General features: G+C 69.1%; 56 protein-coding genes (1 of these 56 running past the window's edge). 25 read left to right on the top strand and 31 right to left on the bottom strand.

Going from position 1 to position 55,679, the window contains the following annotated elements; genetic code table 11:
- The 14 genes from A7B20_RS08305 to pyrH form a co-directional block, all read right to left on the bottom strand.
- On the bottom strand, positions 1–661 hold a 661-nt coding region (locus A7B20_RS08305; protein ID WP_425437135.1), incomplete at its 3' end, for a lipid-A-disaccharide synthase.
- A complete protein-coding gene (locus tag A7B20_RS08310; protein WP_157937632.1) occupies positions 658–1,590 on the bottom strand; it encodes an LpxI family protein in 933 nt (310 codons plus the stop codon). The genes A7B20_RS08310 and A7B20_RS08305, both read right to left, overlap by 4 nt.
- Positions 1,587–2,387 (bottom strand): acyl-ACP--UDP-N-acetylglucosamine O-acyltransferase, encoded by an 801-nt coding sequence (gene lpxA, locus A7B20_RS08315; protein ID WP_245866724.1) that lies wholly within the window; start codon positions 2,385–2,387, stop codon positions 1,587–1,589. The genes A7B20_RS08310 and lpxA overlap by 4 nt, the downstream gene beginning before the upstream one ends.
- 10 nt (positions 2,388–2,397) lie before the next feature.
- Positions 2,398–2,850 carry a 3-hydroxyacyl-ACP dehydratase FabZ gene (fabZ, locus tag A7B20_RS08320; protein WP_102108109.1) on the bottom strand — a complete coding sequence of 151 codons (453 nt, stop codon included), beginning with the start codon at positions 2,848–2,850 and terminating at the stop codon, positions 2,398–2,400.
- 72 nt (positions 2,851–2,922) lie between these two features.
- Complete coding sequence (locus A7B20_RS08325; protein ID WP_102108110.1) at positions 2,923–3,657, bottom strand: OmpH/Skp family outer membrane protein; 735 nt, start codon at positions 3,655–3,657, stop codon at positions 2,923–2,925.
- A 1-nt stretch (position 3,658) separates the two neighbouring features.
- A complete protein-coding gene (bamA, locus tag A7B20_RS08330) occupies positions 3,659–6,001 on the bottom strand; it encodes an outer membrane protein assembly factor BamA (RefSeq protein ID WP_102108111.1) in 2,343 nt (780 codons plus the stop codon).
- 132 nt (positions 6,002–6,133) lie between these two features.
- Positions 6,134–6,259, bottom strand: a complete 126-nt coding sequence (locus A7B20_RS21700; RefSeq protein ID WP_281260095.1) for a hypothetical protein — start codon at positions 6,257–6,259, stop codon at positions 6,134–6,136.
- Between the two features lie 98 nt (positions 6,260–6,357).
- A complete protein-coding gene (gene rseP / locus A7B20_RS08335) occupies positions 6,358–7,707 on the bottom strand; it encodes an RIP metalloprotease RseP (protein ID WP_102108112.1) in 1,350 nt (449 codons plus the stop codon).
- A gap of 39 nt (positions 7,708–7,746) precedes the next feature.
- Entirely contained in the window at positions 7,747–8,913 is a 1,167-nt protein-coding gene (gene dxr / locus A7B20_RS08340; RefSeq protein WP_102108204.1) for a 1-deoxy-D-xylulose-5-phosphate reductoisomerase, read from the bottom strand.
- Positions 8,914–8,917: 4 nt separating this feature from the next.
- A complete protein-coding gene (locus A7B20_RS08345; RefSeq protein WP_102108113.1) occupies positions 8,918–9,706 on the bottom strand; it encodes a phosphatidate cytidylyltransferase in 789 nt (262 codons plus the stop codon).
- Positions 9,703–10,428: a polyprenyl diphosphate synthase gene (uppS, locus tag A7B20_RS08350; protein WP_281260096.1), complete on the bottom strand. Its 726-nt coding sequence runs from the start codon at positions 10,426–10,428 to the stop codon at positions 9,703–9,705. The genes A7B20_RS08345 and uppS overlap by 4 nt, the downstream gene beginning before the upstream one ends.
- 44 nt (positions 10,429–10,472) lie before the next feature.
- Positions 10,473–11,024 (bottom strand): ribosome recycling factor, encoded by a 552-nt coding sequence (gene frr, locus A7B20_RS08355; protein ID WP_102108115.1) that lies wholly within the window; start codon positions 11,022–11,024, stop codon positions 10,473–10,475.
- A 252-nt stretch (positions 11,025–11,276) separates the two neighbouring features.
- Positions 11,277–12,368 (bottom strand): Hint domain-containing protein, encoded by a 1,092-nt coding sequence (locus A7B20_RS08360; protein ID WP_102108116.1) that lies wholly within the window; start codon positions 12,366–12,368, stop codon positions 11,277–11,279.
- 78 nt (positions 12,369–12,446) lie between these two features.
- Entirely contained in the window at positions 12,447–13,181 is a 735-nt protein-coding gene (gene pyrH / locus A7B20_RS08365) for a UMP kinase (protein WP_102108117.1), read from the bottom strand.
- A 91-nt stretch (positions 13,182–13,272) separates the two neighbouring features.
- Here pyrH and miaA point away from each other — a divergent pair, with 91 nt between their 5' ends.
- The 9 genes from miaA (at position 13,273) to A7B20_RS08410 (ending at position 26,593) form a co-directional block, all read left to right on the top strand.
- The gene (gene miaA, locus A7B20_RS08370; protein WP_172960979.1) at positions 13,273–14,160 is read left to right on the top strand and encodes a tRNA (adenosine(37)-N6)-dimethylallyltransferase MiaA; all 888 of its coding nucleotides are present in this window, start codon (positions 13,273–13,275) and stop codon (positions 14,158–14,160) included.
- Positions 14,161–14,282: 122 nt separating this feature from the next.
- Entirely contained in the window at positions 14,283–15,101 is an 819-nt protein-coding gene (locus A7B20_RS08375) for an AraC family transcriptional regulator (protein ID WP_102108118.1), read from the top strand.
- Positions 15,102–15,361: 260 nt separating this feature from the next.
- Positions 15,362–17,023 (top strand): ABC transporter substrate-binding protein, encoded by a 1,662-nt coding sequence (locus A7B20_RS08380; protein WP_102108119.1) that lies wholly within the window; start codon positions 15,362–15,364, stop codon positions 17,021–17,023.
- Positions 17,024–17,118: 95 nt separating this feature from the next.
- Positions 17,119–18,165: an ABC transporter permease gene (locus tag A7B20_RS08385; protein ID WP_102108120.1), complete on the top strand. Its 1,047-nt coding sequence runs from the start codon at positions 17,119–17,121 to the stop codon at positions 18,163–18,165.
- Between the two features lie 310 nt (positions 18,166–18,475).
- Entirely contained in the window at positions 18,476–19,645 is a 1,170-nt protein-coding gene (locus A7B20_RS08390; protein ID WP_102108121.1) for an ABC transporter permease, read from the top strand.
- Positions 19,646–19,807: 162 nt separating this feature from the next.
- The gene (locus tag A7B20_RS08395) at positions 19,808–21,895 is read left to right on the top strand and encodes a dipeptide ABC transporter ATP-binding protein (protein WP_102108122.1); all 2,088 of its coding nucleotides are present in this window, start codon (positions 19,808–19,810) and stop codon (positions 21,893–21,895) included.
- 318 nt (positions 21,896–22,213) lie between these two features.
- Entirely contained in the window at positions 22,214–24,043 is a 1,830-nt protein-coding gene (gene ilvD, locus A7B20_RS08400) for a dihydroxy-acid dehydratase (protein WP_102108123.1), read from the top strand.
- A 14-nt stretch (positions 24,044–24,057) separates the two neighbouring features.
- Positions 24,058–25,692: a hypothetical protein gene (locus tag A7B20_RS08405; protein WP_102108124.1), complete on the top strand. Its 1,635-nt coding sequence runs from the start codon at positions 24,058–24,060 to the stop codon at positions 25,690–25,692.
- A gap of 34 nt (positions 25,693–25,726) precedes the next feature.
- The gene (locus A7B20_RS08410; RefSeq protein WP_102108125.1) at positions 25,727–26,593 is read left to right on the top strand and encodes a DUF1206 domain-containing protein; all 867 of its coding nucleotides are present in this window, start codon (positions 25,727–25,729) and stop codon (positions 26,591–26,593) included.
- Positions 26,594–26,625: 32 nt separating this feature from the next.
- On the opposite strand, the gene A7B20_RS08415 is transcribed toward A7B20_RS08410, so the two are convergent.
- Complete coding sequence (locus A7B20_RS08415; RefSeq protein ID WP_102108126.1) at positions 26,626–27,225, bottom strand: lytic transglycosylase domain-containing protein; 600 nt, start codon at positions 27,223–27,225, stop codon at positions 26,626–26,628.
- Between the two features lie 144 nt (positions 27,226–27,369).
- Here A7B20_RS08415 and ssb point away from each other — a divergent pair, with 144 nt between their 5' ends.
- Positions 27,370–27,903: a single-stranded DNA-binding protein gene (gene ssb, locus A7B20_RS08420; protein WP_102108127.1), complete on the top strand. Its 534-nt coding sequence runs from the start codon at positions 27,370–27,372 to the stop codon at positions 27,901–27,903.
- Positions 27,904–28,002: 99 nt separating this feature from the next.
- On the top strand, positions 28,003–28,713 hold the full coding sequence (locus A7B20_RS08425) for a site-2 protease family protein (protein WP_102108128.1): 711 nt from the start codon (positions 28,003–28,005) through the stop codon (positions 28,711–28,713).
- 3 nt (positions 28,714–28,716) lie between these two features.
- On the opposite strand, the gene aroB is transcribed toward A7B20_RS08425, so the two are convergent.
- Both aroB and A7B20_RS08435 read right to left on the bottom strand, forming a co-directional pair.
- Positions 28,717–29,841 carry a 3-dehydroquinate synthase gene (gene aroB, locus A7B20_RS08430; protein ID WP_102108129.1) on the bottom strand — a complete coding sequence of 375 codons (1,125 nt, stop codon included), beginning with the start codon at positions 29,839–29,841 and terminating at the stop codon, positions 28,717–28,719.
- Positions 29,838–30,449, bottom strand: a complete 612-nt coding sequence (locus A7B20_RS08435; protein WP_102108130.1) for a shikimate kinase — start codon at positions 30,447–30,449, stop codon at positions 29,838–29,840. The genes aroB and A7B20_RS08435 overlap by 4 nt, the downstream gene beginning before the upstream one ends.
- A gap of 74 nt (positions 30,450–30,523) precedes the next feature.
- Here A7B20_RS08435 and A7B20_RS21705 point away from each other — a divergent pair, with 74 nt between their 5' ends.
- The 4 genes from A7B20_RS21705 (at position 30,524) to A7B20_RS08450 (ending at position 34,591) form a co-directional block, all read left to right on the top strand.
- Positions 30,524–30,649 (top strand): hypothetical protein, encoded by a 126-nt coding sequence (locus tag A7B20_RS21705; protein WP_281260097.1) that lies wholly within the window; start codon positions 30,524–30,526, stop codon positions 30,647–30,649.
- Entirely contained in the window at positions 30,639–32,198 is a 1,560-nt protein-coding gene (locus A7B20_RS08440; RefSeq protein WP_102108131.1) for a hypothetical protein, read from the top strand. The genes A7B20_RS21705 and A7B20_RS08440 overlap by 11 nt, the downstream gene beginning before the upstream one ends.
- Entirely contained in the window at positions 32,195–33,133 is a 939-nt protein-coding gene (locus tag A7B20_RS08445; RefSeq protein ID WP_102108132.1) for a site-specific tyrosine recombinase XerD, read from the top strand. The genes A7B20_RS08440 and A7B20_RS08445 overlap by 4 nt, the downstream gene beginning before the upstream one ends.
- A gap of 150 nt (positions 33,134–33,283) precedes the next feature.
- A complete protein-coding gene (locus A7B20_RS08450; RefSeq protein WP_102108133.1) occupies positions 33,284–34,591 on the top strand; it encodes an HlyC/CorC family transporter in 1,308 nt (435 codons plus the stop codon).
- A gap of 219 nt (positions 34,592–34,810) precedes the next feature.
- On the opposite strand, the gene A7B20_RS08455 is transcribed toward A7B20_RS08450, so the two are convergent.
- The 3 genes from A7B20_RS08455 to A7B20_RS08465 form a co-directional block, all read right to left on the bottom strand.
- Positions 34,811–36,295, bottom strand: coding sequence for a carboxypeptidase M32 (locus A7B20_RS08455; protein ID WP_102108134.1), 1,485 nt, complete (start codon positions 36,293–36,295; stop codon positions 34,811–34,813).
- 24 nt (positions 36,296–36,319) lie between these two features.
- A complete protein-coding gene (gene ctaA / locus A7B20_RS08460) occupies positions 36,320–37,456 on the bottom strand; it encodes a heme A synthase (protein ID WP_102108135.1) in 1,137 nt (378 codons plus the stop codon).
- 73 nt (positions 37,457–37,529) lie between these two features.
- Entirely contained in the window at positions 37,530–38,282 is a 753-nt protein-coding gene (locus tag A7B20_RS08465; protein WP_102108136.1) for an RNA methyltransferase, read from the bottom strand.
- Between the two features lie 69 nt (positions 38,283–38,351).
- Between A7B20_RS08465 and A7B20_RS08470 the strand changes: the two genes are divergently transcribed.
- Positions 38,352–38,684 (top strand): TfoX/Sxy family protein, encoded by a 333-nt coding sequence (locus A7B20_RS08470; protein ID WP_102108137.1) that lies wholly within the window; start codon positions 38,352–38,354, stop codon positions 38,682–38,684.
- Between the two features lie 39 nt (positions 38,685–38,723).
- Entirely contained in the window at positions 38,724–39,344 is a 621-nt protein-coding gene (locus A7B20_RS08475) for a thiamine phosphate synthase (RefSeq protein WP_102108138.1), read from the top strand.
- Here the strand turns inward: A7B20_RS08475 and olsA are convergent.
- The 3 genes from olsA to A7B20_RS08490 form a co-directional block, all read right to left on the bottom strand.
- Positions 39,334–40,161 carry a lyso-ornithine lipid O-acyltransferase gene (gene olsA / locus A7B20_RS08480; protein WP_245866727.1) on the bottom strand — a complete coding sequence of 276 codons (828 nt, stop codon included), beginning with the start codon at positions 40,159–40,161 and terminating at the stop codon, positions 39,334–39,336. The two genes, A7B20_RS08475 and olsA, sit on opposite strands and share 11 nt — an antisense overlap.
- A complete protein-coding gene (gene olsB, locus A7B20_RS08485) occupies positions 40,158–40,934 on the bottom strand; it encodes an L-ornithine N(alpha)-acyltransferase (protein WP_102108139.1) in 777 nt (258 codons plus the stop codon). The genes olsA and olsB overlap by 4 nt, the downstream gene beginning before the upstream one ends.
- A 124-nt stretch (positions 40,935–41,058) precedes the next feature.
- A complete protein-coding gene (locus A7B20_RS08490; RefSeq protein WP_102108140.1) occupies positions 41,059–41,241 on the bottom strand; it encodes a DUF3553 domain-containing protein in 183 nt (60 codons plus the stop codon).
- A gap of 30 nt (positions 41,242–41,271) precedes the next feature.
- On the opposite strand from A7B20_RS08490, the gene A7B20_RS08495 reads away from it, so the two are divergent.
- On the top strand, positions 41,272–41,874 hold the full coding sequence (locus A7B20_RS08495) for a histidine phosphotransferase family protein (protein WP_102108141.1): 603 nt from the start codon (positions 41,272–41,274) through the stop codon (positions 41,872–41,874).
- Here the strand turns inward: A7B20_RS08495 and A7B20_RS08500 are convergent.
- The 7 genes from A7B20_RS08500 to A7B20_RS08530 form a co-directional block, all read right to left on the bottom strand.
- Positions 41,864–43,129, bottom strand: coding sequence for a glutamate-5-semialdehyde dehydrogenase (locus A7B20_RS08500; protein ID WP_102108142.1), 1,266 nt, complete (start codon positions 43,127–43,129; stop codon positions 41,864–41,866). The two genes, A7B20_RS08495 and A7B20_RS08500, sit on opposite strands and share 11 nt — an antisense overlap.
- A gap of 59 nt (positions 43,130–43,188) precedes the next feature.
- A complete protein-coding gene (gene proB, locus A7B20_RS08505; RefSeq protein ID WP_102108143.1) occupies positions 43,189–44,295 on the bottom strand; it encodes a glutamate 5-kinase in 1,107 nt (368 codons plus the stop codon).
- Entirely contained in the window at positions 44,283–45,320 is a 1,038-nt protein-coding gene (gene obgE / locus A7B20_RS08510) for a GTPase ObgE (protein ID WP_102108144.1), read from the bottom strand. Before obgE ends, proB begins: the two co-directional genes overlap by 13 nt.
- Positions 45,321–45,378: 58 nt before the next feature.
- On the bottom strand, positions 45,379–46,398 hold the full coding sequence (locus tag A7B20_RS08515; protein ID WP_172960980.1) for a GNAT family N-acetyltransferase: 1,020 nt from the start codon (positions 46,396–46,398) through the stop codon (positions 45,379–45,381).
- 25 nt (positions 46,399–46,423) lie between these two features.
- Positions 46,424–46,963 carry a GNAT family N-acetyltransferase gene (locus tag A7B20_RS08520; protein ID WP_102108146.1) on the bottom strand — a complete coding sequence of 180 codons (540 nt, stop codon included), beginning with the start codon at positions 46,961–46,963 and terminating at the stop codon, positions 46,424–46,426.
- Between the two features lie 283 nt (positions 46,964–47,246).
- Positions 47,247–47,516: a 50S ribosomal protein L27 gene (rpmA, locus tag A7B20_RS08525; protein WP_102108147.1), complete on the bottom strand. Its 270-nt coding sequence runs from the start codon at positions 47,514–47,516 to the stop codon at positions 47,247–47,249.
- Between the two features lie 6 nt (positions 47,517–47,522).
- Positions 47,523–48,251, bottom strand: a complete 729-nt coding sequence (locus A7B20_RS08530; protein ID WP_102108148.1) for a 50S ribosomal protein L21 — start codon at positions 48,249–48,251, stop codon at positions 47,523–47,525.
- Between the two features lie 340 nt (positions 48,252–48,591).
- On the opposite strand from A7B20_RS08530, the gene A7B20_RS08535 reads away from it, so the two are divergent.
- From A7B20_RS08535 to typA, 4 genes are all read left to right on the top strand, one after another.
- The gene (locus A7B20_RS08535) at positions 48,592–49,806 is read left to right on the top strand and encodes an NADP-dependent isocitrate dehydrogenase (protein ID WP_102108149.1); all 1,215 of its coding nucleotides are present in this window, start codon (positions 48,592–48,594) and stop codon (positions 49,804–49,806) included.
- Between the two features lie 905 nt (positions 49,807–50,711).
- Positions 50,712–51,323: a YitT family protein gene (locus tag A7B20_RS08540; RefSeq protein ID WP_102108150.1), complete on the top strand. Its 612-nt coding sequence runs from the start codon at positions 50,712–50,714 to the stop codon at positions 51,321–51,323.
- A gap of 18 nt (positions 51,324–51,341) precedes the next feature.
- Positions 51,342–51,677 (top strand): DMT family transporter, encoded by a 336-nt coding sequence (locus A7B20_RS08545; RefSeq protein ID WP_172960981.1) that lies wholly within the window; start codon positions 51,342–51,344, stop codon positions 51,675–51,677.
- A 68-nt stretch (positions 51,678–51,745) separates the two neighbouring features.
- Entirely contained in the window at positions 51,746–53,566 is a 1,821-nt protein-coding gene (gene typA, locus A7B20_RS08550) for a translational GTPase TypA (protein ID WP_102108151.1), read from the top strand.
- Positions 53,567–53,830: 264 nt separating this feature from the next.
- Here typA and A7B20_RS08555 read toward each other — a convergent pair whose 3' ends face one another.
- Complete coding sequence (locus tag A7B20_RS08555; protein ID WP_102108152.1) at positions 53,831–54,520, bottom strand: helix-turn-helix transcriptional regulator; 690 nt, start codon at positions 54,518–54,520, stop codon at positions 53,831–53,833.
- 272 nt (positions 54,521–54,792) lie between these two features.
- On the opposite strand from A7B20_RS08555, the gene A7B20_RS08560 reads away from it, so the two are divergent.
- The 3 genes in view from A7B20_RS08560 to tatC are tightly spaced (at most 23 nt apart) and all read left to right on the top strand, a layout consistent with a single transcriptional unit that may run on beyond the window.
- A complete protein-coding gene (locus A7B20_RS08560; RefSeq protein ID WP_102108153.1) occupies positions 54,793–55,032 on the top strand; it encodes a twin-arginine translocase TatA/TatE family subunit in 240 nt (79 codons plus the stop codon).
- A 23-nt stretch (positions 55,033–55,055) separates the two neighbouring features.
- Positions 55,056–55,550 carry a Sec-independent protein translocase protein TatB gene (tatB, locus tag A7B20_RS08565; RefSeq protein WP_102108154.1) on the top strand — a complete coding sequence of 165 codons (495 nt, stop codon included), beginning with the start codon at positions 55,056–55,058 and terminating at the stop codon, positions 55,548–55,550.
- Positions 55,547–55,679, top strand: the 5' end (the start) of a protein-coding gene (gene tatC / locus A7B20_RS08570) for a twin-arginine translocase subunit TatC (RefSeq protein WP_102108155.1). Its footprint extends 797 nt past the window's final position; 133 of the gene's 930 nt are visible here — the first part of the coding sequence; its start codon is at positions 55,547–55,549; the stop codon falls past the right edge of the window. The genes tatB and tatC overlap by 4 nt, the downstream gene beginning before the upstream one ends.

Below are 55,679 nucleotides of genomic sequence, written 5' to 3' on the forward strand. Positions count from 1 at the left end.
GGTCGGGGCGCGCCGCCAGCACACGCGCCACCGCCGCGCCGAAGACCGGCAGCATCCGCTGCACCTCGCTGTTGCGCGAGCCCGGCAGCACCAGCAGGACCGGCGCCTCGCCCAGCCCCTCGGACGCGCGGAACGCGGCCACGTCGGCGGCGCCCGCCACCGGTTCGCTGACCACCGGGTGGCCGACGAAATCGCAACGCATTCCGGCCGCTTCCATGTAGGGCGGCTCGAAGGGCAGCAGCGCCAGCACCTGGTCGACGTGGGGCGCCATCTTCGCGGCGCGGCCCGGCCGCCAGGCCCAGACCGAGGGCGCGACGTAGTGCACCGTGCGCACCCGCGCCCGCGCACGCACCCGCGCGGCGACGCGCAGGCAGAAATCCGGCGAGTCGATCGTCACCAGCACGTCGGGCCGCGCCGCCAGCACCGCCTCGACCGTCTGGAGCAGGCGGCGGCGCAGGTCGAAGTATTTCGGCAGGATCTCGGCGACGCCCATCACCGACAGCTCGTCCATGGGAAACAGGCTCGCCAGCCCCTGCTCCGCCATCAGCGGCCCGCCGACGCCCTCGAAGGTCACGTTGTCAGCAAGCCCCTTCAGCCCCGCCATCAGCGCCGCGCCCAGCCGGTCTCCCGAGGGCTCCCCGGCGATGAGGAAGACCCTCATTCGGGCTCCCGCAGCCACAGGAACAGGCCCAGATCGTCGGCGGCCGAAATCACCTCCGGCGCATCCAGCACCAGCACGCCCCCCGCCTCGACCACGATCCCGGCAAGCCCCGCCGCCGCGGCCTGGCGCACCGTGTCGGGGCCGATGGTCGGCAGGTCCACCCGGCGATCCTGTCCGGGCTTCGGCGCCTTGAACAGAAGCCCGCCCCCGGGCAGCCCGTCGAGATGAAGCGGCCCCTGCGCCGCCTCTCCGGCGAGGAAGGTCACCGCCTGTTCCATGACCGGGGACATGGCATCGGTCCCCTCGCCGCGCACCAGGCCACGGGCGGGAATGCCGTCCCGCGCGGCGGCCACGCTCGCCAGCATCCAGGCGGTGCCCGGCATCGCCTCGATCGCCAGGGCCTGCCCGCGCGATACCACGCAGGCCTGCCCGACATCCGCCGCGCCGAGCGCCGCGACGATGGACTGGCCGCGCCGCGCGTCCTTCTTCGCCTGCTCGTCGGGCTGGGCGCGGGTCGGCGCGCCTGCGGCGGGCACCAGTTCGGGCACCAGGTCCTGCACGCCTACGACCTTCAGCCCCGCCTCCTCGAAGAAGGCGAGCGCCACGCGCAGGCTGCCGTCGTCTCCCTTGGCCAGCGCCGCCTGGATGCGCGGCACCAGGGGCCAGGTCGCGGCGTCGATCTTCGCCGGATCGACCCGGGGCCGCGTCACCGCGCCGGCGAAGCAGATCCGGGTCACGCCCGTCTCCTTCAGCGTGGCGATGAAGCTGCCGAGGGTCTCCAGCCGGTAGCGGCGCACCTCGCGCCCCCCGGCGTCGTCCATGGGAAAACCTTCCATTTCCCACAGCTGCACTTGCTCGCCCCGCGCTTCCAGCGCCTGAAGGACGAGCCCGGGCAGCCGTCCCCAGCCTGCCGCCAGCGCCAGGGTCATGACGGGGTCAGGTAGCCGCGGTCGCTGTCGGCCAGCACGAAGTCGACGATGGCGCGGACGTAATCGCTTTTCGTTTCCTCGCCGAGGCGGCGGGTGCGCTCCTGGAACGTCCCCTCGCCCTGGCGCAACATCTGGAGCGCGGCGCGCAGCGCGGTGATGTCCTCGCGGCTCACGCCCTTGCGCTTCAGCCCGACCAGGTTCAGCCCCTCCAGCGCGCCCCCGGGCCCCTGCACGAGGGCATGGGGGATCACGTCGTGGTTTACCTTGGTGCAGCCGCCGATGATCGCGCCGCGGCCGATCCGGACCCACTGGTGGATCCCCGAGAGACCGCCGACGATCACGTCGTCCTCCAGCACGCAGTGCCCGGCGAGGCCCGAGTTGTTCACCATGATGACCCGGTTGCCCACCTGGCAATCGTGCGCGACATGGCAGCCCGCCATGTAGAGCCCGTCGTCGCCCACCCGTGTGACGCCGCCGCCCTGGGCGGTGCCGGTGTTCATCGTCACGTGCTCGCGGATGCGGCAGCGGGCGCCGATGAGCAGCTCCGTCTCCTCGCCGCCGAACTTGAGGTCCTGCGGAATCTCGCCGATCACCGCGAAGGAGAAGATCTCGGTCTGCTCGCCGATGCTGGTGCGCCCCGTCACCACGACGTGTGACTTCAGCCGCACCCCGGCGCCAAGCCGCACCTTCGGTCCGACGTGGCAGAACGGCCCGATCTCGGCCTCCGCCCCGATCACCGCCCCGTCCTCGACGACTGCCGAGGGGTGGATGCGGGCGGTCTGGTGGATCCCGCTCACGGCTTTCTCCTCACTTCGGCACGTCGATCATTGCGGCGAACTCGGCCTCGCAGGCAAGCTGGCCCTCGACCGTCGCGCGGCCATGGAACTTCCACACCTTGCCGCCGCCGCGCTTCGTGGTGATGTGCAGCTCCAGCATGTCGCCCGGCACCACCTTGCGGCGGAACTTGCACGAGTCCACCGACATGAAATAGACCAGCGCGCCCTTGCCGATCAGGTCCAGCGCAAGGCCCACCATCACGGCCGAGGTCTGGGCCATCGCCTCGATGATCATCACGCCCGGCATGATCGGCACGCCCGGGAAATGGCCCTGGAACTGCGGCTCGTTGAAGGTGACGGCCTTCAGGCCGACGCAGCTTGCCGACCCGTCGATGTCCTTCACCCGGTCAACGAGCAGGAAGGGGTAACGGTGCGGCAGGATCTTCTGGATCAGGTCGATGTCGGCGCTTTGCAGGTCTGGCATATGGTCGGATCCTCAACTCTCGCCCCTGACTAGCGCGCCCGTCCCGCCGCCGCAAGACGAGCCGCCCCGTGCTCAGGGCTTCGGCGCCTCGCCCCCGTCGGAGCCGGCCGCGGGAGCGGGGTCCGGCGCCGGCACACTTCCGTCCTGCGGCCCGTCGGGTTGCGGAGCGCTGTCCTGCGGCGCCGCCCCCCCGGCGCCGTCGGTCACCGCCAGGCCCTGCCCCTCGCCAAGCTCCGCGTCGATGCGGGCGACGGCGGCGGCGGTCACGTCCACCGCGTCGGTCGCCAGCAGCACCGTGCGCCCGTCGAGGATCGCCACCGCACCACGCTCGCGCATCAGCGCGCTCAGGATCCGGCCGGCCTGTCCGAAGAACGCCTGCTGCGCCTCCTCGCCCGCGCGCTCGATCGCCAGCGACTTGGCGTCCTGCGCGCTGCGGGTCGCGGTCACCTTGCGGTCGAAGGCATCGGCAAGCTTGCGGAACTGGTCCGCGGGCATGGTCTCGCGCCGCTTCGTGAGATCCTGCTCCTCGGCCACCAGCTCGGACTCGATCCGGCGGTTTTCCGCGGCCAGCGCGTCCATCCGGGCCGCCACGTCGGCGCGGATGCGCTGCCCGAAGGCCGACCGCAGGAACAGCGCATCCTGGTCGACGATCAGGAAGGGCATCTGCGGAGGGGTCTGGCCCTGGGCCGGAGCGGTCTCGGGGGCGGGGCCCGTCGCCGGGGCGCCCCCCTGCTGAGCCGCGACGGGGGCCGCGGCACAGGCCAGCGTCAGCGCGAGGGCGCGACAGGCGGCGCGACCCCCCGCCATCCTAGAACTGGGTCGAGATGGTCAGGTTGAACACCTGGGTCTCGTCGTAGTCCTCCTTCACCAGCGCCTTGGCGAAGTTGAAGCGCAGCGGGCCGATCGGCGTGTTCCAGAACACCGAGACACCGATCGAGCTCCTCAGGTGCGCGCTGTCGTCGATGGCGAAGCCGCCCGCGCCGATTTTCTTGTCGAGCCCCCAGACGGTGCCGGCATCGAAGAACACGCCGCCCGAGATCCCGTATTCCTCCGGGATCCCCAGCGGGAACTCGGCCTCGAGCCGGGCGACGGCGTACATGTTGCCGCCAAGCGCGTCCTCGTTCACCGCCCGGGTGTCGCGCGGCCCGACGCCGTTCACCGCGAAGCCGCGCAGCTTGTTGGTGGACAGGAAGAAGCGGTCGGTCAGGCGGGTGGTGGTGTTGCCGAAGGAATTGACCGATCCGCCCTCGACCGTGGCGCGCAGCGTGACTTCCTCGTTCAGCACCTTGGTCTGCGCGCTCGCCAGCGCGGTGGTCTTGATATACTGCGTGTCGCCGCCAAGCCCGGCGAAGTCCTGGCTGAAGCGCAGCAGGATGCCGGCGTTGGGGTTCAGCCCGGTGCGGCGGGTGTCGAAGCTGTAGGGATAGCCCGCCTGGCTGGTGAACAGCGCCCCCGCCTCGTTCTGGAGGATCGGCGAACTGTCGGTCGAGACGTTCTTGATCGTGTCCTTGGAGAAGCCGTAGCGCACGCCGAGCCGCCCGTTCTCGGAAACCGGGAACTCGAACCCCGTGCGGAATCCGACGATCCGCGTGTCGTAGAACGAGTTGGCGTAGTTCGACTGCGAGTAGAAGGCGGAGAACGAGAACTGGAGGTCGCGGCCCAGGAAGGCCGGCTCGATGAACTCGATCTGCGAGCTTGCGGTGTCCGTCGCCGTCGCGATGTCGAGGTTCAGCGTCTGGCCGCGACCGAGGAAGTTCTTCTCGGAAAAGCCGATGGTGCCGCCGATGCCGCTGTCGCCGCTGTAGGCCGCGCCGAAGGTCAGGCTGCCGGTGGGCTGCTCGTCCACGTTGACGTCGATAATCACCTGGTCCTCGGCCGACCCCTGGCGCGACTCGACCTCGGCGTTCGAGAAGTAGCCGAGCGCGCGGATCCGTTCGGCGCTCGCGCGGATCTCGCGCGGGTTGAAGGGATCGCCCTCCACCGTCTTGAACTGGCGCCGGATGACGCGGTCGAGCGTGGTCTGGTTGCCCTCGATGTCGATCCGCTCGACGAAGATCCGCGGCCCGCGCACCAGCGTGTAGTCGATGTTCAGAAGCAGGTTGCGGTCGTCGCGCGTCACTCGCGGATCGACCCGGATGAAGTTCAGCCCCCGCTGCAGCGCCAGCGTCTCCATCCGCTGGATGTCGCGCTCCAGCGCCACCGGCGAATAGGTCTGGCCGGGGCGCACCTTGGCCACCGCCAGGTACTCCTGCGCGTCCAGCCCCGGCACCTCGGTTGAGGCGGTGATCTGGCCGAACTTGTAGGGCTGGCCTTCCTGCACGTTGAAGGTCACGAAGAAGCCGTTGCGGTCGCGCGCGAACTCGCTGTTGACGCTCAGTATCTTGAAGTCGACGAAGCCGCGCGAGGTGTAGAAGTCGCGCAGCAGCTGCTTGTCCAGCTCCAGCCGGTCGGCGATGAAGGTGTCGGATTGCACGATGGCGCGCAGGAAGCCCGCCTGCTTCGACGACAGCACGCGCCGCAGCCGCCCGTCGGAATAGGTGCGGTTGCCCACGAAGGACACGCGCTGAGTCTCGGTCACGCGGCCCTCGGCCACCTCGAACACCAGGTCCACCCGGTTCTCGGAGCGGCGGATGATCTTCGGCGTCACGCTGGCGGCCAGCCGGCCGCGCTGCTGGTAGAGCTCGGCGATGGCGGCGGCGTCCTGCTCGGCCTGGGTCGGATTGTAGACCCGGCGCGCGGTCGAGGTGACGACCTTCAGCAGTTCCTCGTCCTTGATCCGGCGGTTGCCCTCGATGTTGATGCGGCTGATCGTCGGATATTCCTGGACCCGGATCACGAGGGTGCCGCCCTGGGGCACGATCTCGACCGTTTCGAAGAGGCCGGAATTGACGATCCGCTGGTAGGCGTCGTTCAGCCCCGCCGCCGATACCGCGTCGCCCCGTCCGATCCCGGCGTAGCTGATGATCGTCGCCGGTTCGACCCGCTGGTTGCCTTCCACCTGCACGGTGTTGAAGCGGTAGGACTGCGCCTGCGCCTCGGGCGCGAGCGCTGCCGTGAAACCGAGGAAGGAAAGAAGAAAGATGAACCCGACCGCACCGGCCGTCGCTGCGGTCCGCCCACGGCGCCAGATGCCCCCGCCCAAAGTGCCCATATGCCCCGTTCCGAATTAATGTCCCTTTGGAATCTGAGTATCGGTATTGTTCCGCCTTGTCAAAATGCAGAAGGCCCGCCCGGCAACAAATGCCGGACGGGCCTCCACCTGCAACACTTGGGGGGGCCAGGCTCAGTGCGACCCCATATAGGCGCCCGCCATCAGCGCCACGATCAGCGTGCCGACGAACACCAGGCGGTCGAAGTTCAGGTCGATCAGAAGGGAGATGCTGCGCGCTCCGGCTTCGAGATGTTGCATGGCGTCCCTTTCGCGGTGACAGAACGTGAATATCCTGCCGGAACGCTAGTCCCCGAATATGGCCCAAGTTTGGCATCCGCGCCGCCGCGGCGCGAAAATCACGGGCAGAACAGGTCGTTCGTCAGCGCGAAGACCATCAGCGAGCCAAGCAGCGCGATGCCGATGAACATCAGCACCCGGAGCGCGCCGTCGCTCGGCGGCCGGCCCGTCACCGCCTCGAAGGCGTGGAACACCAGGTGGCCGCCGTCCAGCACCGGGATCGGGAACAGGTTCAGGAGGCCGACCGCCGTCGAGAGCACCGCGATGAACCAGACGAAGGTCAGCCCCCCCTGGCTTGCCGCCGCGCCGCTGGTCTGGGCGATGCCGATCGGCCCCTGCAGCCCGCAGCTGCTGATCGCGCCGACCGCCATGTGATAGAGGCCCGAGATGCTCGATTCCATGATGTAGAGCGTCTGCGCCGCGGCCGAGCCGATGGCGGCGAAGGGCCCGGGCGTCTGGGTCTGCGGTGTGAAGAACAGCCCGCCCGAGATCCCGATCAGCCAGCGCGTCTCGAACCCGCCCTCGGCGCGAGGAAGGTCCATGCGCCGGGGCGACAGCACCACCTCCCGCGTCTCGCCCTGCCCGTCCGCACCCGGACGCCAGATTTCCAGCGTCAGCGATCCGCCCCCCGCCGCGGCAACCTTCGCCGGGAGCTGGTCGAAGGCGAAGATCGGTTCGCCGTCCACCTTCGTGATCACGTCGCCGACCTCGAGTCCCGCATCCATCGCCGCGGATTGCAGCGTCACGCCGTTGACCAGCGGCGGATAGGGGTGCGGACCCTGCACCACCATCTCCGCTCCGTCACGCAGCACGGTATAGGGCATCTCGGCCTGCATCGGCAGATCCTTGATGAAACTCTCGAGATCCTCCAGCGGCGGCGTCGCCCGCCCGTCGATCTCCAGAAGCACGTCGCCCGCCTGCACCTGCTGCTCGGCATAGGGCAGCGGTGCGACCTCGGCCACGGTCAAAGGCTCGCTCGCCACGCCGCGGAACATCATCACGACGGTGAAGACGAGGATGGAGAACACGAAGTTGAACCCCGGTCCCGCCGCAACCGTCGCGGCCCGCGCCCAGAGCGGCGCGCCCGCCATGGTGCGCCGCCGCTCCTCCGCGCTCAGGCTCTCGACCGGGGCGGCCGCGACGCTCGACGCATCGGCGTCGCCCGCGAACTTGACGTAGCCGCCGAAGGGCAGCGCGGCCACCTGCCAGCGCGTGCCCCGCCTGTCGATGCGCGAGAACAGCACCGGCCCGAAGCCCAGCGAGAAGACATCGGCGTGGATCCCCGACCAGCGGCCGACGATGTAATGGCCGTATTCGTGGACGGCGACGATCACGGACAGGGCCACCACGAACGCGGCAACGGAATAGAAGAAGTTGCCGAAGGACGGGATGAGTCCGATGAAATCCATGTGTGCCTGCTGCCTTTTCTTGGTGTTGGCGCACGCGCCTCAGACGCGCGCGCGGATCGCCCGTTCCGCTTCCACACGGGCCAGATGGTCCGTCGCGGCCACGGTATCAAGGGAAATATCGGCATTGATGAGGCTGTCCGCTGACAGTTTCGTCAACACCTCCTCCACCACAGCCGCCATGTCGAGAAACCCGATCTCGCCCGCGATGAAGCCGTCGAGCGCGCGCTCCTTCGCGCCGTTGAACACCGCGCCCGATAGCCCCCCCGCCGCCATCACCTCGCGTGCGAGCCTCAGCGCCGGATAGCGCGCCTCGTCGGGGGCGCGGAAGGTGAACTGGCCGAGCTTCGCGAAGTCCAGCCGCTCGACCGGCAGCGCACGGCGTTCCGGCCAGTGCAGCGCGAAGCCGATGGCGTGGCGCATGTCGGGTGGTCCGACGTGGGCCATCAGCGCGCCGTCGTTGAATCCGACCATGGCGTGAATCATCGACTCGGGGTGCACCAGCGCCTCGATCCGCTCGGGCGCGATGCCGAAGTATTCTTTCGTCTCAATAAGTTCCAGCGCCTTGTTGAACAGGCTGGCCGAGTCGATGGTGATGCGCTGCCCCATCGCCCAGTTCGGATGGCACGAGGCCTCGGCCAGGGTCGCGCCCGCGAGCTTCTCCAGCGGCCAGTCCCGGAACGCGCCGCCCGAGGCGGTGATGATGATCCGCTCGACGGCCGAGATGTCCTCGCCCACCAGCGCCTGGAACACCGCGGAATGTTCGCTGTCGACCGGCAGCAGCGTGCCGCCATGGGCCTTCGCCGTCGCCAGCACCAGCGGCCCCGCCGTCACCAGCGACTCCTTGTTGGCCAGCGCCAGCGTCGCGCCCTGCTCCAGCACCGCGATCCCCGGCGGCAGGCCCGCCGCGCCCACGATGGCCGACATCGCCCAGTCGACCGGCCGGCGCGCCGCCTCGGCGATCGCCCCCGTCCCCGCGGCAGCCTCGACGTCCGACCCGGCCAGCAAGCCACGCAACTCGTCCAGGCAGTCCTCGTGCGCCGTCACCGCCACCTCGGCCCGCAGCCGCAGCGCCTGCTCGGCCAGGAGCGCCACGTTGCGCCCGCCGGTCAGCGCGACGACGCGGTACTCCCCCGCCGCCCGGTCCACGAGGTCGAGGGTGTTGCAGCCGATGGAGCCGGTGGAGCCGAAGACGGAAATCCGCCGCACCATGTCAGAGCACCCCGGGCGGGAAATCCACAAGCTGTTCGACCAGCAGCAGGAACACCGCGGCGCCCAGCATCCCGTCGAAGCGGTCGAACAGCCCGCCGTGGCCCGGCAGCAGGTTCGAGCTGTCCTTGACCCCGACCCGCCGCTTCACCGTGCTCTCGGCGATGTCGCCCAGCTGGCTGGCCATGGAGACCGAGATCGAGATGCCGATCAACTGCCACGCCGCGCCCATGTAGACGGCGAAGATTGCGCCGACGATCCCCGCGCCGACCCAGCCCGCGACGGTGCCGGACCATGTCTTCTTCGGGCTGACCCGCGGCCAGAACAGCGGTCCGCCCAGGAAACGCCCGGCGAAATAGCCCGAGATGTCGGTGACGACGACGACGCAGACCAGCCACGACATCCAGACGAACCCGAATTCGCCCCTGAGGATCAGGAGGCCGAAGCCCGCAAGCAGGATCATCGTCGTGAACAGCGCGAAGGTCGCGCGGCGCTGCGAGAGCTGCCCGAACCCGACGAAGGACGGCGCCAGCAGCAGCGGCAGCGCGAAGCCCGGCGCGACGACCTCGCCCAGCAGCAGCGCCGCCCCGGCCACCCCGGCGACGATCAGCGCCGGCGCCTCGGGGTCCAGCATCCGCGTCAGCTCCCACACCATGACGGCGATCACGGCGACGGTCATGGCAAGGAACAGGAAGCCGCCGAACCAGACGCAGGCCAGCCCGATCAGCGCGACCGCCCCTCCCGACAGGAGACGCGGAACAAGGTCGTCCCATCGGCCCTTGGCGGCACTCATGCGGTCACGGCGCCGAAACGGCGTTCGCGGGTGCCGAACCCTTCCAGCACGCGCGCGAATTCGGCCGTGGTGAAGTCCGGCCAGAGGGTGTCGACGAACTCGTACTCCGCATAGGCCGACTGCCACAGCAGGAAGTTCGAGATCCGCGCCTCGCCGCTGGTGCGGATCACGAGGTCGGGGTCGGGCAGGAAACAGGTGTCGAGGAACCGTGCCAGCGTGGTCTCGTCCACCGACTCGGGGTCGATGTTGCCCGCCGCCACTTCCCGCGCCAGCCGCTGCGTCGCGCGCGCCACCTCGTCCCGTCCGCCGTAGTTCAGCGCGACGGTCAGGTGCACCCGGTCGTTCCGGCTCGTCAGCAGCTCGATCTCGTCCATCACCCGGCGCAGCTTGGCGTCGAGCTTCAGGCGGTCGCCGATGAAGCGCACGCGCACACCTTCGGCCAGCAGGTCCCGCGCCTCGGACTGGATGTAGCGGCGGAACAGCTTCATCAGCCCCGAGACCTCGGCCTGGGTGCGCTTCCAGTTCTCGGTCGAGAAGGCGAAGACGGTCATGTACTTCACCCCGTGGTCGGGACAGGCGCGCACGATCTCCTTCACCCGCCGGACCCCTGCGTGGTGGCCGAACAGGCGCGGCTGGCCGCGGGACTGCGCCCAGCGTCCGTTGCCGTCCATGATGACGGCCACATGATGGGGGCCGGACCGCGGCGTGGGTTGGCTGCTCAAATCGGCTCTCCTGAAAGGTCGTGTCCGGGGGCGATCGGGCAGGCTCAGACCTGCATGATCTCTTCCTGCTTGCTTGCCAGCGCGGCGTCGATCCTGGCGATCGCCGCGTCGGTCAGGGTCTGCACCTCGGCGCTCCAGACCTTGTGGTCGTCCTCGGACATGCCCGAGGCCTTCAGCTTCTTCAGCTGGTCCATGCCGTCGCGCCGGACGTTGCGGATCGCGACGCGCGCATCCTCGGCCCGCTGTCCGGCCACCTTGGTAAGCTGAATGCGCCGCTCCTCGTTCAGTTCGGGGATCGGCAGGCGGATCGTCATGCCGTCGATCACCGGGTTGATCCCCAGCCCCGATTCCCGAATCGCCTTTTCCACCTTGCCCATCAGCGACTTGTCCCAGACGGTGACGGTCACCATCCGCGGCTCGGGCACGTTGATCGTGCCCACCTGGTTGATCGGCGTCGGCTGGCCATAGGCCTCGACCATGATCGGCTCGACCATCGAGGCAGAGGCCCGCCCGGTTCTGAGCGATGCGAACTCGTGCCGCAGCGCCTCCATCGCGCCGTCCATCCGCCGTTGCAGATCGTCCAGATCCAGTTCCATCTCGTCGTCAGCCACTCTTGCCTCCTGCCTCGGCGCAGTTCCTTCACGCGGCCGTCGCGGGCCGCCAAGCTGCGCGGTTTATAGCCCCAACCTTCGCCGGATGTATAGGCCGCGGCTGCGGGCAGCCGATGGATAGGGTCGGCAGGCCACAACCCGCCCGCCGACGGGCTGTCGCGGCAGCGCCCGACCGCGCAACCGTCCGAAGGCTCTGCGCCGGCGGGGGCCCGAGCGGACGCCCCCCGTCCGCCGGTCTCAGCCCCGGGACGGCACGGCTTCCTCGTCGAGGTCGCAGAACAGCGGACGGCGGTTCTTCAGGTGACGCGCGAGAAGCCTTGCCCGCCGCCCGCCACGCAGCACGGGCCGGCAGGGCACGGGTTCGGCGGCGGCGCATGCGCCGAGGGCGGCGACCAGCGCGGCCCGCTCGCCGGGTGGCACGGCGGCCAGGGCGCAGGGGCCGGGAAACAGGCTTTCGGCCGCGGCGCCTTCGGCCTCCAGGACGCCATGTTCGGGCAGCAGGAGGTGATGATAGCGCACCGCGACCACGGGCCGGCGCGCGATCCCCGGCATCCCGCACAGGGCCCGGGCGGGCACGAAGACCTCGGGCGCCCCGCACATGCGCGCCACGATGGGCGAGGCGAGGAGGATCCGGTGCTGCGGCGACACGACCAGGTCCCGCGCAGGCCGCCCCGGCCCGAGCGCACCGGCCGCGATTGCCACGGGCGCGTGCCCGCCGAACCCGGGCACGCACTGGACGCCCCGCCAGATCACCGGCCGCGGCCCCCGGTCGCGGGTCAGCACCATGTCGCCGAGGCCGATCTCCTCCACCGCCCGCGCGCCCCCGGGCGCCGCGATCCGGGTGCCTTCGGCGAAGCAGACGATGGCCGATCCGGTGACGCTTTCGGAGACGAACCAGCCCGTCGCGTTGTCCGACACCGGCGTGGCGCCGAGCGTGATGCTCTGGATCTTCAGGTTGTCGAGGGGCACCGCCGTGTTCAGCTCGGTCACGAAGGTCGCGCCGTTGCGCAGCTGGATCACGACGACATCCGTCACCAGCGTGCTGCCGTCGCCCAGCAGGATCGTCGCCTTGTAGGACGAGGAGGAGTCCTGGACGCTGCTCACCGTTCCGGCGCCGACATCGTATGTGACCGTGCTCGGCAGCAGGGTGAGGTCGTCGTCATAGGCGACACCGTCGCCCAGCGGTGTCGTCACGGACGCGGTGACGATCTTCAGCGCGGCCTGCCCGTAGGTACCCGCGAAGACGGCGTCGTTCTCGTTCGTGTAGTTGAGTTCGGACGTGTCCGCCGAGGCGAAGATGCCGAGATAGATCAGGTTGACGGTCGCCATGGGAAGGGCCTCCTTGCGGAGGCTCCTTATCGGCGCCCGGGGTCAATTTTGACTTAACGCCCGCGGGGACGGCACGCCTCAGTCGACGATGGTATAGGTGCCCTTGCCCGCGAGGATCCCGAGGAACCCGCCCGGCTCGTCCAGCGAGAAGACGATGATCGGCAGCTTGTTGTCCCGCGCCAGCGCGATGGCGCTGGCGTCCATCACCTTCAGGTTCTTCGCCAGGACGTCGTCGTACGAGATCCGGTCGTACCGCTTCGCCTCGGGGTGCTTCACCGGGTCCATGTCATAGACGCCGTCCACCTTGGTGCCCTTGAAGATCGCCTGGCAGGCCATCTCGTTCGCGCGCAGCGTCGCCGCGGTGTCGGTGGTGAAGTACGGATTGCCCGTGCCGGCGGCGAAGATGCAGACGCGCTTCTTCTCGAGGTGCCGCACCGCGCGGCGGCGGATGTAGGGCTCGCACACCTGGTCCATCGGGATCGCCGAGATCACGCGGGTGAAGACGCCGAGTTCCTCCAGCGCCGACTGCATGGCGAGCGCGTTCATCACCGTGGCGAGCATCCCCATGTAGTCGGCCGTGGTCCGCTCCATCCCCTGGGCCGACCCGGCAAGGCCGCGGAAGATGTTGCCGCCGCCGATCACCATGCAGATCTCGACCCCCGTGGCGTGGACCGACTGAACCTCCTTCGCGATCCGCTGCACCGTGGGCGGATGCAGCCCGAAGCCGGTGTCGCCCATCAGCGCCTCCCCGGAAATCTTCAGCAGCACGCGCTTGTAGGTGCTGCCCGGTGCGGTGTCGCTTGCCTCGGTCATCTCGGTCCGCCTGTCCCTGGATTGTGTCGCGGCGATAAATGTCGGAAAACGCCCCCGGGTTCAATGCGCCAAAGGGAGTTGCCGCCGCCCGATGACGCCGGACGAGATGATACGGGCCGCGGGCGCCGACCGCCCGGTGCTGATCGCGGGGCCTACCGCCTCGGGCAAATCGGCGCTGGCCCTGGCGCTGGCCCGGCGGCAGGGCGGCGTGATCGTCAACGCCGACGCGCTCCAGGTCTTCGCCAACTGGCGCGTCCTGACCGCCCGCCCGTCTGACGTGGACGAGGCCGCCGCGCCCCACCGCCTCTACGGCCACGTCCCGGGCGAGGCCGCCTATTCCGTCGGCCACTGGCTGCGCGAGGTGGCGCCGCTCCTGACCGGGGCGCGCCCGATCATCGTCGGGGGAACCGGCCTCTACTTCACCGCCCTGACCGAGGGGCTGGCCGAGATCCCCCCGACCCCGCCCCAGATCCGCGCCGAGGCCGAACGGCTGCGCGCCGTTGGCGGGATCGGGGCGATGCTCGCCGACATCGACCCCGAGACGGCCGCGCGCATCGACCGGCAGAACCCGATGCGGGTGCAGCGCGCCTGGGAGGTGCGGAAGACCACCGGCCGCGGCCTTGCCGCCTGGCAGGACGACACCGGCCCGCCCCTCCTGCCCGCCGCGGCGGCGCTCTGCCTCGTCGCCGATCCGGGCCGCGAGGCGCTTGGCCCCCGCATCGCCGCCCGCTTCGACGCGATGCTCGCCGCCGGGGCGCTGGACGAGGTCCGCGCCAACCTGCCCGGCTGGGATCCCACCCGCCCCAGTGCCAGGGCCATCGGCGCGCCCGAGCTCGTCGCCCACCTCAGGGGCGAGTGCACGCTGGCCACCGCCCGCGACCGCGCCGTGATCGCGACCCGCCAGTACGCCAAGCGCCAGCGGACCTGGTTCCGCAGCCGCATGAAGGACTGGATCCGGCTCGATCTGCCCGCGTCCTGAGCACGGCTCCGCCCATCCCGAGATTCCATTTGACCCGAAGGGTGAATCCCCCGACCTTTCCGGTACGGCCTGCCAGCCGAGTCTGCTCGTCCTGTCCAAAGCCACCGAAGGTCTGATCCGCCATGACCGCTGCCCTTCCCGTCACCGCCTCCGCCCAGGCGGGGTTCCGGCTCGTTCCGCTGCAACGCCTGGCCCAGGGGGGCCGCTGGCACACCGAGGCGATGCGCAGCTACGGCGCGCCCGTCCTCTACTGGTTCACCCGGGGCCAGGGCCGCATCACCGTCTCGGGCACCACCCGCGGCTGGGGGGCGCACAACGCCGTCCTGATCCCCGCGGGCACGATGCACGGCTTCGACGTTCTCGGGCATGTCTCGGGCTCGGCCCTCTACTTTCCCCGCGACATCGGCTTCGAGATGCCGTCCGATCCGCTGCACCTGCGCCTGCGCGAGGTCCAGCAGCAGGCCGAGATGTCGCTCCAGGTCGAGAACATCCAGCGCGAGCTCGAGCGCGGCGAGGAGGCGATGGAGCGCGCCCTGCGCCATCACGCCGGGCTGCTGGTCGTCTGGCTGGAACGCCACGCCGACCCCGCCATGCTGGCCGGGGAGCCCGCGGACCAGCGCGCCGCCGAACGCCTCGCGGCCGCCTTCACCTCGCTCCTGGAACGCGACTTCCGCACCGGCCGGAACGTCGCCGACTATGCCGCCGCCCTCGGCGTCACCGCGACCCACCTCACCCGCTCCTGCAAGGCCGCCTGCGGCCGACCGGCCTCGGCCCTGCTCCAGGACCGGCTGCACTTCGAGGCGCGCAAGCTCCTGCGCGAGACGCGGATGCCGATCAAGGATGTGGCGCAGAGCCTCGGCTTCCGCTCGGCCGCCTATTTCACCCGCGCCTTCCAGCAGCAGACCGGCCAGACGCCCTCGGCGTTCCGGCGCGACCGCTAGGCCGCCGCGGTTGACGCGTGGTCAGTCGGCCGGTTCCCGCCGACCGCCGGATCCCGCATGTGCAGGCGCAGCGTCGCTTTTGAAACCTCTCGATGTCGCCTTTGGATCATGGTGCGACGAATCCAAGCGTTGACCTTCCCCCCCGGAGCGTGCGCAATTGTACCGACGCGCCCGTGCGAAGCCCGCCGCGATCCTTGCGGAAAACCATGGGGCCGGGGCGCCCGTCGGCAAGAGAAACAAGGTCTCACAGGGAGAGCGAGATGACTGATTCAACGATGCCCGGCCGGATCCATCCGGCCGCCAGGATGTATGCGCAGGAGGTTGCGGAGGGCAAGCTCAGCCGCCGCGACTTCCTGATCCGTTCCACCGCCCTCGGCGTGTCGGCCACCGCGGCCTACGGGATGCTCGGCCTCGCCGCGCCCGCCCGCGCCCAGGCCGAGCCCCAGCAGGGCGGCACGCTCAGGATCCAGATGAGCATCAAGGCGCTCAAGGATCCCCGCTCCTACGACTGGAGCGAGCTCGGCAACGAGACCCGCGGCTTCCTCGAGTACCTGGTCGAATACGAGGCCGACGGCACCTTCCGCCCGATGCTGCTGGAATCCTGGGACGTCAACGACGACGCCACCGAATACGTGCTGCACGTCCGCCCGGGCATCAAGTGGCACAACGGCGACGACTTCACCGCCGAGGACGTGGCCCGCGTCATCAACCTCTGGGCCGACAAGAGCTCGGAAACCAACTCCATGGCCTCCCGCCTCGGCGGCCTGATCGACGACGAGACCGGCAAGGCCCGCGACGGCGCCATCGAGATCACCGATCCGATGACCGTCAAGCTGACCCTGTCCTCTCCCGACATCGCGATCATCGCCAACTTCTCCGACTATCCCGCCGCCGTCACTCACAAGGACTTCGTCGAGGGCGGCCCCTTCGAGGAGATCATCGGCACCGGCCCGTTCAAGCCCGTCTCGATGGAAGTCGGCGTGAAATGCGTGATCGAGCGCGCCGACCAGCCCTGGTGGGGCACCGAGGTCTATGGCGGCCCCTACCTCGACCGGGTCGAGATGATCGACTACGGCACCGACCCCTCGGCCTGGGTCGCCGCTGCTGAATCCGAGGAAGTCGACCTGTTCTACGAAACCGTCGGCGACTTCATCGACATCATGGACGCCATCGGCTGGACCAAGACCGAGGCCGTGACCGCCTCGACCCTCGTGATCCGCCCGAACCAGAAGGCCGAGATCGACGGCATGGTGCCCTACGAGAAGGCCGAGGTCAGGAAGGCGCTGGCCATGGCCGTGGACAACGAGGTCTGCCTCGAACTCGGCTACTCGGGCCGCGGCACCGTGGCGGCCAACCACCACGTCTGCCCGATCCACCCCGCCTATGCCGACATCGGCCCCGCCCCCTTCGACCCGGCGGCGGCGAAGAAGATGATGGACGACGCCGGGATGGGTGATTTCGAGCACGAACTGATCACCGTCGACGACGACTGGCAGAAGAACACGGGCGACGCCATCGCCGCGCAGCTGCGCGACGCGGGCATCAACATCAAGCGCACGATCCTGCCCGGCGCCACCTTCTGGAACGACTGGACGAAGTACCCGTTCAGCGCCACCCAGTGGAACCACCGTCCGCTCGAGGTGCAGATCCTGACGCTGGCCTACACCTCGGGCCAGGCCTGGAACGAATCCGCCTTCAGCAACGAGGAGTTCGACAAGCTGATGGACCAGGCGAACTCGATCGCCGACGCCGACACCCGGCGCGAGACCATCGGCAAGCTCGAGCAGATAATGCGCGACGAGGGCGTCATCATCCAGCCCTACTGGCGCTCGCTCTACAACCACCACAACGGCAACGTGGTCGGGGCGGAGAAGCACCCCTCGCACGAGTTCCACCTCTACAAGTTCGGCCTCGCCTCCTGAGGCAAAGGACCAGGCGCCGCTCCCCCGACGGGGGGCGGCCGCAACGATAAGGACGGCGGGACCAACCCGCCGCCTTCCCAGACAGGGACTGACACATGGGACTGTTCATCCTGCGCCGGCTCGGGGTGATGCTCGTCACGGCGCTCTGCCTGACGTTCATCGTCTTCTTCATGACCAACCTCTACCCCAACCTCGAGAAGCTGGCGAAGACCCAGGGCAACCAGCGGATGACCGACGAACAGGTCCAGGTCTGGCTGGAGAACCGCGGCTACGACAGGCCCGTGTTCGTGAAGTACGGCGAATGGCTCGGCGTCGTGCCGGGCTGGACGCGCGAGACGGCGGACGGTGCCCTCACCGGGCGCTGCGTCGAACAGGGGATGACGCGCGAGGACGTGCCGACCTTCTGCGGTGTCCTCCAGGGCGACTGGGGCTATTCCACGGTGTTCAAGGAGGACGTGCTCGACATCGTCGGCCTGCGCCTTGGGCTGACCGGGAAGCTGATGTTCTGGGTCATGGTTCTGATGGTGCCCTCGGCGCTCATCATCGGCGTGCTGGCCGGGATGCGCGAGGGCTCGCGCACCGACCGCTCGCTCTCGACCGTGTCGATCCTGTCCACCGCGACGCCGGAATACGTCTCGGGGGTCATCCTGATCGCCGTCTTCGCCTCCTCCGCCGTGGGGCTGAAATGGTTCAAGGGCACCGCGACCTCGGCCATGGACGATGCGAACTTCGAGAACTTCTTCCTGCCGGTGCTGACCATCGCGCTCTACGGCATGGGCTACATCGCCCGCATGACCCGCGCCTCGATGGCCGAGGTGATGACCGCGCAATACATCCGCACCGCGCGCCTGAAGGGCGTCAGCTTCCGCAACATCGTGCTGAAACACGCGCTGAGGAACGCGCTGATCGCCCCCTTCACGGTCATCATGCTCCAGTTCCCGTGGCTGCTGAACGGCGTGGTGATCGTCGAGACGCTGTTCAACTACAAGGGCTTCGGCTGGACGCTGGTGCAGGCGGCGTCGAACAACGACATCGAGCTGCTGCTCGGCGTCTCGGTCGTCTCGGTGCTGGTGGTGCTGGTCACGCAGCTGATCTCCGACATCGGCTACGTCTACCTCAACCCGCGGATCTCCGTCGCATGAGCCCGCTCTTCTCCATCGCCCGCCCATCGCCCTCCGCGCAAGGTGTTCCGCCCTCCCCGCTCGACGTGCCGTCGGAACGCGTGCCTGCGTTCCCGGGCCGCTTGCCGTCATCCTCGGGCCCGACCCGAGGATCTCCTGCCACCCTTCCCCTGACCCGAGGATCTCCGCCCCCCCGCACCCGGTCGCGCGAGCGTGCGCCCGCTCCGACAGATCCTCGGGTCAAGCCCGAGGATGACGGCGGGCCGGGCGCCTTCTGCCCCCTGCCTTCGCCGCCCCCCACCTCCCCAGCAGCCAGCGAGGGTCTCTGACCATGGAACCGCTCTCCACCCTCGAGATCCTGACACGGCTCGCGATCCAGCTGGTGCCGGTCTGGATCGCCCTTGCCGTCCTCTTCGCCCTCTCCTTCGCCTTCAAGCGCCGCCTCGGCCTCTACGGCAAGCTCTTCGACAGCCCCATCGGGATGATCGGCTTCGCGCTGGTCATGTTCTGGGTCTTCACCGGCGTCTTCGGCGCCATGGGCCTGGTCGAGACCCACGACCCCCTCGCCCAGATTCCGGGGATGAAGAACGAACCGCCCGGCACGCCGCTGCGAAGCCCGGACGAGGGCCAGTATCCCTATTTCCTGCTCGGCGGCGACAACCTGGCGCGCGACGTCTTCTCGCGCATGGTCGCGGGCGCCTGGGAGGTGATCAAGATCGCCCCCTTCGCGACCCTCTTCGCCTTCATGGTCGGCATCACCCTGGGCCTTCCGGCCGCCTATTACGGCAAGCGGCTGGACGTGATCCTGTCCTTCCTCGCCAACCTGATCCTCGCCTTCCCGGTGATACTGCTGTTCTACCTGCTGGTCACGCCGGAGATCGTGGCGACGGGCATCCCCGTCTACATGGCCGCGGTGCTGTTCGTCTTCCCGATCGTCTTCCTCGTGATCCTGTTCAACTCGCGCTACTTCACCCAGCCGGGCAAGCGCGCGCTCTATCTCGGGCTGACGCTGGTGATCGGGCTCTGGCTCTATCTCGGGATCGCCTGGAACGCCGATCCGCTCGGCATCATCTCGTTCCCGCCGAACCTGCTGGTGGTCTTCGTGGCGGTGGTCTTCGTCAACTCGCCCACCGTGTTCCGGATCGTTCGCGGCATCGCCATGGACATCAAGACCCGCGACTACGTCGCCGCCGCCCAGACCCGCGGCGAGGGGCCCTGGTACATAATGCTGTGGGAGATCCTGCCGAACGCCCGCGGGCCGCTGATCGTCGATTTCTGCCTCAGGATCGGCTACACCACGATCCTGCTCGGCACGCTCGGCTTCTTCGGCCTGGGGCTGTCGCCGGAAAGCCCGGACTGGGGGAGCACGATCAACGAGGGGCGCAAGCTGCTCGCGATCTACCTGCATCCGGCGGTGGCGCCGGCGCTGGCGCTCCTCAGCCTCGTGCTGGGGCTGAACCTGCTGGCGGACGGGCTGCGGGAGGAGTCGTTGCGCGACTGAGCATGCGTTCCGACACCGGGGGCCAGCCCCCGGACCCCCGGGATATTTGGGAAGCAAAGATGGGGGCGGTGTTGGAAAGGACCGGCGGGGCGCGCGCGGAGGTCCGGCGCGGATCGCACGGAAGGACGAGGGGCGGTTTCGCCGATCGAAAGGAAATGGTTGATGGCTGAGGACACCTACGACGGTCCGATCCTGGAGATCGAGAACCTCTCGATCTCCTTCTTCACGCGGCTTCGGGAAATCCCCGCGGTGATGGATTTCTCCACCCGCGTCTTTCCCGGCGAATCCATGGGGCTGGTCGGCGAATCCGGCTGCGGCAAGTCGACCGTGGCCCTTGGCGTGATGCAGGACCTCGGCGTCAACGGCCGCATCGTCGGCGGTTCGATCCGCTTCAAGGGGCGCGACCTGAACACCATGAGCGACGCCGAGCTCAGGGCGATCCGCGGCCGCGAGATCGCGATGATCTACCAGGAGCCCATGGCCTCGCTGAACCCGGCCATGCGGATCGGCAAGCAGCTGATGGAGGTGCCGATCATCCACGAGAGGATCTCCGAGAAGGAGGCCTACCAGCGGGCGCTGGAGGTGGTCGCCGACGTCAAGCTGCCCGACCCCGAGCGGATGCTGCGCTCCTATCCGCACCAGCTGTCGGGCGGACAGCAGCAGCGGATCGTCATCGCCATGGCGCTGATGAGCAAGCCTTCCCTGCTGATCCTCGACGAGCCGACCACGGCGCTCGACGTGACGGTGGAGGCGGCGGTGGTGGAGCTGGTGAAGGACCTCGGCAAGAAATACGGCACCTCGATGCTGTTCATCTCCCACAACCTCGGGCTGGTACTGGAGACCTGCGACCGGCTCTGCGTGATGTACTCCGGCGAGGCGGTCGAGACCGGCTCGATCGCCGACGTCTTCGACAGGATGCGCCACCCCTACACCCAGGCCCTGTTCCGCTCGATCCCGCTGCCCGGCGCCGACAAGAACTCGAAGCCCCTCGTCGCGATCCCGGGCAACTTCCCCCTGCCCCACGAACGCCCGCCGGGCTGCAATTTCGGCCCCCGCTGCGACTATTTCGAGAAGGGGCGCTGCGACGCGCAGGACATCCCGATGTTCACCGTCGAGGGCGACGAGCGCCACCGCACCCGCTGCCTGAGGTTCGAGGAGATCGACTGGGCGAAGCTGGAGCTCGGGTCGGTCGACGTCCAGAAGTCCGAGCCGGGCGACGTGGTGCTGAAGATGGACAACCTCAAGAAATACTACGAGGTCTCCGCCAACGCCCTGTTCGGCGGCGGCGACAGGACCAAGGTCGTCAAGGCCAACGAGACCCTGAGCTTCGAGGCGCGGGAGAGCGAGACGCTGGCCATCGTGGGCGAGTCGGGCTGCGGCAAGTCGACCTTCGCCAAGGTGCTGATGGGGCTGGAAACGGCGACCGAGGGGCAGATCCTGCTCGACAACCGCGCGATCGGCGGCACGCCGATCGAGGACCGCGACACCAAGACCGTCGCCGACATCCAGATGGTGTTCCAGAACCCCTTCGACACGCTGAACCCCTCGATGACCGTGGGCCGGCAGATCATCCGGGCGCTGGAGATCTTCCGCATCGGCAGGACGGAGGAGGAGCGGCGCGAGAAGATGCTGGAACTGCTCGACCTCGTGAAGCTGCCCCGCGCCTTCGCCGACCGGATGCCGCGCCAGCTTTCGGGGGGACAGAAGCAGCGGGTCGGCATCGCCCGCGCTTTCGCGGGGGGCGCGCGCATCGTCGTGGCGGACGAGCCGGTGTCGGCGCTGGACGTATCGGTGCAGGCGGCGGTGACGGACCTCTTGATGGAGATCCAGCGGCGCGAGAAGACGACGCTGCTGTTCATCTCCCACGACCTCTCCATCGTGCGCTATCTCAGCGACCGGGTGCTGGTGATGTACCTCGGCCACGTGGTCGAGATCGGCACCACCGACCAGGTCTTCGCGCCCCCCTACCACCCCTACACCGAGGCGCTGCTCTCGGCCGTCCCCATCGCCGACACCCGGGTGGAGAAGAAGCACATCGTGCTGGAGGGCGACATCCCCTCGGCGATGAACCCGCCGCCGGGCTGCCCGTTCCAGACCCGTTGCCGCTGGAAGGCGCAGGTGCCCGGCAACAAGTGCGAGACCGAGGTGCCGCCCATGGTGAAGATCGCCTCGGGCCACGAGATCAAGTGCCACCTGAGCCGCGAGAAGCTGGACGGGATGGAGCCGGTCATCACCATGGCGGCGGAGTGACGGCACGCCACCGGTGCGCCGTCATCCTCGGGCCTGACCCGAGGATCTCCCGGTCCCTGTGCCTTCCGTCATCCTTGGGCCTGACCCGAGGATCTCCCGGTCCCTGTCCCTTCCGTCATCCTCGGGCCTGACCCGAGGATCTTCCGGCCTCTCCAGTTCCCGCCGCCGCGCCTTTCCGACAGATCCTCGGGTCGAGCCCGAGGATGACGGGTGGCGGGCGGAGCGCCCGCCATCCGTCACTTTCGCCGCCCGGGGAGTGGCGCGTGCCTTCCGCCTTCGCTATAGCCTGAGGGAAACGCTGCAAGAAGGACGCATGCCATGCCCGCCTACCGCTCCCGCACCACCACCCACGGCCGGAACATGGCCGGCGCACGGGGCCTCTGGCGGGCGACGGGGATGAAGGACGGCGACTTCGGCAAACCGATCATCGCCATCGTCAACTCCTTCACCCAGTTCGTCCCCGGCCACGTCCACCTGAAGGACCTCGGACAGCTCGTTGCCCGCGAGGTCGAGGCGGCCGGCGGCGTCGCCAAGGAGTTCAACACCATCGCCGTGGACGACGGCATCGCCATGGGCCACGACGGGATGCTCTATTCGCTCCCCAGCCGCGAGATCATCGCGGACTCGGTCGAGTACATGGTGAACGCCCACTGCGCCGACGCCATGGTCTGCATCAGCAACTGCGACAAGATCACGCCGGGGATGCTGAACGCGGCGATGCGGCTGAACATCCCCGTGGTCTTCGTCTCGGGCGGGCCCATGGAGGCCGGCAAGGTGGTGCTGAACGGCAAGGAGCAGGCGCTGGACCTCGTCGATGCCATGGTCGCCGCCGCCGACGACCGGGTCAGCGAGGCGGACGTCCAGACCATCGAGCGCTCGGCCTGCCCCACCTGCGGCTCCTGCTCGGGCATGTTCACCGCCAACTCGATGAACTGCCTGACCGAGGCGCTGGGCCTGTCGCTGCCCGGCAACGGTTCGACCCTCGCCACCCACGCCGACCGGAAGCGGCTGTTCGTCGAGGCCGGGCACCTGATCGTGGACCTCGCCAAGCGGTACTACGAGGGCGACGACGCCTCCGTCCTGCCCCGCGCCATCGCCTCCTTCGCGGCGTTCGAGAACGCGATGACGCTGGACATCTCCATGGGCGGCTCGACCAACACCGTGCTGCACCTTCTCGCCGCCGCCCACGAGGGCGAGGTGGACTTCACCATGGCCGACATCGACCGGCTGTCGAGGAAGGTGCCCGTGCTCTGCAAGGTCGCGCCCGCCAAGTCCGACGTCCACATGGAGGATGTGCACCGCGCGGGCGGCATCATGGCGATCCTCGGAGAGCTCGACCGCGCGGGGCTGCTCGACACCTCGGTCGGCTCGGTGCACTCGGCCAGCCTCGCCGCCGCACTGGAGCGGTGGGACGTCAGGCAGACCACCGCCAACTCGGTGCACGAGTTCTATGCCGCCGCGCCCGGGGGCGTGCCGACGCAGACCGCCTTCTCGCAGTCGCGCCGGTACGACTCGGTCGACCTCGACCGGGAAAACGGCGTGATCCGCGATGCCGAACACGCCTTCTCCAAGGACGGCGGGCTGGCGGTGCTCTACGGCAACCTCGCCGAGGACGGCTGCATCGTGAAGACGGCGGGCGTCGACGAGTCGATCCTGACCTTCACCGGCCCGGCGCGTATCTTCGAAAGCCAGGACGACGCCGTCAGCGCGATCCTGACCAACAAGATCCACGAGGGCGACATCGTCCTGATCCGCTACGAAGGGCCGCGGGGCGGGCCGGGAATGCAGGAGATGCTGTACCCGACCTCTTACCTCAAATCGAAGGGCCTCGGGAAAGCCTGCGCGCTGGTCACCGACGGCCGCTTCTCCGGCGGCTCTTCGGGCCTCTCCATCGGCCACGTCTCGCCCGAGGCGGCCGAGGGCGGCACCATCGGCCTAGTCGAGGAGGGAGACAGCATCGTCATCGACATCCCGAACCGCACGATCCATCTCGACGTCGACGACGCCACCCTCGCCGCCCGCCGTGCCGCGCAGGACGAGAAGGGCTGGCAGCCCGATGCGCCGCGCAAGCGCAAGGTGACGACCGCGCTCAGGGCCTATGCCGCGCTCACCACCAGCGCCGCCAAGGGTGCCGTCCGCGTGGTCTGAGACAGGGAGGCGCCATGGCCTATTTTGACCTCGGCGCCTACCGCCGCCCCGTCACCGCCTCCGGCCGGAAGGCGGCGAAGTGGTTCAACCGCGGCCTCGTCTGGTGCTACGGATTCAACCACGAAGAGGCGGTGCTCTGCTTCAACAAGGCGCTTGCCGCCGATCCCGGCTGCGCCATGGCCCACTGGGGGATCGCCTGGGCGGTCGGGCCGAACTACAACAAGGGTTGGGAGGACCTGTCGGCCGAGGCCCGCGCCGACATGGTGGAGACCGCGCAGCGTCACCTCGGGCTGGCCCTGTCGCTCGCGGGCAGCTGCACGCCGGTCGAGCTGGCGCTGATCGGCGCGCTCGCCGCCCGCTATCCCCGCAGCCCGCAGCTCGAGGACTATGCCCCCTTCCACACCGCCTTCGCCCGGGCCATGCGCCCGGTGCAGCGCGCCTTCCCGAACGACCTCGACGTGATCGCGATCACCGCCGAGGCGATGATGAACCGCACGCCCTGGCAGCTCTGGGACACCGCCACCGGCACGCCCGCCGAAGGCTCCGACACGCTGGAGGCGAAGGCGCTGCTGGAGCACGCCTTCGCCAGGGTCGACGGCGCCTGGGACCACCCGGGCCTTTTGCATATGTACATCCATCTGATGGAGATGTCGCCGACGCCCGAACTGGCGCTCCGGCACGGCGACCGGCTGGCCGTGCTGGTGCCGGATGCGGGCCACCTGATCCACATGGGCACGCATATCGACGTGCTGACCGGGGACTACCAGAACGTCGTCGCGCGCAACCAGCGCGCCAGCATCGCCGACGAGAGGTTCCGCGCCTATGCGGGCCCCGACAACTTCTACACCCTCTACCGCGCCCACAACTACAGCTTCACGCTGTACGGCGCGATGTTCCTCGGCCAGAAGCGCACCGCCCTCGCCGCCGCCGAAGCGCTGATCGGCGCGCTGCCCGAGTCGATCCTGCGCCCCTATGCCGACTGGTTCGAGGCGTTCATCCCGAAGAAGCAGCACGCCATGATCCGCTTCGGCATGTGGGCCGAGATCCTGGACCAGCCCCTGCCGAGGGACGCCGAGCTCTACCGCATGACGACGGCGATGACGCACTATGCCCGCGCCATCGCCTTCGCCAACACCGGCAGGCCGAAGGAGGCGCAAAAGGCCGCGCAGGTGTTCGAGGCGGCGCGGCTGCTGGTGCCCGAGACGCGGCTGCTGTTCAACAACACCTGCGCCGACCTGCTGGCCATCGCCGAGCGGATGATGCTGGGCGAGATGGCCTATCACGAGGGCCAGCACGCCCGCGCCTTCGACCACCTGCGCGCCGCCGTGGCGCTGGACGACGGGCTGCACTACGACGAGCCCTGGGGCTGGCTCCAGCCCGCCCGCCACGCCCTCGGCGCGCTGCTGCTGGAACAGGGGCACCTGGACGAGGCCGAAGCGGTCTATCGCGCCGACCTCGGGCTTGACGGCGCCCTGCCCCGCCCCTGCCAGCACCCCGGCAATGTCTGGAGCCTCCATGGCCTGAACGAGTGCCTGGAGCGGCGTGGCGAGACGGTCGAGCGCCCCCATGTGCGGGCACAGCTGGCAAAGGCGCTGGCCCGCGCCGACGTCCGGATCGGCGCCTCCTGCTTCTGCCGCGCCCGGCGATGAGGGAACCGCGCCGCTCCGCGCGTGTTGGAGCGGCATGGCCGACTCATCCTCCTCCGACTTCTCCTGGGCCCTGCCCGTCATGCGCATCGGCTACCTCGGCCGCGCGCTCGTCTATCTCGCGATCGCGGGCGTGTCGCTCTGGGCGATATGGCTGGGCGGCGAGGCCGAAGGCACCTCCGAATCCCTGTCCGAGGTCGAATCCCTGTTCGGCGGCACGTTCCTCCTGCTGGCGATCTGCATCGGCGTCGTCTGCTACGGCATCTGGCGGGCGGTGGACTCGCTCTGGGATCTCGAGGACTACGGCACCGGCGCCAAGGGCATCGCGGCGCGCTCGGGCATGATCGCGAGTTCGCTGATCCATTTCGGCATCGGCGTCCTCGCCCTGCAACTGCTGTTCAACATGGGCGGCGGTTCGTCCGACCAGTCCTCGGTCGCCAAGGGCGTTTCCGCGGCCATGGGCCTGCCCTTCGGCCCCTGGCTGGTGGGTGCCGCGGGGGCGATCACGATCGGCGCCGGGATCTACTACATGTACCAGGGGATCAGCGGCCGCTACCGCAAGCACCTGCGCGCCAACCCCGTGACCCTGAAGGCCAGCCCGGTGTTGAGCGCGGGCCTGGTCGCCAAGGGCGTGATTGTCGCGGGGGTCGGTGGCCTGCTGATCCTCGCCGCCCTGCACCACAATCCGGACGAGGCCGGGGGCACCGACAAGGTGTTCCAGTGGGCCTATACCACGCCCTTCGGCGAGACCGTCGTCGTGCTGATCTGCATCGGCCTGCTGGCCTTCGCCCTCGTCTGTCTCGTCAACGCGATCTGGCGCATCGTGCCGAAGGTCGCCGGGCCGGACGTGGAAAGCGTCGCGCAGCGCCTCAGCGACGAGGTCAGCAACGCGGTGAACGGGTGATGCGGGAGGCAAGGCGCGCCGAGCGCCGAAACCTAGCTGCCCCAGATGACCTGCACGTAGTTCATCGTCTCGCGGTAGGGCGGCACGCCGCCGTGCTTCTGAACCGCCGCCGGCCCCGCGTTGTAGGCCGCAAGCGCCAGGCGCCAGGTCTTGAACGCCTCGAACTGGCGGCGAAGATAGCGCGCGCCACCCTCGAGGTTCTGCCGCGGATCGCCGGGGTCCACCCCCAGCCGCCGCGCCGTCTCGGGCATCAGCTGCGCAAGGCCGAGCGCGCCCTTGGGCGAGACGGCGTTCGGGTTCCACCCCGATTCCTGCTGGACGAGCCGCAGGAACAGGTCTTCGGGCACGGCATGCTTGCGGGCGGCTGCGCGGGCCATGGCCAAGTAGGGGCCGTTGTACTTGCCGACGAAGCGCGGCGCGGCCCCGGCCGCATCGCGCGCCGGGATCTTCACCTTGTCCGGCCGCAACCGGTCGGAATGGGAATATTGCGCCGCCGCCCGCCCGTCCAGAACCCGCGTCTGGCTCTGGAACAGCTTCAGGCGGCTCTTCGAAGAGACCTTGACCGAGTCGGCCTGGGCCGCGCCGGATAGCACAAGGCAGGCCGCCAGCGCGAGTGCACCCCTGAAAATCATTCGCACACTGTCCGTCGTTTTGGTTGGTGGCACTATACCGATTTCGGCGGCCGTTTCCAGCCTCGCGGATCTTTAGCCGCTGTTAACCATGGCACCCCTCATGTAACACCATCGGGACGTTGAGAATCGAGAGGAGACGGCGCAATGGCGGGTTCAGTGAACAAGGTGATCCTGATCGGCAACCTGGGCCGGGATCCCGAGATCCGCACGTTCCAGAACGGCGGCAAGGTGTGCAACCTCAGGATCGCCACCTCGGAGACCTGGAAGGACCGCAACACCGGCGAGCGGCGCGAGCGGACCGAGTGGCACTCGGTCGCGATCTTCTCCGAACCGCTGGCCCGCGTGGCCGAGCAGTACCTGAAGAAGGGCTCGAAGGTCTACATCGAGGGCCAGCTCGAGACGCGGAAGTGGCAGGACCAGTCCGGCCAGGACCGCTATTCGACCGAGGTCGTGCTGCGCCCCTACCGCAGCGAACTGACCATGCTCGACGGCCGCGAAGGCGGCGGCGGTGGTGGTGGTGGCAACTACGGCGGCGGCTACGGCGGCGGTGACTATCCCGACGACCGCGACGGCGGCTACGGCGGCGGAAGCAGCGGCGGCGGCGGCGGTTCATCGCGCGGTGGCGGCGGCGGCGGCTACGGCGGCAACAACGACATGGACGACGAGATCCCGTTCTGATCGGCAGCCCTCCGCCGCAGACGCCCCCTTGGGGGCGACATCGGGTCACGGACGGCGACGACGCCTGAAATCGTCGCCGACGCGCCCTAGATAAGGGTCATGTTCCAGAGCTTCCGCATCGGCCGCCTGTTCGGCTCCGACATCCGCATCCACGGCACCTTCCTGCTCCTGCTGGCCTTCATCGGCATCGGCACCTGGGCGCAGGCGGGGACCGTGGCCGCGCTGGCGAGCCTGACCGTCGTCCTGGCCCTCTTCGCCTGCGTCCTCGCCCACGAGTTCGGCCATGCGCTGATGGCCCGCGCCTATGGCATCCGCACCCCCGACATCACGCTGCTGCCCATCGGCGGACTTGCCCGGCTCGAACGGATGCCCCGCGCCCCCGCCGCCGAGATCGCCGTCGCCCTTGCCGGTCCGGCGGTGAACCTGGTGATCTGGACCCTCCTCGTCCCCGTCCTGGGGGTCGAGACCGACCCCTACGCCCTTGCCGATCCCTCCGGTGCCTTCCTCGCCCAGCTGGCCGCGATCAACCTCGCGCTGCTGCTGTTCAACCTGCTTCCGGCCTTCCCGATGGACGGCGGCCGGGTGCTGCGGGCGCTGCTGTCGCTGCGGATGGAGCGGGTGAAGGCCACCCGCATCGCCGCGGTGCTGGGACAGGTGATGGCGGCGGGCTTCGTCGTCTGGGCGCTGGTGACGGGCCAGCTGATGCTGATCCTGATCGCGGCCTTCATCGTCATGGCCGCCCGCGCCGAAACCCGCGCCGTCGCGGCCGAGGCGCGCCCGCGAGGCCCCTGGTTCCGCCTGCGCCGCTAGGTCTCAGCGCCCCGCCATCGCGTCCGACAGCACGGCCAGCACCGCGTCTCGCGGCACGTCGCCGGTCACGAAGGCCGCGCCGATGCCGCGGGCAAGGATGAAGCGCAGCGTGCCGTCCACCACCTTCTTGTCCTGCGCCATCAGCTCCAGCAGCCCCTCGGGCCCCGGCAGATCGCCCGGAATCTCCGAGATGTCGCGCTTCATCCCCATGGCGGCGAGATGCGCGCGCACCCGCCCCGGCTCTTCCTGCGCACAGAGGCCAAGGCGCGCCGACAGCTCGAAGGCCAGCGCGCAGCCGATCGCGACGCCCTCGCCATGCAGCAGCCGGTCGGAATATCCCGTCGCGGCCTCAAGCGCATGACAGAAGGTGTGGCCGAGGTTCAGCAGCGCCCGCTCTCCCTGCTCGGTCTCGTCGCGGGCGACGATATCGGCCTTCATCTGGACCGCGCGGCGCACCGCCTCGCTCCGCAGGCCCACATCGCCCGCGGCGAGTGCGGGGCCGTTCTCCTCCAGCCACGCGAAGTAGTCGGCATCGCCGAGCAGACCGTATTTCACCACCTCGCCGTAGCCCGACAGGAACTCCCGCCCCGGCAGGGTGTCGAGCGCGCCGATGTCGGCCAGCACCAGCGCGGGCTGGTGGAAGGCGCCGATCAGGTTCTTGCCCTGCGGCGCGTTGATCCCGGTCTTGCCGCCGACCGAGCTGTCGACCTGCGCCAGAAGCGAGGTCGGCACCTGCACGAAGCGCACCCCCCGCCGCAGCACCGCGGCCGCGAAGCCGACGAGGTCGCCGATCACCCCGCCGCCAAGCGCCACGACGATATCCCGCCGCTCGACCTTCTGCTCCAGAAGCCACTCGACGCAGCGGGTGAACTGCGGCCAGCCCTTCGTCGCCTCTCCGGCAGGCAACGCCAGGGACACCACGACGATCCCCGCCGCCTCCAGCCCCGCGGTCAGCGCATGAAGATGCGCCGCCGCCACGTTCTCGTCCGTCACCACCGCGACCCGCGGGCGGTGCAGGAACGGCGCGAGATGCCCCGCCGCCCCGGCGATCAGCCCCCGCCCCACCAGAACGTCGTAGGACCGCGCGCCAAGCTCCACGCGCACCGTTGCAAACTCCGGCGAAGTCATCGTCTCTCCAACACGTCGGGGCGGGTCAGCAGGGTGTCGATCACCCGCTGCACCATGTCCTCGATCGAATAGCGGGCATCGGCCTCGACCACCAGACCGGCCTCGGCATAGGCCGGCTCGCGCTGCTCGGCGATCTGGGTCAGCGTGGCGAAGGGATCGGGCGTGCGCAGCAGCGGCCTCGTGTCCTTGTGGCGCACCCGCGACCACAGCAGCCTGATGTCGGCCTTCAGCCAGACCGCGACGGCCCGCGCCGCGATCATCTCGCGGTTGCGCGGCGACAGGAAGGCGCCGCCGCCGGTGGACAGGATGCAGGGGGTCGAGTGCAGCAGCCGCTCGATCACCTGGGACTCCTTCTCGCGGAAGAACGCCTCGCCGTCGCGGGTGAAGATCTCGGCGATGGTGCGGTTCGCGGCCTCTTCCAGCGCATGGTCGGAATCGCGGAACGGCACGTCGATGCGACGCGCCAGGGCGGTCCCCACCGAGGTCTTGCCGGCGCCCATCATCCCCACCAGGACGACCGTTTTCTTCAACTGGTATGGCACTCCGGCAGCGACCCGCTTATTGACCTGTTGAAGACTTGAATGGCGTGATCTCGCCGAAAAGACCATATATAAAACCGGCAAAAGGGCGCAGAGACCCTTACACGGCAGGACAACCCGGAAAGGGAAGACATATGGGCCGCGTGCTGAAACTGCTCCTGTTCCTCGGGATCGTGGGCTTCATCGCCCTCACGGGATACGCCTATCTCGGCGATCTCGCCCCCGAGCAGAGCGAAATCGTCGAGCCGGTGACGCTGGATGCGAACTGAGCTGCGGCGCGGCGGCCTGGCCGCGGTCCTGCTTCTGGCGCCGACGCTGGCCGGGGCGCAGCAGGACCCGCTTTCGGCGATCGGCTGGCTGTCGGACAGCGTCGTGCTCCCGGCCGAACCGGCGGCGCTGCCCCGCAGCACCCCGCCGACCGAGGCCAGCGACATCCCCTCGAACGCGCTGCCCGAGGACATCACCGTCACCCCGCTCGACGCGCCCTCGCCCGACACGGTGGGGCTGGTGCCCGCGCGCCGTCTGGGCCTGCCCGCGGACCTATGGGGCGCCTCCTCCTCGGCGGCGCTGGCGCAGAAGATCGCCCATCCCCCGGCCCCGAGCGTCCCGGCCCTGCGCGAGCTGTTCAAGAGCGTGCTGATCGCCCAGGTCGACCCGCCGCTCGATTCCCTCGGCGAGAACGCGCTGTTCCTTGCCCGCATCGACGCCCTGCTCGACCTCGGCAGCCTGCGCGATGCCGCCCGGCTGCTCGACCAGGCGGGCAAGACCGAACCGGCCTACTTCCGCCGCTGGTTCGACATCGCCCTGCTGACCGGCACCGAGGACACGGCCTGCGACCGGATGCGCGCCCTGCCCCAGATCTCGCCCACCTACGCCGCGCGGATATTCTGCCTCGCGCGCACCGGCGACTGGCACGCCGCCGCGCTGACCCTGGAAACCGCCAAGGCGCTCGGGCTCGTCGAGGGCGCCGAGGACAACCTGCTGGGTCGTTTCCTGCTGGCCGGCGACGATCAGGGCGGCCTCAGCCTGCCCCCGCTGCGCAATCCCACGCCGCTGCAATACGCGATGTACGAGGCGATCGGCGAGCCGATCTCGACCAACAACCTGCCGATCGCCTTCGCCCACGCCGACCTGCGCCCGATGATCGGCTGGAAGGCCCGGATCAGCGCCGCGGAACGGCTGGCGCGCGCGGGCGCCATCGGCGTCGACCGGCTGCTCGAGGTCTACAGCGAACGCATGCCCGCCGCCTCGGGCGGGGTCTGGGACCGGGTGGAGGCCGTCCAGCGGCTGCTGACCGCGCTCGACCGCCCCGATCCCACCGCCGTCTCCGCCGCCCTGCCGGGGCTCTGGAGCGCGGCACGGGAAGCGGGGCTGGAGGTGCCCTTCGCCGAGGCCTTCGGCCAGAAGCTCGCCACCCTGCCCCTCGACGATGCCGCCGACACCATCCGCCTGAAGCTGGGCCTCCTGTCGCCCGACTATGCCGCGATCGCCCGCGCCCATGGTCCCCGCACCGAGGAGCAGGCGTTCTGGATCGCGCTCGCCACCGCGGACATGGCGGAAACCCCGGCGCCCGATCCCATGGACACCGCCCTGCGCGACGGCTTCCTCGCCGACGCCCCGCAGCCCGACATCGCCGCGCTGATCGAACAGGACCGCAAGGGCGAGGCGCTTCTCGCCGCGCTCGACGGCTTCGCCGACGGAGCGCGCGGCAACCTCGACCGGCTGGCCGGCGCCGTCGCGGCCCTGCGCGCCCTCGGGCTCGACGGGACGGCACGCCGCGCCGCGCTCCAGCTTGCGATCTTGAGGGACGGCACATGACCGTCTCGATGCCGCGCCGCATCCAGACCTTCCTCGAAGCCCAGGCGGCCGAGCTCGACGCCGCCGAGAACACCCGACTGGCCTATGCCCGCGATCTCAAGGGCTTCGCCGACTGGCTGGAGCACCGCGCGCTGGACTTCGACACGGCGCAGCGGACGGATGTCGAGGCCTACATGATCGCCTGCGACGCCGAGGGCCTGGCCCAGTCCACCCGCGCAAGGCGGCTCTCGGCGATCAAGCAGCTCTACCGCTTCGCCTTCGAGGAAGGCTGGCGCCCCGACAACCCGGCGATCCAGATCAAGGGGCCGGGCCGCGAGAAGAAGCTGCCGAAGACCCTGACGATCGAGGAGGTCGACCGCCTGATCGACGCCGCCCGCACGCTGGGCCGCGCGGCGGAGGACCGGCTGCGCAACACCTGCCTGATGGAGATCCTCTATGCCACCGGGCTGCGCGTGAGCGAGCTGGTCTCGCTGCCCGTGGCCGCGGCGCGGGGCGATCCGCGGATGCTGCTGGTGCGCGGCAAGGGCGGGAAGGAGCGGATGGTGCCGCTCTCGGCCTCCGCCCGCGAGGCACTGGCCGCCTGGCTGACCGAGCGCGACGCGCGCGAAGAGGCGGCCGCCGAGAAGCGCCTGCCGGCGTCGAAATACCTTTTCCCCTCAAGGGGCAAGCAGGGCTTCCTCACCCGCCACCGCTTCTATGTCCTGATCAAGGAACTGGCGGTCGCCGCTGGGATCGACCCCACGAAGGTCACCCCCCACACCCTGCGCCACGCCTTCGCCACGCATCTTTTGGCCGGGGGTGCCGACCTGCGCTCGATCCAGACGCTGCTGGGCCACGCCGACGTCTCGACGACCGAGATCTACACCCACGTCCTCGACGAACGCCTGCGCGAACTGGTGCTGGAACACCACCCGCTCGCCCGCGAACCCGGCTGACGGGGCAGCGCCGGCCCCCGATGCGGGGCCACTGTGACGCCGCTGCAGCGTCACCGGCGCGGTCCCCGGAACCGGGCCTCGCTGCGCGGATCTTGAAAGCGCGGGATGCGACGCCCATAAGAGCGCTGGAGCAAAGGAAAGACCCCCCGCATGGACGCCGCATCGCCCGTATTCGACAGCGCCTTCTGGATCACCACCGGAGCGATCCTCGTGCTGCTGCTGCTTTCGGCCTTCTTCTCGGGCTCGGAAACCGCGCTGACCGCCGCCTCGCGCGGAAAGCTGCGCGCCCAGGCGGACAAGGGCAGCAAGGGGGCCGAGAAGGCGCTGAGGATCACCGAGGACAACGAGCGGCTGATCGGCTCGGTCCTGCTCGGCAACAACCTCGTCAACATCCTCGCCACCTCGCTCGCCACGGCGCTGTTCACCCGGCTTCTCGGGGACTCTGGCGTGGCGCTGGCGACCATGGTGATGACGCTGCTGGTGCTGATCTTCGCCGAGGTGCTGCCGAAGACCTATGCGATCACCAACGCCGAGACCGCCGCCTCCCGGGTCGCGGGGCCGATCCAGGTCGTGATCCGCGTCTTCTCGCCCATGGTCGGGGCGGTGCGGGCGCTGGTCCGGGGCGTGCTGCGCCTTTTCGGCGTCAACGCCGATCCGAACAGCCAGATCCTCGCCGTGCGCGAGGAGATCGCGGGCGCGCTCAACCTCGGCCATTCCGAGGGCGTGGTCGAGAAGGAGGACCGCGACCGCATCCTCGGCGCCCTCGACCTCGGCGAGCGGACGGTGGAGGAGATCATGCTCCACCGCAGCAAGATCGAGATGATCGACATCGCGACTCCCCCGGGCGAGATCCTGGCCCAGTGCCTGAAATCCTCCCACACCCGCCTGCCCGTCTTCCGCGGCACCCAGGAGGAGATCGTCGGCGTGATCCACGCCAAGGACCTGCTGCGCGCCATGTATGCGCTGCGGCGCACCGGCAACGGCGAGGATCCCTTCGACGGCTTCGACATCCTCGACGTGGCGATGAAGCCCTATTTCGTGCCCGAGACGACGACGCTCGACGACCAGATGCGCCAGTTCCTGCGCCGACACACCCACTTCGCGCTGGTGGTGGACGAATACGGCGCGCTGCAGGGCCTGATCACGCTCGAGGACATCCTGGAGGAGATCGTCGGCGAGATCACCGACGAGTTCGACCTGAACCCCGCCCCGCCGCTGAAACGCACCGAGGCCGGGGATTACATCGTCGACGGCGGCATGACGATCCGCGACCTGAACCGCGCGACCGACTGGTCGCTGCCCGACGACGAGGCGAACACCGTGGCGGGTCTCGTGATCCACGAGGCGCAGCTGATCCCGAACCAGGGCCAGGTCTTCAGCTTCCACGGCTTCCGCTTCGAGGTGGCGCAGCGGAAGGACAACCGCATCACCCGGCTGAAGATCCGCCCGCTCGGCTGATCTTTTGGGGCACCGGTTTCCTGAAGGAAACCGGACCATTTTCCTTCAGGAAAATGGCGCCGACCCTTCCGGCGCTACGGGTCCGGGAGCCGGTTTCCTCAAGGAAACCGGTCCATTTTCCTTGAGGAAAATGGCGCCGTGCCGAAAGGGCTCGCGCGGGCGGCTGGCCAGGGATGCCTCCGGCGGGAGTATTTTCGACAAAGAAGAAGCAGGGTCGGGTCAGGAGAGACCGTAGAGCGCGCCGAACTTGGTCTCCAAGTAGTCGAGCAGCGGCCCCTCGTGGGGGTCGAAGCCGCAGGCGTGCTTCACCGTCTCGCGCGGCGTCCTGAGGCCGCCGTGGCGCTGCAGGGTCTCGCGCAGCCAGGCCGTGGCGGGGCCCGTGTCGCCGCTCGCGAGATGGTCGTCGAGGTCCGGGACGGCGGCGCGAAGGGCCTGGTGGAGGCAGCCGGCGTAGACGTTGCCAAGGGTATAGGTCGGGAAATAGCCGATCAGGCCCACGGACCAGTGGACGTCCTGCAGCATGCCGTTGGCGGGACAATCCACCCTGACGCCGAAGTCGGTCTCGAACCGGGTGTTCCAGGCTTCTTCCAGGTCCTGCGGATCGAGGTCGCCCGCGACCAGCGCGCGCTCGAGGTCGAAGCGCAGCAGGACGTGGAGGTTGTAGTGCACCTCGTCCGCCTCGGTGCGGATATAGCCCGACTGCACGCGGTTCACGGCGCCGTAGAAGGCGTCGGGATCAGCGATGCCGAAGTCGCCGAACGTGTCCTTCATCAGCCCGAAGAGGTGCCCGGTGAAGGCGCGGGAGCGGCCGAGCTGGTTCTCGTAGATCCGGCTCTGGCTTTCGTGCACGCCCATCGAGACGCCGCGCCCGAGGGGGGTCAGCAGGTAGCCCTGGTCGATCCCCTGCTCGTAGGCGGCGTGGCCGACCTCGTGGATCGTCGAGTAGAAGCAGTTGAACGGGTCCGTGGCCACCGTGCGGGTGGTGATCCGCACGTCGTTGCCCGAACCGGACGAGAACGGGTGCACCGCCTTGTCGATCCGCCCGCGAGTGAAGTCGTAGCCGAAGGCCCGGGCAAGCGCGGTGGACACCTGCAGCTGGCCTGCCTCGGCAAAGGTGCCGGTCAGCCGGGGCGGCGTGACCTCCGCCCCGAGGATGCGCTCGCGCAGCGAGACGAGGCGGGGACGAAGCGCGCCGAACATCTGCGACAGCCGCGCGCCCGAGGCCTCGGGCTCGTAATCGTCGAGGAGCGCGTCGTAGAGGTCCCCGCCCTCGGCCAGCGCCGCCGCCTGCTCGCGCACCAGCGACAGCACCGAGCCGAAGGTCGGCAGGAAGGCCGCGACGTCGTCGTTCGCCCGCGCCTCGGCCCAGATCCCCTGCGAGAGGCTGGTCTGGCGCGCCAGGGCCGCGGCGAGCCTTGCCGGGATCTTGGTGTTCCGCGCGAAGCTGCGGCGGATGTGGTAGAGCTGCGCCTCTTCCACGGCGCCTTCGGGCCGGGCCGCCTCCAGCCACTCGCCGATGCGCGGATCGGTCCGGCGCGCGTGCAGCACCCCTTCCAGCGCCGAGATCTCGTCGGCCCGCTGCTCGGCCGCGCCGCGGGGCATCACCGTCTCCTGGTCCCAGCCCAGCCGTCCGGCGATCTCGCCGAGCGCCTCGGTCTCGCGCTGGAAGGACATGAGCTCGGTCATGGCGGCACTGGCGGTCATCGGGTCAGGTCTCCGGAAGAAGGGTCAGCCGCGCAGCGAGGCGGCGCGGGGGAAGCGGGACAGGTGGCGGGCCCTGACGATCAGCACCCAGAGCGCGACGGCCCCCACCTGGTGCACGATGGCGATCTGCCAGGGCGCCTGGTACAGCACCGTGCCGATCCCGAGCAGCATCTGGATGAACATCATCGCCAGCACCGCGTGGAAGGCGAAGCGGGTCGCCTTGTGGGGCGAGCGGCGGGCGCGCACGAAGGCGTAGATGCCCAAGGCGAAGACGACATAGCCCCAGGTGCGGTGCATGAACTGCACCAGCCCCGCGTCCTCGAAGAAGTTGCGCCAGAGCGGGGTGATGGTGAACGGGTCCGGCGGCAGGAGTCCCCCGGCCATCAGCGGCCATTGCGGGAAGGCGCGGCCCGCGTCGATCCCGGCGACGAGCGCGCCGAGGAGGATCTGCAGGAAGGCCGCGCCGATCAGCACGCCCGACAGGCGCACCAGCCGCGGCTCACGGCTGCGGCGGGCCTGCATCAGCTCCTTCTCGCTCCGCCCGAGGAGGAAGACGTACCAGGCGATCAGGCCGAGGATCACGAAGGCGATGCCGAGGTGCGTGGCCAGCCTGTACGACGCCACGTCCAGCGCGGTGCCCGTAAGCCCCGAGGACACCATCCACCAGCCGACGGCCCCCTGCACCCCGCCAAGCGCGCCAACGGCCAGCAGGCGCCCCGTCCAGCCCGGCGGGATCTTCCGCGCCAGCAGGAAGCCGAGGAAGCCCAGAGCCCAGACCAGGCCGATCACGCGGCCGAGCTGCCGGTGGCCCCACTCCCACCAGTAGATGCCCTTGAACTCGGCCAGGGTCATGCCCTTGTTCTGCAACTGGTATTCGGGGATCTGGCGGTATTTCTCGAACTCCGAGGTCCAGGCCGCCTCGTTCATCGGCGGCAGCGCGCCGGTGACGGGCCGCCATTCGGTGATCGACAGGCCCGAGTCGGTCAGCCGCGTCAGCCCGCCGACGGCGATCATCACCGCGACCAGCGCGAAGAGCACCATCAGCCAGGCCCGGATCGCCCGCCGCGCGCCCCTGGGCTTCGCGTCGATCATGCCGCCCGCCGCCTTCTCGCGGGGCCTGTCGGCTCCGACTTCCTCGAATATCGCTCGCTTCGCGCTCATGGCATCCTCGTCCTTCGGGCGGAGGGTATGCGGCCCCCCCGGCCCCTTCAAGTCATTCCCCGCCGGGCCCCGCTCAGCCGTCGGGGTCGCGTTGTCGCACCAGCTGGCGCAGGATGCCGTGCAGCGTCCGCACGTCGGCCTGGCTGAGCGGCATCCGCGACCAGAGGTTCCTGAGCGTGATCTTCATCGACGCCTCCTTGTGGGGCGGGAAGAAGAAGCCCGCCGCGTCCAGCCGCTCTTCGTAGTGATCGGCCAGCCGCTCGATCTCGATCCCCGTGGCGGGCGCGCTGCCGGCCCATTCCGTCGCGACCGGCGGCGTCGCGTCCTGCTGGCGGCGCCATTCGTAGGCCATCAGCAGCACGCATTGCGCGAGGTTGATCGAGGGGAAGTCCGGGTTCACCGGCACCGTGACCAGCGCGTTCGCCCGCACCACGTCCTCGTTCTCGAGCCCCGCGCGCTCGGGGCCGAACAGCACCGCCACCTTCGCGCCGCCCGCGATCAACCCGGCGGCGTGGCGCATCGCGGCCTCGGGCGTGAACACGGGCTTCGTCAGGTCGCGCCGCCGGGCCGTGGTTGCGAAGGTGAAGGCGACGTCGCCAAGCGCGTCGGCCGTCGTGTCGTGCAGCGTCGCCGCGTCCAGCAGCCGCCCCGCGCCGCTCGCCAGCGCGTCGGCCTTCGGGTTCGGCCAGCCGTCCCGCGGCGCGACGAGGCGCATCCGGGTCAGGCCGAAGTTCAGCATCGCGCGGGCACTGGCCCCGATGTTCTCGCCCATCTGAGGGTTCACCAGCACGAAGGTCGGCTGGGGCGCGGCGGTGTCGTCGGTCATGGAAATCCTCGGCGCGGGTGGCGCCGCGTGATACGCTCCAAAGGTCCGGGGATCAAGGGAGCGGGCGCCATGGCCTATGACGAGGGACTGGCAGAGCTGATGCGCGGCGATCTGGCCGAGCGCGACGACATCCGCGAGCAGCGCATGTTCGGCGGTCTCTGCTTCCTCTGGCGCGGCCACATGCTCTGCGGCGTGCACCGGGGCGGCGGGATGTACCGCGTGGGCAAGGCGGCGATGGCGCAGGCGCTCGCCCTGCCCGGCGTCGCGCCCATGGCCTTCACCGGGCGGCCCATGGGCGGGCTGGTGGAGGTCGACGACGCCGCCATGGCCGCGGATGACACCCGCGCCGCGCTGCTCGGCCTCGCCACCGCCTTCACCGGGGCGTTGCCTGCGAAGGGGTGAACGCATATAGCGGCCCTCGCACCCAAGCCCGAGGACGCCATGGCCGACCAGGACCGCCCGCAGATCTATCTCGTCACCCCCGCCGAGGCGGATCACGAGACCTTCGCCGAAAGCCTCGCCGCCGTGCTCGACCGGGTCGAAGTCGCCTGCCTGCGCCTGCACCTCGCCACCCGCGACGAGGACCGCATCGCCCGCATGGCCGATGCCCTGCGCGAGGTCGCCCATGCCCGCGACGTGCCGCTGGTGATCCAGGACCACCTGCTGCTGGTCGAGCGTCACGGGCTGGACGGCGTGCACCTCGTGGACGGCGCGCGCAACGTCCGGAAGGTGCGCAAGGATCTGGGCGCAGACGCGATCGTGGGGGCCTTCTGCGGCACGTCGAAGCACGACGGGATGACGGCGGGCGAGGCCGGGGCGGATTACGTCAGCTTCGGCCCCGTCGGGCAGACGCCGCTCGGCGACGGCAGCGTGGCCGACCCCGACCTCTTCGCCTGGTGGTCCGAGATGATCGAACTCCCGGTGGTGGCCGAGGGGGCGCTGGACGAGGAAAGCGTCGCGGCGCTGGCGCCGGTCACGGATTTCTTCGGTTTCGGCGAGGAGATCTGGAGCGCCGAGGATCCCGCGGACAAGCTCGCGTCCTTCGTGAAGATCATGTCGTAAGTGATTGATTCAAGGACGATCGCACCGTCTCGCCCAGGTGTTCGGCAAGCGCCTTGCGGCTGGTGAAATCCGCCACCCGCACCGCCGGATGATAGATCACCCGCACCGCCCCGTGACGCGGCGCCGCGAGGCATTTCAGCAGGTGCGCGCCGAAGTCCATGTCGCCCCACCACCCATAGAATCGCAGGTCGGCTCCCGGCGGCGCGGTATAGACCAGGGTCACGGCCTGAAGTTGCAGCCCGATGCTCATGTGATGATCGAAGAACGCACCGAAAAGCGTTGACTTGAAAGGAAGAACCCGAAGCCCGTCGGTCGAGGTGCCCTCCGGGAAGAACAGCAGCCGGTGTTCCGCCAACAGCCTGTCGCGCAGCAGGTCGCGCTGCGCCGCCGCCTGCCGCGGATCGCGGCGGATGAACACGGTGCCCGTCGCCCGCGCCAGCCAGCCGATGCCGGGCCAGTCCGCCACCTCGGACTTCGCGATGAAATAGACGGTGTCCGACGCGTTCAGCGCGAAGATGTCGAGCCACGAGGCATGGTTCGCCACCACCGCCCCGCGCCCCTCCATCACCCGCCCCTCGACGCGCAGGCGCAGCCCGAGGATCGCCAGCGCCCCGCGGCAGACCAGCCGGGTGATGTGCGGCGTCACGGGGCGCGCCAGCCCGCAGAGCGGCCTCTCGACCAGCCGCACGGCCAGCAGCACCAGCAAGCCGCCGAAGACCAGCACCGCCATCGGCAGCCCCCGCGCGGCGACGCGCAGCCAGCCGAGCGCGCCGATGCGCACCGGCGGCGGCGCGCTGTCGTGCCAGGTCGTGCTCACCCCCGGGCCCGGGTGTAGAAGTCGCGCTGCCGCGCGTTCATCTGACCGGTGTCCATCACCAGGCAGACGTCGGTGGTGTTAAAGGCGTGGTCGACGAAGGCGCCCTCGCCCACGAAGCCGCCAAGCCGCAGGTAGGCCTTGATCAGCGCCGGGGTCGCGCGCATGGCGGCCGGGCGGTCGATCTCGGCCTCCGCCAGCAGGTCCATCCGCTGGAAATGCCCCTCGACCGCGCGCACCCGCAGCGGCTCGGGCGCGAGGTGGCGGTGGTGCAGGATCGACAGCGGCCCGGCCAGCGCCTGCACGTCGGTGCCGTGGAAGGAGGCGACGCCGAACAGCACCTCGATCCCGTGCTCGGCGACATAGGCGGCGAGCCCGTTCCAGAGCTCCAGCATCGCCGTGCCGCCACGGTAGTCGGCGTGCACGCAGGACCGCCCCAGTTCCAGCAGCCGCCGCCCGCTGCGCCTCAGGGCGGTCAGGTCGTATTCGTCCTCGGAATAGAACTGGCCGGCCCGCGCCGCGCCCTCCTCGCGCAGCAGCCGGTAGACCCCGACCACATGGTCCAGCGCCGCGGCATCCCGCGTCTCGTCGACGAGGATCAGGTGGTCGAAGAACGGATCGAACCGGTCCCGCTCGCGCCGCGCGGCGTGGTCCACCAGCGCGCCGTCGCCCCCGAGCTCGGCGACGAACACCTCGTAGCGCAGGCGCTGCGCGGCGGCGAGATCCGCCTCGCTCGACGCCAGGCGCAGCGAGAAGGCAGGCGCGGTGACACTCATCCCGAACTCCCGGCACGAAAGCAGGCAACGTCGCGGCCTTCTACGGCAGCCCGCCCGCCCTTGGCAACCGATCCGGGTTGTTCACGAATTGTTAAGCTGTTCTAACCAAGTCTCAAGGCGGCGGTCAGGAGTCGAACACCGGCTCCAGGTCGATCCGCCCGCCGTCGATGACGACCTTGCCGAAGTGCTGGAACATGACCGTGATCTTGCCGCCGATGTTCGACTGCACCTGCCCCAGCCCCCAGTCGGGACGGTCGGGGTGGCGCACCAGCATCCCCGGCGCAAGAAGGGCGTTCATGTCGGACATCGGTTCGGCCTTTCCGGTCGGGCGGGCGCCATGACGGCAACAACGAAGGATCTCGAGGCGCTGCTCGGCTCGCGCATCTGTCACGACCTGATAAGCCCCCTCGGCGCCATTGCCAACGGGCTTGAGCTTCTGGGGATGACGGAACTCCGGCACAGCCCGGAATATGCCCTGATCGCGCAGAGCGTGGCCCATGCCAACGCCCGCGTCCGCTTCTTCCGCGTCGCCTTCGGCGTCGCCGGGCACGAGCAGCAGATCGGCGCGCCGGAGATCCGCGACCTGCTCGAAGGACTCGCGGCGGACGGGCGGCTTGCCTACCGCTGGCTGCCCGAGGAACCGCTGGCGCGGCCGCAGGTGAAGCTCGCCTTCCTGCTGCTCCAGTGTCTGGAAACGGCGCTGCCCTGGGGCGGGGAGATCGTGATCGAGGGCGACGGGCAAACCCTGACCCTCGGCGCACGGGCCGCGCGGATCAGGGCGCTGGACGGGCTCTGGGATCATTTCGACACCCCCGGCGTGCCGCCGGAGGTCGAGGCGTCGCTGGTCCACTTCCCTCTCGCCGCCCGCGCGGCCGCCGAGCTTGGCCGCCCCGTCCGGCGCGACGAGACTCCCGAGGGGGCGCCGTCGCTCAGCTTCTGACGGCGCCGCCGCCGCGCACCAGGTACTTGAAACTCGTCAGCTGCTCGGCCCCGACGGGGCCGCGGGCGTGCATCTTGCCGGTGGCGATACCGATCTCGGCCCCCATCCCGAACTCCCCGCCATCGGCGAACTGGGTCGAGGCGTTGTGCATCAGGATCGCCGAGTCGAGCCGCTGGAAGAACCGCGCCACCGCCTCGGGATCCTCGGTGATGATGCAGTCGGTGTGGTTCGAGCCGTAGCGCCGGATGTGGGCGATCGCGCCGTCGATGTCGTCGACCACCCGCGCGGCGATCACCATGTCGAGAAACTCGCGTCCCCAGTCCTCGTCCGTGGCGGCGACGGTGCCCTCGATGGCACGCAGCGTCGCGTCGGCCCGCACCTCGACCCCGGCGTTAAGCAGCGCGCGGATCACGCCCTGGCCCACGGTGTCCACGGCATCGCGGTGGATCAGCAGGCATTCGGCGGCGCCGCAGATGCCGGTGCGCCGGGTCTTGGCGTTCAGCACCACCTTCAGCGCCGTCTCGGGATCGGCGGCGCGGTCGAGGTAGACGTGCACGATGCCTTCCAGATGGGCGAATACAGGCACCCGCGCCTCGCGCTGGACCAGCCCGACAAGGCCCTTGCCGCCACGCGGCACGATCACGTCGATGGTGCCGGTCATGCCCAGCATCTCCGACACCGCCGCGCGGTCCCGCGTCGGAACCAGCTGGATCGCGTCGCCGGGCAGGCCCGCCGCCTCGAGCCCCTTCCGAAGGCAGCCATGGATCGCCTGCGAGGAATGGAAACTCTCCGATCCGCCCCGCAGGATCACCGCGTTGCCGGCCTTGAGGCACAGCGCACCGGCATCGGCGGTGACGTTCGGCCGGCTCTCGTAGATCACGCCGACGACGCCGAGCGGCGTCCTGACCCGCTGGATCCGCAGTCCGTTCGGCTGCTCCCACTCGGCGATCACGGCGCCCACGGGGTCGGCCTGCGCCGCGACCGCGCGCAGGCTTTCGGCAATGGCCCCGACGCGCGCCGCATCAAGCGTCAGGCGGTCCACCATCGCCGCCGACAGCCCCTTCTCGCGGCCGTACTCCAGATCCCTGCGGTTGGCCTCGACGATTTGGGGAACCGAGGCCTCGATCGCACCGGCGGCGGCGATCAGCGCGGCGCTCTTCGTTTCGGCGGGGGCGAAGGCCAGTTCGGCAGCGGCCGCCCTCGCGCGGGCGCCGATCTCGGCCATGAGGGCGGGAATGTCGGTCAGATCCTTCATCGTCGTTCCTTCGGAGGGGACAGCGAACGTGTGCATTCATAGCAGGAAACAAACGGGAGTCAGAGCACCATGTCGTCCCGGTGGACCAGCGCGGCGCGCCCCGGATAGCCGAGGATCGTCTCGATCTCGCGGGTGTGGCGGCCCATCAGCAGCCGCGCCTCGGCGGCGGTATAGCGGGTCAGGCCGATGCCCATGGGATGTCCGGCGGCATCGTTCAATGATACCGGATCGCCGCGCCCGAAGCTGCCGGTGACGCGGTGGACACCCGCGGGCAGCAGCGACTTGCCCGCCAGCAACGCCCGCGCCGCGCCCTCGTCGCAGCACAGCGCGCCCTTCGGCTTCATCGCGCCGATCCAGCGCTTGCGCGCCGTCTGCGGGTCGTCGAGCGGCTGGAACCATGTCGCGGCGGCGCCGGTGTCGAGCGCGGCAAGCGGATGGGCGGGCCGGCCATCGGTGATCGCCATGGCGCAGCCGCCCTGCGTCGCGGTGCGCGCGGCCATCAGCTTGGTCTTCATCCCGCCCTTGGACAGGCCCGAGCCCGCGTCGCCGGCCATCGCCTCGATCTCGGGCGTGATCCGGTCGATGACGTCGAAGCGGATCGCGTCGGGGTCGCTCTGGGGATTGGCGGAATAGAAGCCGTCGACGTCCGACAGCAGCACCAGCTGGTCCGCGCCCACCGTGACGGCGATCTGCGCGGCAAGCCGGTCGTTGTCGCCGAACCGGATCTCGTCCGTCGCCACGGTGTCGTTCTCGTTGACGATGGGGATGACGTTCAGCGTCAGAAGCTGCTCCAGCGTCGCGCGCGCGTTCAGATAGCGGCGGCGGTCGGCAGTGTCCTCCAGCGTCACCAGCACCTGCGCGGTGACGAGGCCGTGGGGGGCCAGCGCCTCTTCGTAGGCACGGGCGAGGCGGATCTGGCCGACGGCGGCGGCCGCCTGCGACTGCTCCAGCGCCAGCGCCCCGTGACCGAGGCCCAGCACCCCGCGCCCGAGCGCGATGGAGCCGGAAGAGACGAGGATCACCTGGGTGCCGCGGGACGCGGTCTGCGCCACGTCCCCGGCCAGCGCATGGAGCCAGTCGCCCCGGAAGGCGCCGGTGTCGCGGTCGACCAGCAGGGCCGAGCCGATCTTGACGACCAGCCGTCGGGCCGCGCTCAGGGACGCCACTTTTCCACCGTGTCCGCGGCCTTGCGCTCGCGCAGGCGGTTGCTGTCGATCCGGGCGCGGAGCGCGCGGAGCACGTCCTGCAAGCCCTCGCCGCTGACACCGGACATCGCCATCACCGGCCCCTCGGCGACGGCCTGAAGTGCCGCCAGCTTCTCGGCCCGCTCGTCCTCGTCCAGCGCGTCGATCTTGTTCAGCACCGTGACCCGCGGCTTCTCGGCCAGGCCTTCGCCATAGGCCTCGAGCTCGGCGATGATGGTCTCGCAATCGCCCGCCACGTCCTCGGCGGTGCCGTCGATCAGGTGCAGAAGCACGGCGCAGCGCTCCACATGGCCGAGGAACAGGGTGCCAAGGCCCCTGCCCTCGGACGCGCCCTCGATCAGGCCGGGAATATCGGCGATGACGAACTCGGTGTTGTCCACCCCGACCACGCCGAGGTTCGGCGCGAGCGTCGTGAACGGATAGTCGGCGACCTTGGGCCGCGCGTTCGAGGTGGCGGCAAGGAAGGTGGACTTCCCGGCGTTCGGCAGCCCCAGAAGCCCCGCGTCGGCGATCAGCTTCAGACGCAGCCAGAGCGTGCGCTCGACCCCCTCCTGCCCCGGGTTGGCGCGGCGCGGGGCCTGGTTGGTGGCGGACTTGAAGTGCAGGTTGCCCCAGCCGCCGTTGCCACCCTGGGCCAGCACGACGCGCTGTCCGACCTCGGTCAGGTCGGCGATCACCGTCTCCTCGTCCTCGTCCAGGATCTCCGTCCCCACGGGGACACGCAGGATCACGTCCTCGCCGGACTTGCCGGTCATCTGGCGGCCCATCCCGTGCTGGCCGCTCTTGGCGAAGAAATGCTGCTGGTAGCGGAAGTCGATCAGGGTGTTCAGCCCCTCGACCGCCTCGGCGATCACGTCGCCGCCGCGCCCGCCGTCGCCGCCGTCGGGGCCGCCGAACTCGATGAACTTCTCGCGCCGGAAGCTGATGCAGCCCGCGCCGCCGCCGCCGGAGCGGACGTAGACCTTGCAGAGATCGAGGAACTTCATCGGATCGGGCTTTCTGAGGGGCAGGATGGGCAGGCGATAAAGGGTTTTGCGTCCGGTCTCAAGGGCGGGCCGGTGCCGGGGCCTGCAAGTGCCAGACCGCCGTTTCCTGAACCCCCTGCCGCGCCGCCGAGACGCTGCTGCCCCGCCCGACCGGAACGAAGCCCGCCCGCGCCAGCACAGCCCCCGCCGAGGGGATATCGGCAAAGGGCGCGGCCCAGACCTGCGTGACGGCGAAGCGCGGCAGGACGTCGGCAAGGAAGGCCTCCAGCGCCTCGGTGGCGAAGCCGCGGCCCTGGCTTTCGGGCTCGACGAACAGCTCGCACAGGGCGCCCTGCCCCTCGGGGGCTTCGAACAGGCCCACCGTGCCGATCAGGCGGCGGCGGCGGCAGATGGCGGCGCGGAAGCCGGGGCGGCCGCGGAACCTTGCCCGGTCGAGCCAGAGCCGCGCCGCCTCCTCGCCCCAGGGCACCTTCACGTCCGACAGGCCCCGCGCGACGCGAGGATCGCCCGCGATCCGCATCAGCGCCTTCAGGTCGCCGTCGCGCAGCTCCCTGAGGGTCAGACGCTCGGTCGCCAGCGCATAGCGCCGCCGCGCCGTCCAGGTGGCGCGGTCGAGCTCCATCAGGCGCGAGGTCACGGCCTGCGACATCGCCCGCGCCTGCACCTCGCGGCTGCCGACATAGCGGAAGCCCTGCTTCGCCAGCACCCGGGCCGAGCGGTCGTTGCCCTCGAAGTGGCTGGCGTGCAGCACCTGCACCCGGCGCGGCGCGAAGCAGGCGTCGACGACCGCATCCAGCGCCTCGGTGAGATAGCCCTTGCCCCAGGCCCCGCGCGCCAGCCAGTAGCCGAGGGCGCCGTTGTGGCTGACGACGCCCTGCAATCCCCTGCCGTCGCAGATCGCCCAGGCGACGCCGGGTGCTGCGTGTTCGCTGGCCAGGAAGGCCCGCGCGTCGGCGGCGTGGTAGGGATAGGGCACCACGGATAGCCACTTGGCCACCTCGTAGTTGCCGACGCCCGCGGTGATCGCGGGCACGTCGCCGCCGTTCAGCGGCCGCAGAAGCAGGCGCGCGGTGCGCAAGGTCTCCTGCACCCGCGCCATGGCGTCAGGCGAGCTTCAGCGCATAGGTCCAGGTGCGCACCGTGGTGCCGCGGCCGACGCAATAGGTCTCGGCATCGCCGAGATAGGCGAAGCCGGCGTTGGTCAGCACCCGGGCCGAGGCCGGGTTGTCCTGGAAGACCGAGCCGAACAGCGTGCAGACGTCCTGCGGGCGCGCCGCGATCACGGCGTTGACCGCCTCCGACGCAAGGCCGCTGTTCCAGTAGGCGGGCGCGATCCAGTACCGGATCTCGGACTGGTGGCGGTCCATCCGCGTCAGGCTGAGCACGCCCAGCACCTCGGGCATCCCGGAGGCGGTGCCGTCGAGCACCCAGTCGTCCTCGGTCCGCTCGGGGCTGAGGGCGCGGGCAATGAAGGCTTCGGTCGCGCCCGGCGGCAGCGGATGGGGAATCGAGCGCGAGGAATGGGCCACCCGCTGGTCGCCCATGTAGAGGCCCAGCAGGCCGGCATCCGAACGCCGCGGCGCACGCATCACGAATCGCCCGGCCGTGATCGTCGGCTGTGCAGTGACCTGATCGAACTTCATCTCGCTCCTCCTCCCCCCGCGGCGGTCCGGCTTCGCTGCCGATGCCCGTGGCGGGGTCTCACCCTGGCAATGACTTCCGCGGACCAGCCCTAGACGGGACCGCAAAGAATCTCCCCTCTCGGCCCGCCGCGAAAAATCGCTGCGGCGTGCCTGCCGGAACAGATGGCAACGGGATCACGCACCTGCAAGTCCCGCGTCCTGTCCGGCAGGATCCCGTGGCGCGGAACGAAAAGGGGGACCGGCTGTGCCGATCCCCCGTTCGTTCTGAACCTTCGGGTCCGGCTTACTCGGCCGCCTCCGCCACCGGGAGGACCGAAATGAAGGTGCGCTGCTTCAGCCCCTTGCGGAACGTCACCTGACCCTCGACGGTCGCGAAGATGGTGTGGTCCTTGCCAAGGCCGACGCCCTCGCCCGGCCACCACTTGGTGCCGCGCTGGCGGGCGATGATGTTGCCCGGGATCACGGCTTCGCCGCCGAACTTCTTGATGCCGAGACGACGGCCGGCGCTGTCGCGACCGTTGCGGGACGAACCGCCTGCTTTCTTGTGTGCCATCTGGTGTTACTCCTTCTCGGCTGCGAGCGTCTTGGCCTGGTCCAGCCAGCCGTCACGCTCGATGCGGCCCTTGAACGAGAGCTTCTCGTCCATGTAGGCGATTTCCTCGGGGCTCCACGCGGCGATCTGGTCGTAGTGGAACACGCCGTTCTCGTGCAGCAGGCCTTCAAGCTTCGGTCCGACGCCGGAGATCTTCTTCAGGTCGTCGGCCTTGCCGTCGCGGGCCTCGGTCAGCAGGTTCGCGGGGCGGGTGCCCACCTCTTCCGCGGCCTCTGCCTTCGGCGCCTTCGCGGCCTTCGGCTTGGCGGCCTTCGGGGTGCGGTCCTGCTCGGGCTTGGCGGGCTTGTTCTTCGCGGGGCTCATCGCGGCCAGCGCGGCGGCCGACAGCGAACCGGTGCCGATCGCGGCCTTCACGCCGGTGTCGCCCGCGCCCGATTCAAGGATGTCGCCGATGCGGACCAGGGTGAGCTTCTGGCGGTGGCCCTTGGTGCGCTGCGACGAATGCTTCCGGCGCCGCTTGACGTAGTGGATCAGCTTCTCGCCCTTGATCTGGTCGATCACTTCCGCCTGGACGCCCGCGCCTTCCACGAAGGGGGTGCCGACGGTGCCGTTGACCATCAGGATCTCGTTGAACTGGATCTTCTCGCCGGCTTCGGCCGCAAGACGCTCCAGACGCAGCACATCGCCGCTCTGGACCTTGTATTGCTTGCCGCCGGTTTTCATAACCGCGAACATTCGCTTGTCCTTCTCTCTCCGCGCCCTGTGGCCCCCGTCGCCGGGTGTTCGTGCGGACCGCGTCGGCCCCCGCCTCGGACAGCGCGCCCCCGGTGGGGCGACATTGCTGAAAACGCCGGTCCGGGACATGCCCGGCCGGAGTGCGGGCTTATGTCCCGGATTCTGCGCCAAGTCAAGCGACGGGCAGCGCCGCGGCGCCCGGTTTCACGACGATATATAAGGCAACCCGCAGGCCGGGTGCGGAAAGCCGCGGCAGCGCGACTGTATACCTTGGCATACCCTTCCCCCCGCCGGGCGATTGCGCTACACGGGCGCCCATCATCCAACCGCGGAGGACTGCATGTCGAAGATCAAAGTCGAAAACCCTGTCGTCGAGCTCGACGGCGACGAGATGACCCGGATCATCTGGGACTTCATCAAGAAGAAGCTGATCCTGCCCTATCTCGACGTCGACCTGAAATACTACGACCTCGGCATGGAGAGCCGCGACGCCACCGACGACCAGATCACGGTCGACGCGGCCAACGCGATCAAGCAGTACGGCGTCGGCGTCAAGTGCGCGACCATCACCCCGGACGAGGCCCGGGTCGAGGAGTTCGGGCTGAAGCAGATGTGGCGCTCGCCGAACGGGACGATCCGCAACATCCTCGGCGGCGTGATCTTCCGCCAGCCGATCATCTGCAAGAACGTCCCCCGCCTGGTGCCGGGCTGGACCAAGCCCATCGTCGTCGGCCGCCACGCCTTCGGCGACCAGTACCGCGCGACCGACTTCAAGTTCCCCGGCAAGGGGAAGCTCACGATCAAGTTCGTCGGCGAGGACGGCACCGAGATCGAGAAGGAAGTGTTCGACGCCCCCGGTTCCGGCGTGACCATGGCGATGTACAACCTCGACGAGTCGATCATCGACTTCGCCCGCGCCTCGATGAACTACGGCCTGTCGCTGGGCTGGCCGGTGTACTTGTCGACCAAGAACACGATCCTGAAGCAGTACGACGGCCGCTTCCTGGAGCTGTTCCAGAAGGTCTACGAGGAGGAGTTCGCCGACAAGTTCAAGAAGGCGGGCATCACCTATGAACACCGCCTGATCGACGACATGGTCGCCTGCGCCATGAAGTGGAACGGCGGCTATGTCTGGGCCTGCAAGAACTACGACGGCGACGTGCAGTCCGACACCGTGGCCCAGGGCTTCGGCTCGCTCGGGCTGATGACCTCGGTGCTGATGACGCCCGACGGCAAGACGGTCGAGGCCGAGGCCGCCCACGGCACCGTCACCCGCCACTACCGCCAGCACCAGAAGGGCGAGGCGACGTCGACCAACTCCATCGCCTCGATCTACGCCTGGACCGGCGGGCTGAAGCACCGCGCCAAGCTGGACAACAATGCGGCGCTGATGACCTTCGCCGAGACGCTGGAGAAGGTGACGGTCGACACGGTGGAATCCGGTCACATGACCAAGGACCTCGCCCTGCTCGTCGGGCCGAACCAGAAGTGGCTGACCACCCAGGGCTTCCTCGACAAGGTCGATGAAAACCTGAACAAGGCGCTTGCCCTTTAAGGCGAGTGCGCCCGGAAGAACATCGGGGGCCCCGCCGGGGCCCCCTTCTGTTTCCGCCGCCGGGTGCCCGTGCGATTGAGATAATTCAGGAAACGATACTAAATCCGTTGAAGGATCAATGTAATTAATCTGGACCGATTAAATATCTTGACGCCGGTCATTGCCACCTCAAGAAAACCGAATCACCAATTGCGTCGGATTGCCCAAATTTCCGAAGAAGTCCTGAATATTGAGCCATCTAACTTTTAGGCTAGGATATTTGATCGACAATCACGCCGAAGGATCGGCCATTGTCTTCCCATCGACCGTCAATGCGACCGGGCAATCGGATCGCGCAAGAATATCGGGAATATTTTCTTGAAATTCGCCGGGCAGTTTGCCTTAATACACCTAGGGTTGCAGAGGGAGTTAACTGTGCTGTTTCTTACAACAATGGCCGCCGTGGCCGCGCTGGATTTCCTGATCTTCAAGAACTGGCGTTCGGACGACGACAACTGAGGGTTGTTTCCCGCACCTGACAAGGCAGCGACGCGGCATGTCGCGGCGAGGCGAACCGGCCCTGGCCCCGACGACATGACCAGGATGCAGAGACCATAGGATCGTCCTTCGAAGTCTCTCCATCTCATTCCCCGATCACCCCCGAAAAGAGCAAAATGGCGGCGCAACCGAGGATTGTCGACGCAATCGCGGCGTAATTGCCTCAATTTCGTCGCATTATTCGGACCCGCTTGCCTTTATCCGTGCTTCCTGCCCAGATAATGACGCAATTTGGGAAATCGGGACGCAGGAATGATCTTTCTCCTTTCCATGGCCGCCATCGCCGCAGTCGATTTCGCGCTGTACGGCAGCGCCGGCTGAGCGATTTCCATCTGGACAGGTCAACCCCCCTGCCCTAACTGCCGGGCATGACCCAGTCCTCCGCCCCCGTGAAGCACACGCTGATCGAAGACGTCCAAGGCCTGTCCCTTGGCATCTTCCTCTGCGGGCTCGGGGTGCATGTCCTGACCAGCGTCGGACTGATCACCGGGCAGACCGCCGGTCTTGCCGTGATCCTGTCCTATCTCACCGGCTGGTCCTTCGGCGCCGTGTTCTTCGTCATCAACATCCCCTTCTACGCCCTCGCCTACCGCCGCCTCGGCCCCGCCTTCACGATCAAGTCGGCGATCTCGGTCACGCTCCTCTCCCTCGTGACCGAGTTCCTGCCCGCCCACTTCGTCATCGCCGAGCTCGACCGCCCCCTTGGCGCCGTCATCTTCGGCAGCCTCGTCGGCCTCGGGCTGCTCGCGATGTTCCGCCACAACGGGTCGCTCGGCGGGCTCGGGGTCGTCGCGCTGCTGGTGCAGGACGGCACGGGGTTCAAGGCGGGCTATGTGCAGCTGATCGCCGACGCCTGCATCTTCACGGCCGCGCTGTTCCTGTTTCCCCTTCCCGTCGTCCTCTACTCCCTGATAGGGGCTGTGGTGCTGAACATGATCATCGCCTTCAACCACCGCCGCGACCGCTACATCGCGACCTGATCCTTCGCGAGGGACGCCATGCCGATCCACTATGTCTATCTCTGCCTCGCCATCCTGGCCGAGACGGTGGGCACGACCGCTCTCCAGGCGTCTCAGCAGTTCACGCGGCTCTGGCCCTCGGTCATCGTCGTCGTCGCCTATGCGCTGTCCTTCTGGCTGATGGCGCTGGCGCTGAAGGTCATGCCGGTCGGCATCGTCTATGCGATCTGGTCGGGGCTCGGCATCGTGTTCATCGCCGCCATCGGCTTCGTCCTCTTCGGCCAGCGGCTGGATGCGCCCGCCCTCCTCGGCATGGCGCTGATCATCGCGGGCATCCTCGTGATCCACCTCTTCTCCGGCACCACGCCCCACTGACGCGTTTCGTGCTGGCCTTTTCTGCGACTGCACGGTAAGGCCCCCCGACTCCGAAAAAGGCAGACCCCATGGACCTTCGCAACATCGCGATCATCGCCCACGTCGACCACGGCAAGACCACCCTCGTGGACGAGCTTCTGAAACAGTCCGGCGCCTTCCGGGCCAACCAGGCCGTGGCGGAACGCGCGATGGATTCCAACGACCTCGAGCGCGAGCGCGGCATCACCATCCTCGCCAAGTGCACCTCGCTCGAATGGAAGGGCAAGCGCATCAACATCGTCGACACCCCCGGCCACGCCGATTTCGGCGGCGAGGTCGAGCGGATCCTGTCCATGGTCGACGGCGTCGTGCTGCTGGTGGACGCCGCCGAGGGCCCGATGCCGCAGACGAAGTTCGTGACGTCGAAGGCGCTGGCCCTGGGCCTGCGCCCCATCGTGGTGCTGAACAAGGTCGACAAGCCCGACGCCGAGCCCGACCGGGCGCTGAACGAGGTATTCGACCTCTTCGCCAACCTGGAAGCCGACGACGACCAGCTCGACTTCCCGCACCTCTATGCCTCGGGACGTTCCGGATGGTGCGATGCCGAGCTCGACGGGCCGCGGAAGAACCTCGATGCGCTGTTCAACCTCATCGTCCGCCACGTCCCCCCGCCGCGCCAGGTCAAGCACCAGGACGAGCCCTTCTCGATGCTGGCCACCACGCTGTCGGCCGATCCCTTCGTCGGCCGCATCCTCACGGGCCGGGTCGAGACCGGCAGGCTCAAGGTCGGCGCGACGGTGCAGGCGCTGACCCGCCACGGCCAGAAGATCGAACAGTTCCGCGTCACGAAGATCTCGGCCTTCCGCGGCCTCGCCCCGCAGGACATCGAGGAAGCCCAGGCCGGCGACATCGTCAGCCTCGCCGGGATGTCGAAGGCCACCGTGGCCGACACGATCTGCGCCCTCGCCGTCGAGGAGCCGCTCCAGGCCAAGCCGATCGACCCGCCGACCATCACCGTGACCTTCGGCATCAACGACAGCCCGCTGGCCGGCAAGGACGGCAAGAAGGTGCAGTCCCGCGTGATCCGCGAGCGGCTGCTGAAGGAGGCGGAATCCAACGTCGCCATCCGCGTCACCGACACGCCGGGCGGCGAGGCCTTCGAGGTCGCGGGCCGGGGCGAGCTGCAGATGGGCGTGCTGATCGAGAACATGCGCCGCGAGGGCTTCGAGCTGTCGATCTCGCGCCCGCAGGTGCTGCTCCGGGACATCGACGGCGTGACCCACGAGCCGATCGAGGAAGCCACCATCGACGTCGACGACGAATACTCGGGCGCGGTTATCGAGAAGATCACCGGCACGCGGAAGGGCGAGCTGGTCGAGATGAAGCCGGCGGGCGCGGGCAAGACCCGGATCATCGCCCACGTGCCCTCGCGCGGGCTCATCGGCTATCACGGCGAGTTCCTGACCGACACCCGCGGCACCGGCGTGCTGAACCGCGTCTTCCGTTCCTGGGCGCCCCACAAGGGCCCGATCCCGGGGCGGCGGCAGGGCGTGCTGATCTCGATGGAGAACGGCGTCTCGGTGGCCTATGCGCTGTGGAAACTGGAAGACCGCGGCAAGTTCTTCATCGGCGCGCAGGAGCCGGTCTATACCGGCATGATCATCGGCGAGCACTCCCGCGACAACGATCTGGAAGTGAACCCGCTGAAGGGCAAGCAGCTGACCAACGTCCGCGCCTCCGGAACGGACGAGGCGGTGCGCCTGACCACGCCGGTCACGCTGACGCTGGAACAGGCCATCGCCTATATCGACGACGACGAGCTGGTCGAGGTCACGCCGAACGCGATCCGCCTCCGCAAGCGCTTCCTCGACCCCCACGAGCGCAAGCGCCACGCCAAGGCCGCCGTCTGACACGTCGCGCCGCGGGCAGGACGGGGACCGGTTTCCTTGAGGAAACCGGACCATTTTCCTTCAGGAAAATGGCCCCCCGCCCGGCGCGGCGGACCGCCACGCCCCGAACGCCACGCCAGGAACCGCGCGGGCGCCGGTTTCCTCGAGGAAACCGGATCATTTTCCTCAAGGAAAATGATGCCCCGCTGCGGGACCGGTGGCGTGGACGGAGAGGGCGGGATGCCTCCGGCGGAGTATTTTTCGCAAAGAAGAAGCAGGAAACCGTCAGGAGTCCGGAGCCGCGGCGAGGCGGTTCTGGTAGTCGATCAGGGTCTTGCCCTGCTCTTCCACGAAGAGTTCCGGCAGCACCTGCAGCGTGGTGATCCGGTCGACCCGGAACACCCGGAAATCCTTCCTGAGCTCGCACCAGGCCGTCACCGTCCACACCCGCCCCCAGTATTCCAGCTGCAGCGGCCGGATGCTGCGCGCGGTCTCGGCGCCTTCGAGATCGGTGTAGGAGATCCTGACCTTCTGGCGCGCCCGGATCGCCGCGCGCAGCTTCGGCATGTGGGCGAAGCCGTGGGCGGCGTCGGCGAAGGGGTAGACGGCGAAGCCCCAGCCCGTCGGCGGCGCGCTGCGGTCCTCGGGCAGCACCGCGTCGATCTTGGCCGAAAGCCCGGCCGCGGCCCGCGCGAGTTCCATATCTCCCGCCTCGCCCACCACGGCGAGGCCGAGATGCAGCGCCTCGAGCTCGGTCAGGGTCAGGTTCAGCGGCGGCAGCGTCACCGGTGCCGTCATCTGGTAGCCGAGCCCCCTCTCCCCCTGCACCGGCACGCCCGAGGCCATCAGCGTCTCCATGTCGCGGTAGATCGTCCTGAGCGACACCCCGAGCTTCGCCGAAAGTCCCTGCGCACGGTGCACCCGGCCGTCCCTCAGGATCCGGATCAGCTCGAACAGGCGGTCGGTGCGGCGCATGGGGAGAGGGTGGAACGCCGCACGCGGCCACGTCAAGCCGTCAAGGCAGCCCGCCGCGCGCGCCGATTCGCGCGGTCTGCGCCCGTATGGCCCCGCACAACTGCCATTATCCCGTCAGTTGCCAATCCGGTGTCGCAAAACCCGTTCACAGACCCGTTGCAGCGGCGAAATCCGGGGGTTTCGCGCTTTTCAGTCCCGCGCCGCTGGCATAGGAAGAGAGCCGTCCATCGGCACGCGCGCCCGCGCGGCCCCCGCATCAACGGAGCGACCCCATGTTGAACAATATCGGCCTCCCCGGCCTTCTGCTGATCGCCGTCGTCGTGCTGGTCCTGTTCGGCCGCGGCAAGATCTCGTCCCTCATGGGCGAGGTCGGCAAGGGCATCACCGCCTTCAAGAAGGGCGTGAGCGACGGCACCAAGGAACTGGAGGACGGCTCGGACAGCGTCGAGCACCGCCAGGCCCGCGACGAGATGCCCGCCCCGGCCGTCCACACGGACAAGGAAAAGTCCTGAGCCATCCGGCAGGAGCCTGAGCGATGTTCGACATCGGCTGGACCGAACTCATGGTGATCGGCGTCGTGGCGCTGATCGTGGTGGGCCCGAAGGACCTGCCCGGGATGTTCCGCACCCTCGGCCGCTTCACCGGCAAGATGAAGGGCATGGCGCGGGAGTTCCAGCGCGCCATGGAGGATGCCGCGCGCGATACCGGCGTCGACGACGTGGCGAAGGATCTGCGGAAGGCCACGTCGTCCAAGTCTCTGGGCCTCGACGCGCTGAACAGCGCCGCCGACAAGTTCGAGAAGTGGCAGCCCGGCATCGCGCCGAAGACCGGCCAGCGCACCGGCGACAAGCCCCAGCCGAAGACCTATTCGGGTCCGGCAACCGAGAAGCTTGCCGCCGACCGCGCGGCCCAGGGCGAGGCGCGCCGCGCCGCCGCCTCCGAGCCGGGCACCGCGCGCCCCGCGGGCGAGCAGGGTCCGGTCCCCGATCCGAACGCGCCCGACACGACCGCGCCGAAGGGTGACGCATGAGCCAGCACGACGAGCTCGAGGATACCGGCGCGCCGCTGATCGAGCACCTGGCCGAGCTTCGGACCCGCCTGATCCGCTCGGTCATCGCCTTCATCGTCGGCATCGTCCTGGCCTTCGCCGTGGCCGAGC

Source organism: Oceaniglobus roseus (assembly GCF_002869745.1).
Lineage (GTDB): Bacteria > Pseudomonadota > Alphaproteobacteria > Rhodobacterales > Rhodobacteraceae > Oceaniglobus > Oceaniglobus roseus.

What these genes read in the sequence shown, in the direction of transcription:
- A7B20_RS08310 (WP_157937632.1), bottom strand. Translation starts at nt 1,590, where the DNA reads ATGACCCTGGCGCTGGCGGCAGGCTGGGGACGGCTGCCCGGGCTCGTC.
- fabZ (WP_102108109.1), bottom strand. Translation starts at nt 2,850, where the DNA reads ATGCCAGACCTGCAAAGCGCCGACATCGACCTGATCCAGAAGATCCTG.
- A7B20_RS08325 (WP_102108110.1), bottom strand. Translation starts at nt 3,657, where the DNA reads ATGGCGGGGGGTCGCGCCGCCTGTCGCGCCCTCGCGCTGACGCTGGCC.
- bamA (WP_102108111.1), bottom strand. Translation starts at nt 6,001, where the DNA reads ATGGGCACTTTGGGCGGGGGCATCTGGCGCCGTGGGCGGACCGCAGCG.
- A7B20_RS21700 (WP_281260095.1), bottom strand. Translation starts at nt 6,259, where the DNA reads ATGCAACATCTCGAAGCCGGAGCGCGCAGCATCTCCCTTCTGATCGAC.
- rseP (WP_102108112.1), bottom strand. Translation starts at nt 7,707, where the DNA reads ATGGATTTCATCGGACTCATCCCGTCCTTCGGCAACTTCTTCTATTCC.
- A7B20_RS08345 (WP_102108113.1), bottom strand. Translation starts at nt 9,706, where the DNA reads ATGAGTGCCGCCAAGGGCCGATGGGACGACCTTGTTCCGCGTCTCCTG.
- frr (WP_102108115.1), bottom strand. Translation starts at nt 11,024, where the DNA reads ATGGAACTGGATCTGGACGATCTGCAACGGCGGATGGACGGCGCGATG.
- A7B20_RS08360 (WP_102108116.1), bottom strand. Translation starts at nt 12,368, where the DNA reads ATGGCGACCGTCAACCTGATCTATCTCGGCATCTTCGCCTCGGCGGAC.
- pyrH (WP_102108117.1), bottom strand. Translation starts at nt 13,181, where the DNA reads ATGACCGAGGCAAGCGACACCGCACCGGGCAGCACCTACAAGCGCGTG.
- miaA (WP_172960979.1), top strand. Translation starts at nt 13,273, where the DNA reads ATGACGCCGGACGAGATGATACGGGCCGCGGGCGCCGACCGCCCGGTG.
- A7B20_RS08375 (WP_102108118.1), top strand. Translation starts at nt 14,283, where the DNA reads ATGACCGCTGCCCTTCCCGTCACCGCCTCCGCCCAGGCGGGGTTCCGG.
- A7B20_RS08380 (WP_102108119.1), top strand. Translation starts at nt 15,362, where the DNA reads ATGACTGATTCAACGATGCCCGGCCGGATCCATCCGGCCGCCAGGATG.
- A7B20_RS08385 (WP_102108120.1), top strand. Translation starts at nt 17,119, where the DNA reads ATGGGACTGTTCATCCTGCGCCGGCTCGGGGTGATGCTCGTCACGGCG.
- A7B20_RS08390 (WP_102108121.1), top strand. Translation starts at nt 18,476, where the DNA reads ATGGAACCGCTCTCCACCCTCGAGATCCTGACACGGCTCGCGATCCAG.
- A7B20_RS08395 (WP_102108122.1), top strand. Translation starts at nt 19,808, where the DNA reads ATGGCTGAGGACACCTACGACGGTCCGATCCTGGAGATCGAGAACCTC.
- ilvD (WP_102108123.1), top strand. Translation starts at nt 22,214, where the DNA reads ATGCCCGCCTACCGCTCCCGCACCACCACCCACGGCCGGAACATGGCC.
- A7B20_RS08405 (WP_102108124.1), top strand. Translation starts at nt 24,058, where the DNA reads ATGGCCTATTTTGACCTCGGCGCCTACCGCCGCCCCGTCACCGCCTCC.
- A7B20_RS08410 (WP_102108125.1), top strand. Translation starts at nt 25,727, where the DNA reads ATGGCCGACTCATCCTCCTCCGACTTCTCCTGGGCCCTGCCCGTCATG.
- A7B20_RS08415 (WP_102108126.1), bottom strand. Translation starts at nt 27,225, where the DNA reads ATGATTTTCAGGGGTGCACTCGCGCTGGCGGCCTGCCTTGTGCTATCC.
- ssb (WP_102108127.1), top strand. Translation starts at nt 27,370, where the DNA reads ATGGCGGGTTCAGTGAACAAGGTGATCCTGATCGGCAACCTGGGCCGG.
- A7B20_RS08425 (WP_102108128.1), top strand. Translation starts at nt 28,003, where the DNA reads ATGTTCCAGAGCTTCCGCATCGGCCGCCTGTTCGGCTCCGACATCCGC.
- aroB (WP_102108129.1), bottom strand. Translation starts at nt 29,841, where the DNA reads ATGACTTCGCCGGAGTTTGCAACGGTGCGCGTGGAGCTTGGCGCGCGG.
- A7B20_RS08435 (WP_102108130.1), bottom strand. Translation starts at nt 30,449, where the DNA reads ATGGTCTTTTCGGCGAGATCACGCCATTCAAGTCTTCAACAGGTCAAT.
- A7B20_RS08440 (WP_102108131.1), top strand. Translation starts at nt 30,639, where the DNA reads ATGCGAACTGAGCTGCGGCGCGGCGGCCTGGCCGCGGTCCTGCTTCTG.
- A7B20_RS08445 (WP_102108132.1), top strand. Translation starts at nt 32,195, where the DNA reads ATGACCGTCTCGATGCCGCGCCGCATCCAGACCTTCCTCGAAGCCCAG.
- A7B20_RS08450 (WP_102108133.1), top strand. Translation starts at nt 33,284, where the DNA reads ATGGACGCCGCATCGCCCGTATTCGACAGCGCCTTCTGGATCACCACC.
- A7B20_RS08455 (WP_102108134.1), bottom strand. Translation starts at nt 36,295, where the DNA reads ATGACCGCCAGTGCCGCCATGACCGAGCTCATGTCCTTCCAGCGCGAG.
- ctaA (WP_102108135.1), bottom strand. Translation starts at nt 37,456, where the DNA reads ATGAGCGCGAAGCGAGCGATATTCGAGGAAGTCGGAGCCGACAGGCCC.
- A7B20_RS08465 (WP_102108136.1), bottom strand. Translation starts at nt 38,282, where the DNA reads ATGACCGACGACACCGCCGCGCCCCAGCCGACCTTCGTGCTGGTGAAC.
- A7B20_RS08470 (WP_102108137.1), top strand. Translation starts at nt 38,352, where the DNA reads ATGGCCTATGACGAGGGACTGGCAGAGCTGATGCGCGGCGATCTGGCC.
- A7B20_RS08475 (WP_102108138.1), top strand. Translation starts at nt 38,724, where the DNA reads ATGGCCGACCAGGACCGCCCGCAGATCTATCTCGTCACCCCCGCCGAG.
- olsB (WP_102108139.1), bottom strand. Translation starts at nt 40,934, where the DNA reads ATGAGTGTCACCGCGCCTGCCTTCTCGCTGCGCCTGGCGTCGAGCGAG.
- A7B20_RS08490 (WP_102108140.1), bottom strand. Translation starts at nt 41,241, where the DNA reads ATGTCCGACATGAACGCCCTTCTTGCGCCGGGGATGCTGGTGCGCCAC.
- A7B20_RS08495 (WP_102108141.1), top strand. Translation starts at nt 41,272, where the DNA reads ATGACGGCAACAACGAAGGATCTCGAGGCGCTGCTCGGCTCGCGCATC.
- A7B20_RS08500 (WP_102108142.1), bottom strand. Translation starts at nt 43,129, where the DNA reads ATGAAGGATCTGACCGACATTCCCGCCCTCATGGCCGAGATCGGCGCC.
- obgE (WP_102108144.1), bottom strand. Translation starts at nt 45,320, where the DNA reads ATGAAGTTCCTCGATCTCTGCAAGGTCTACGTCCGCTCCGGCGGCGGC.
- A7B20_RS08520 (WP_102108146.1), bottom strand. Translation starts at nt 46,963, where the DNA reads ATGAAGTTCGATCAGGTCACTGCACAGCCGACGATCACGGCCGGGCGA.
- rpmA (WP_102108147.1), bottom strand. Translation starts at nt 47,516, where the DNA reads ATGGCACACAAGAAAGCAGGCGGTTCGTCCCGCAACGGTCGCGACAGC.
- A7B20_RS08530 (WP_102108148.1), bottom strand. Translation starts at nt 48,251, where the DNA reads ATGTTCGCGGTTATGAAAACCGGCGGCAAGCAATACAAGGTCCAGAGC.
- A7B20_RS08535 (WP_102108149.1), top strand. Translation starts at nt 48,592, where the DNA reads ATGTCGAAGATCAAAGTCGAAAACCCTGTCGTCGAGCTCGACGGCGAC.
- A7B20_RS08540 (WP_102108150.1), top strand. Translation starts at nt 50,712, where the DNA reads ATGACCCAGTCCTCCGCCCCCGTGAAGCACACGCTGATCGAAGACGTC.
- A7B20_RS08545 (WP_172960981.1), top strand. Translation starts at nt 51,342, where the DNA reads ATGCCGATCCACTATGTCTATCTCTGCCTCGCCATCCTGGCCGAGACG.
- typA (WP_102108151.1), top strand. Translation starts at nt 51,746, where the DNA reads ATGGACCTTCGCAACATCGCGATCATCGCCCACGTCGACCACGGCAAG.
- A7B20_RS08555 (WP_102108152.1), bottom strand. Translation starts at nt 54,520, where the DNA reads ATGCGCCGCACCGACCGCCTGTTCGAGCTGATCCGGATCCTGAGGGAC.
- A7B20_RS08560 (WP_102108153.1), top strand. Translation starts at nt 54,793, where the DNA reads ATGTTGAACAATATCGGCCTCCCCGGCCTTCTGCTGATCGCCGTCGTC.
- tatB (WP_102108154.1), top strand. Translation starts at nt 55,056, where the DNA reads ATGTTCGACATCGGCTGGACCGAACTCATGGTGATCGGCGTCGTGGCG.